Annotated in this window: 51 protein-coding genes, 1 other RNA gene and 3 pseudogenes (2 of these 55 running past the window's edge); 33 read left to right on the top strand and 22 right to left on the bottom strand. The window is 58.4% G+C overall.

All coding sequences use genetic code 11. The features are described 5' to 3' along the window. From hutC to AC4ANE_RS01855, 6 genes are all read left to right on the top strand, one after another. Positions 1 to 459 carry the 3' portion of a histidine utilization transcriptional repressor HutC gene (gene hutC / locus AC4ANE_RS01880; protein WP_161796169.1) on the top strand. It extends 252 nt beyond the left edge of the window, so only the last 459 of its 711 coding nucleotides appear in the window; its start codon lies beyond the left edge, outside the window; its stop codon occupies positions 457 to 459. Further along, on the top strand, positions 456 to 1052 hold the full coding sequence (locus tag AC4ANE_RS01875) for a HutD/Ves family protein (RefSeq protein WP_002551612.1): 597 nt from the start codon (positions 456 to 458) through the stop codon (positions 1050 to 1052). The genes hutC and AC4ANE_RS01875 overlap by 4 nt, the downstream gene beginning before the upstream one ends. A 50-nt stretch (positions 1053 to 1102) precedes the next feature. Next, on the top strand, positions 1103 to 2278 hold the full coding sequence (gene nhaA / locus AC4ANE_RS01870; RefSeq protein ID WP_002551611.1) for a Na+/H+ antiporter NhaA: 1176 nt from the start codon (positions 1103 to 1105) through the stop codon (positions 2276 to 2278). Between the two features lie 105 nt (positions 2279 to 2383). After that, a complete protein-coding gene (locus AC4ANE_RS01865) occupies positions 2384 to 2917 on the top strand; it encodes a DUF3455 domain-containing protein (RefSeq protein ID WP_002551610.1) in 534 nt (177 codons plus the stop codon). Between the two features lie 103 nt (positions 2918 to 3020). Beyond that, the gene (locus AC4ANE_RS01860) at positions 3021 to 3587 is read left to right on the top strand and encodes a sigma-70 family RNA polymerase sigma factor (protein WP_002551609.1); all 567 of its coding nucleotides are present in this window, start codon (positions 3021 to 3023) and stop codon (positions 3585 to 3587) included. After that, positions 3584 to 4291 carry an anti-sigma factor gene (locus AC4ANE_RS01855; RefSeq protein ID WP_002551608.1) on the top strand — a complete coding sequence of 236 codons (708 nt, stop codon included), beginning with the start codon at positions 3584 to 3586 and terminating at the stop codon, positions 4289 to 4291. The genes AC4ANE_RS01860 and AC4ANE_RS01855 overlap by 4 nt, the downstream gene beginning before the upstream one ends. Positions 4292 to 4304: 13 nt before the next feature. Here AC4ANE_RS01855 and epsC read toward each other — a convergent pair whose 3' ends face one another. Then, a complete protein-coding gene (gene epsC, locus AC4ANE_RS01850) occupies positions 4305 to 5258 on the bottom strand; it encodes a serine O-acetyltransferase EpsC (protein WP_002551607.1) in 954 nt (317 codons plus the stop codon). Between the two features lie 197 nt (positions 5259 to 5455). On the opposite strand from epsC, the gene AC4ANE_RS01845 reads away from it, so the two are divergent. The 13 genes and pseudogenes from AC4ANE_RS01845 to AC4ANE_RS01785 all read left to right on the top strand — a co-directional run bounded on the left by AC4ANE_RS01845 (position 5456) and on the right by AC4ANE_RS01785 (position 18604). Beyond that, positions 5456 to 6454, top strand: coding sequence for a D-cysteine desulfhydrase (locus AC4ANE_RS01845; protein ID WP_002551606.1), 999 nt, complete (start codon positions 5456 to 5458; stop codon positions 6452 to 6454). Positions 6455 to 6672: 218 nt separating this feature from the next. Further along, a complete protein-coding gene (tcyJ, locus tag AC4ANE_RS01840) occupies positions 6673 to 7470 on the top strand; it encodes a cystine ABC transporter substrate-binding protein (RefSeq protein ID WP_002551605.1) in 798 nt (265 codons plus the stop codon). Further along, on the top strand, positions 7467 to 8135 hold the full coding sequence (tcyL, locus tag AC4ANE_RS01835; protein ID WP_002551604.1) for a cystine ABC transporter permease: 669 nt from the start codon (positions 7467 to 7469) through the stop codon (positions 8133 to 8135). The genes tcyJ and tcyL overlap by 4 nt, the downstream gene beginning before the upstream one ends. A 3-nt stretch (positions 8136 to 8138) precedes the next feature. Next, complete coding sequence (tcyN, locus tag AC4ANE_RS01830; RefSeq protein WP_031597312.1) at positions 8139 to 8882, top strand: L-cystine ABC transporter ATP-binding protein TcyN; 744 nt, start codon at positions 8139 to 8141, stop codon at positions 8880 to 8882. Between the two features lie 574 nt (positions 8883 to 9456). Further along, positions 9457 to 10185: a hypothetical protein gene (locus AC4ANE_RS01825; protein WP_005730958.1), complete on the top strand. Its 729-nt coding sequence runs from the start codon at positions 9457 to 9459 to the stop codon at positions 10183 to 10185. Between the two features lie 533 nt (positions 10186 to 10718). Next, positions 10719 to 11891, top strand: coding sequence for an SfnB family sulfur acquisition oxidoreductase (locus AC4ANE_RS01820; protein WP_005730957.1), 1173 nt, complete (start codon positions 10719 to 10721; stop codon positions 11889 to 11891). A 25-nt stretch (positions 11892 to 11916) separates the two neighbouring features. Next, on the top strand, positions 11917 to 13122 hold the full coding sequence (locus tag AC4ANE_RS01815) for an SfnB family sulfur acquisition oxidoreductase (protein ID WP_002551600.1): 1206 nt from the start codon (positions 11917 to 11919) through the stop codon (positions 13120 to 13122). After that, the gene (locus AC4ANE_RS01810; RefSeq protein ID WP_460408675.1) at positions 13122 to 14480 is read left to right on the top strand and encodes an LLM class flavin-dependent oxidoreductase; all 1359 of its coding nucleotides are present in this window, start codon (positions 13122 to 13124) and stop codon (positions 14478 to 14480) included. Before AC4ANE_RS01815 ends, AC4ANE_RS01810 begins: the two co-directional genes overlap by 1 nt. 255 nt (positions 14481 to 14735) lie before the next feature. After that, positions 14736 to 15541 (top strand): annotated as a pseudogene (locus AC4ANE_RS01805) (MetQ/NlpA family ABC transporter substrate-binding protein). After that, the gene (locus AC4ANE_RS01800; RefSeq protein WP_002551597.1) at positions 15538 to 16668 is read left to right on the top strand and encodes a methionine ABC transporter ATP-binding protein; all 1131 of its coding nucleotides are present in this window, start codon (positions 15538 to 15540) and stop codon (positions 16666 to 16668) included. The pseudogene AC4ANE_RS01805 and the gene AC4ANE_RS01800 overlap by 4 nt, the downstream one beginning before the upstream one ends. Continuing rightward, entirely contained in the window at positions 16658 to 17302 is a 645-nt protein-coding gene (locus tag AC4ANE_RS01795; protein ID WP_002551596.1) for a methionine ABC transporter permease, read from the top strand. The genes AC4ANE_RS01800 and AC4ANE_RS01795 overlap by 11 nt, the downstream gene beginning before the upstream one ends. A gap of 56 nt (positions 17303 to 17358) precedes the next feature. Beyond that, a complete protein-coding gene (locus AC4ANE_RS01790; RefSeq protein WP_002551595.1) occupies positions 17359 to 17985 on the top strand; it encodes a class I SAM-dependent methyltransferase in 627 nt (208 codons plus the stop codon). Positions 17986 to 18115: 130 nt separating this feature from the next. After that, complete coding sequence (locus AC4ANE_RS01785; RefSeq protein WP_031597315.1) at positions 18116 to 18604, top strand: hypothetical protein; 489 nt, start codon at positions 18116 to 18118, stop codon at positions 18602 to 18604. A gap of 52 nt (positions 18605 to 18656) precedes the next feature. Here AC4ANE_RS01785 and AC4ANE_RS01780 read toward each other — a convergent pair whose 3' ends face one another. From AC4ANE_RS01780 to AC4ANE_RS01755, 6 genes are all read right to left on the bottom strand, one after another. After that, on the bottom strand, positions 18657 to 21758 hold the full coding sequence (locus AC4ANE_RS01780) for an efflux RND transporter permease subunit (RefSeq protein WP_031597316.1): 3102 nt from the start codon (positions 21756 to 21758) through the stop codon (positions 18657 to 18659). Next, positions 21755 to 22843 carry an efflux RND transporter periplasmic adaptor subunit gene (locus AC4ANE_RS01775; RefSeq protein WP_002551594.1) on the bottom strand — a complete coding sequence of 363 codons (1089 nt, stop codon included), beginning with the start codon at positions 22841 to 22843 and terminating at the stop codon, positions 21755 to 21757. Before AC4ANE_RS01775 ends, AC4ANE_RS01780 begins: the two co-directional genes overlap by 4 nt. Continuing rightward, positions 22840 to 23958 carry an efflux RND transporter periplasmic adaptor subunit gene (locus AC4ANE_RS01770; RefSeq protein ID WP_010205252.1) on the bottom strand — a complete coding sequence of 373 codons (1119 nt, stop codon included), beginning with the start codon at positions 23956 to 23958 and terminating at the stop codon, positions 22840 to 22842. The genes AC4ANE_RS01775 and AC4ANE_RS01770 overlap by 4 nt, the downstream gene beginning before the upstream one ends. A 210-nt stretch (positions 23959 to 24168) precedes the next feature. Further along, positions 24169 to 25203 (bottom strand): RHS repeat-associated core domain-containing protein, encoded by a 1035-nt coding sequence (locus AC4ANE_RS01765; RefSeq protein ID WP_044423934.1) that lies wholly within the window; start codon positions 25201 to 25203, stop codon positions 24169 to 24171. Between the two features lie 70 nt (positions 25204 to 25273). After that, complete coding sequence (locus tag AC4ANE_RS01760; RefSeq protein ID WP_002551591.1) at positions 25274 to 26224, bottom strand: RHS repeat-associated core domain-containing protein; 951 nt, start codon at positions 26222 to 26224, stop codon at positions 25274 to 25276. Between the two features lie 111 nt (positions 26225 to 26335). Then, complete coding sequence (locus AC4ANE_RS01755) at positions 26336 to 26539, bottom strand: DUF6124 family protein (protein WP_002551590.1); 204 nt, start codon at positions 26537 to 26539, stop codon at positions 26336 to 26338. A 436-nt stretch (positions 26540 to 26975) separates the two neighbouring features. Between AC4ANE_RS01755 and AC4ANE_RS01750 the strand changes: the two genes are divergently transcribed. Next, positions 26976 to 28351 (top strand): IS3 family transposase gene (locus AC4ANE_RS01750; RefSeq protein WP_095178871.1). Its coding sequence is split into 2 segments (ribosomal slippage): positions 26976 to 27447 and positions 27447 to 28351, totalling 1377 coding nucleotides; the frame shifts between segments, so codons are not numbered across the junction. Positions 28352 to 28488: 137 nt separating this feature from the next. Here AC4ANE_RS01750 and AC4ANE_RS01745 read toward each other — a convergent pair. The 4 genes from AC4ANE_RS01745 to AC4ANE_RS01730 all read right to left on the bottom strand — a co-directional run bounded on the left by AC4ANE_RS01745 (position 28489) and on the right by AC4ANE_RS01730 (position 32299). Further along, positions 28489 to 29508: an ABC transporter substrate-binding protein gene (locus AC4ANE_RS01745; RefSeq protein WP_002551589.1), complete on the bottom strand. Its 1020-nt coding sequence runs from the start codon at positions 29506 to 29508 to the stop codon at positions 28489 to 28491. A 38-nt stretch (positions 29509 to 29546) separates the two neighbouring features. Next, on the bottom strand, positions 29547 to 30413 hold the full coding sequence (locus AC4ANE_RS01740) for an ABC transporter permease (RefSeq protein WP_002551588.1): 867 nt from the start codon (positions 30411 to 30413) through the stop codon (positions 29547 to 29549). A 91-nt stretch (positions 30414 to 30504) separates the two neighbouring features. Next, positions 30505 to 31386, bottom strand: a complete 882-nt coding sequence (locus AC4ANE_RS01735) for an ABC transporter ATP-binding protein (protein WP_002551587.1) — start codon at positions 31384 to 31386, stop codon at positions 30505 to 30507. A 16-nt stretch (positions 31387 to 31402) separates the two neighbouring features. Beyond that, on the bottom strand, positions 31403 to 32299 hold the full coding sequence (locus AC4ANE_RS01730; RefSeq protein WP_005730943.1) for a TauD/TfdA dioxygenase family protein: 897 nt from the start codon (positions 32297 to 32299) through the stop codon (positions 31403 to 31405). Positions 32300 to 32518: 219 nt separating this feature from the next. Here AC4ANE_RS01730 and AC4ANE_RS01725 point away from each other — a divergent pair, with 219 nt between their 5' ends. From AC4ANE_RS01725 to AC4ANE_RS01710, 4 genes are all read left to right on the top strand, one after another. Next, the gene (locus AC4ANE_RS01725; RefSeq protein WP_002551585.1) at positions 32519 to 35617 is read left to right on the top strand and encodes an autotransporter domain-containing protein; all 3099 of its coding nucleotides are present in this window, start codon (positions 32519 to 32521) and stop codon (positions 35615 to 35617) included. A 160-nt stretch (positions 35618 to 35777) separates the two neighbouring features. Further along, complete coding sequence (locus AC4ANE_RS01720; protein WP_002551584.1) at positions 35778 to 37142, top strand: DUF6861 domain-containing protein; 1365 nt, start codon at positions 35778 to 35780, stop codon at positions 37140 to 37142. A 10-nt stretch (positions 37143 to 37152) separates the two neighbouring features. After that, entirely contained in the window at positions 37153 to 37770 is a 618-nt protein-coding gene (locus tag AC4ANE_RS01715; RefSeq protein WP_057425626.1) for a GAD-like domain-containing protein, read from the top strand. Positions 37771 to 37824: 54 nt separating this feature from the next. Beyond that, positions 37825 to 38442 carry a GAD-like domain-containing protein gene (locus AC4ANE_RS01710; protein WP_031597653.1) on the top strand — a complete coding sequence of 206 codons (618 nt, stop codon included), beginning with the start codon at positions 37825 to 37827 and terminating at the stop codon, positions 38440 to 38442. 120 nt (positions 38443 to 38562) lie between these two features. Here the strand turns inward: AC4ANE_RS01710 and AC4ANE_RS01705 are convergent. Next, positions 38563 to 39788, bottom strand: a pseudogene (locus AC4ANE_RS01705) (MFS transporter). A gap of 116 nt (positions 39789 to 39904) precedes the next feature. On the opposite strand from AC4ANE_RS01705, the pseudogene AC4ANE_RS01700 reads away from it, so the two are divergent. Then, positions 39905 to 41163: pseudogene (locus AC4ANE_RS01700) on the top strand (lipase family protein). Between the two features lie 303 nt (positions 41164 to 41466). Here AC4ANE_RS01700 and AC4ANE_RS01695 read toward each other — a convergent pair. From AC4ANE_RS01695 to AC4ANE_RS01680, 4 genes are all read right to left on the bottom strand, one after another. Beyond that, positions 41467 to 42249: a MetQ/NlpA family ABC transporter substrate-binding protein gene (locus tag AC4ANE_RS01695; protein WP_002551581.1), complete on the bottom strand. Its 783-nt coding sequence runs from the start codon at positions 42247 to 42249 to the stop codon at positions 41467 to 41469. Between the two features lie 170 nt (positions 42250 to 42419). Further along, positions 42420 to 43370: a sigma 54-interacting transcriptional regulator gene (locus tag AC4ANE_RS01690; protein WP_002551580.1), complete on the bottom strand. Its 951-nt coding sequence runs from the start codon at positions 43368 to 43370 to the stop codon at positions 42420 to 42422. 79 nt (positions 43371 to 43449) lie between these two features. Continuing rightward, positions 43450 to 44031: an alpha/beta hydrolase gene (locus tag AC4ANE_RS01685; protein ID WP_005734806.1), complete on the bottom strand. Its 582-nt coding sequence runs from the start codon at positions 44029 to 44031 to the stop codon at positions 43450 to 43452. Positions 44032 to 44245: 214 nt separating this feature from the next. Next, positions 44246 to 45556 carry an MFS transporter gene (locus AC4ANE_RS01680; protein WP_002551578.1) on the bottom strand — a complete coding sequence of 437 codons (1311 nt, stop codon included), beginning with the start codon at positions 45554 to 45556 and terminating at the stop codon, positions 44246 to 44248. Between the two features lie 608 nt (positions 45557 to 46164). On the opposite strand from AC4ANE_RS01680, the gene AC4ANE_RS01675 reads away from it, so the two are divergent. Beyond that, positions 46165 to 47157, top strand: coding sequence for an AraC family transcriptional regulator (locus AC4ANE_RS01675; protein WP_057442997.1), 993 nt, complete (start codon positions 46165 to 46167; stop codon positions 47155 to 47157). A 189-nt stretch (positions 47158 to 47346) separates the two neighbouring features. After that, positions 47347 to 48698, top strand: a protein-coding gene (locus tag AC4ANE_RS01670) for an IS3 family transposase (RefSeq protein ID WP_095077641.1) whose coding sequence is annotated in 2 segments (ribosomal slippage) — positions 47347 to 47806 and positions 47806 to 48698 — 1353 coding nt in all. Because the reading frame shifts where the segments join, the coding sequence is not laid out codon by codon here. Positions 48699 to 48778: 80 nt separating this feature from the next. On the opposite strand, the gene AC4ANE_RS01665 is transcribed toward AC4ANE_RS01670, so the two are convergent. The 4 genes from AC4ANE_RS01665 to AC4ANE_RS01650 all read right to left on the bottom strand — a co-directional run bounded on the left by AC4ANE_RS01665 (position 48779) and on the right by AC4ANE_RS01650 (position 53217). Further along, complete coding sequence (locus AC4ANE_RS01665) at positions 48779 to 50017, bottom strand: 2-octaprenyl-3-methyl-6-methoxy-1,4-benzoquinol hydroxylase (protein WP_002551577.1); 1239 nt, start codon at positions 50015 to 50017, stop codon at positions 48779 to 48781. A gap of 51 nt (positions 50018 to 50068) precedes the next feature. Next, positions 50069 to 51256 carry a 2-octaprenyl-6-methoxyphenyl hydroxylase gene (ubiH, locus tag AC4ANE_RS01660; protein ID WP_002551576.1) on the bottom strand — a complete coding sequence of 396 codons (1188 nt, stop codon included), beginning with the start codon at positions 51254 to 51256 and terminating at the stop codon, positions 50069 to 50071. After that, positions 51253 to 52587: a Xaa-Pro aminopeptidase gene (gene pepP / locus AC4ANE_RS01655; RefSeq protein WP_002551575.1), complete on the bottom strand. Its 1335-nt coding sequence runs from the start codon at positions 52585 to 52587 to the stop codon at positions 51253 to 51255. Before pepP ends, ubiH begins: the two co-directional genes overlap by 4 nt. A 75-nt stretch (positions 52588 to 52662) precedes the next feature. Further along, the gene (locus AC4ANE_RS01650) at positions 52663 to 53217 is read right to left on the bottom strand and encodes a YecA/YgfB family protein (RefSeq protein ID WP_031598342.1); all 555 of its coding nucleotides are present in this window, start codon (positions 53215 to 53217) and stop codon (positions 52663 to 52665) included. A 150-nt stretch (positions 53218 to 53367) separates the two neighbouring features. Here AC4ANE_RS01650 and AC4ANE_RS01645 point away from each other — a divergent pair, with 150 nt between their 5' ends. The 4 genes from AC4ANE_RS01645 (at position 53368) to AC4ANE_RS01630 (ending at position 54818) form a co-directional block, all read left to right on the top strand. Then, on the top strand, positions 53368 to 53577 hold the full coding sequence (locus AC4ANE_RS01645; RefSeq protein WP_002551573.1) for a TIGR02449 family protein: 210 nt from the start codon (positions 53368 to 53370) through the stop codon (positions 53575 to 53577). Next, positions 53574 to 53903 (top strand): cell division protein ZapA, encoded by a 330-nt coding sequence (locus AC4ANE_RS01640; protein WP_002551572.1) that lies wholly within the window; start codon positions 53574 to 53576, stop codon positions 53901 to 53903. Before AC4ANE_RS01645 ends, AC4ANE_RS01640 begins: the two co-directional genes overlap by 4 nt. A gap of 30 nt (positions 53904 to 53933) precedes the next feature. Then, positions 53934 to 54112, top strand: a non-coding RNA gene (gene ssrS / locus AC4ANE_RS01635) — 6S RNA. 94 nt (positions 54113 to 54206) lie between these two features. After that, positions 54207 to 54818, top strand: coding sequence for a 5-formyltetrahydrofolate cyclo-ligase (locus AC4ANE_RS01630; protein WP_002551571.1), 612 nt, complete (start codon positions 54207 to 54209; stop codon positions 54816 to 54818). A 45-nt stretch (positions 54819 to 54863) separates the two neighbouring features. On the opposite strand, the gene AC4ANE_RS01625 is transcribed toward AC4ANE_RS01630, so the two are convergent. Further along, positions 54864 to 55016: a hypothetical protein gene (locus AC4ANE_RS01625; protein WP_002551570.1), complete on the bottom strand. Its 153-nt coding sequence runs from the start codon at positions 55014 to 55016 to the stop codon at positions 54864 to 54866. A gap of 193 nt (positions 55017 to 55209) precedes the next feature. Here AC4ANE_RS01625 and AC4ANE_RS01620 point away from each other — a divergent pair, with 193 nt between their 5' ends. Next, a complete protein-coding gene (locus tag AC4ANE_RS01620; protein ID WP_002551569.1) occupies positions 55210 to 55659 on the top strand; it encodes an EVE domain-containing protein in 450 nt (149 codons plus the stop codon). A gap of 6 nt (positions 55660 to 55665) precedes the next feature. On the opposite strand, the gene AC4ANE_RS01615 is transcribed toward AC4ANE_RS01620, so the two are convergent. Next, positions 55666 to 56073, bottom strand: a complete 408-nt coding sequence (locus tag AC4ANE_RS01615) for a flagellar basal body-associated protein FliL (protein ID WP_002551568.1) — start codon at positions 56071 to 56073, stop codon at positions 55666 to 55668. 130 nt (positions 56074 to 56203) lie between these two features. Here AC4ANE_RS01615 and AC4ANE_RS01610 point away from each other — a divergent pair, with 130 nt between their 5' ends. After that, positions 56204 to 56797, top strand: partial view of an NADPH:quinone oxidoreductase family protein gene (locus AC4ANE_RS01610; protein ID WP_002551567.1) — the 5' portion only. 393 nt of this gene lie beyond the right edge of the window; 594 of the gene's 987 nt are visible here — the first part of the coding sequence; the start codon lies at positions 56204 to 56206; its stop codon lies off the right edge, out of view.

The following is a 56797-nucleotide window of genomic DNA, read 5'->3' as shown; positions in this document are numbered from 1 at the left end:
AACATTGCTGACGAGATCGCCGCGCGCGGCCATCGCCATACCTGCAAGGTCATGGTGCTAAAGGAAGAAGCCGCAGGCTCGGAGCGCGCTCTGGCGCTGGACATGCGCGAAGGCCAGCGGGTGTTCCATTCACTGATCGTGCACTACGAGAACGACATTCCGGTACAGATCGAAGACCGCTTCGTCAACGCCCAGGTCGCCCCGGACTACCTCAGGCAGGACTTCACCCTGCAGACACCTTACGCCTATCTGTCGCAGGTTGCGCCGCTCACCGAAGGCGAGCATGTGGTCGAGGCGATCCTCGCCGAAGCCGATGAATGCACGTTGTTGCAGATCGATGCCGGAGAGCCCTGCCTGCTGATTCGTCGCCGTACCTGGTCAGGCCGCCAGCCCGTCACCGCTGCGCGCCTGATACACCCCGGCTCCCGCCATCGCCTGGAAGGACGCTTTACCAAATGAGCCAGACTCGCCTCCTGCGTGCCGTCGACTACCCGCGCATGCCGTGGAAAAACGGCGGTGGCAGCACTGAAGAAATCGCTCGCGATGCAGGCCAGGACCTCGACGGTTTCGGCTGGCGGCTGTCGATTGCCGACATTGAAACCTCGGGCGGCTTCTCGGTGTTCGCCGGTTATCAACGCATCATTACCGTCTTGCAGGGCGCGGGCATGACGCTGGACGTGGACGGTGTGTCCAGCCGCCCATTGCTGCCATCGGACCCGTTTGCGTTCAGCGGCGACAGTGAAGTCAGTTGCACACTGCTGGACGGGCCGATTCGCGACTTCAATCTGATCTATGCTCCTCATCGTTACACGGCACGCCTGCACTGGATAGACGTGCGTCATCCGCAACGGCTGTTCAGTTCAGCCAGCACCTTCGTGCTGTTCAGCATGGCCGAACAAGTAGCGATAAGCGTGAACGGCCAGCCGTGGGAAATTCTCGGTAAACTTGATTGCGCTCAAGTGGATAATTCTGGCGGTTTGCTGGAAATCGAACTGCAATCACCTCGCGCCAGTCGTTGCTGCCTGATCGAACTCACCGCCACGGGCCTGTAGACGCATTCCTGGCACCTCATAAAAAAATAGCCTTGCACTCAAGGATGACCATGACTCAAGTTTCCAACCGGGAAACGCCCAGAGGCGTTGCCGTCCTCACCCGTTTCCTCGCCTCCGAATCAGCAGGCGGCATCGTCCTGATGGCGGCGGCGCTGGCCGCCCTTATCGTCGCCAACTCTCCTCTCTCAGCGAGCTACTTCTCGATTCTGCACAGCGTCTGGCTGGGCCTGTCGGTGGAGCTGTGGATCAACGACGGGCTGATGGCCATCTTTTTTCTGATGGTCGGCCTGGAGATCAAACGCGAAGTGCTGGCCGGCGGCCTGGCAACCTGGGGACAACGCGCCCTGCCCGGCTTTGCAGCGGCGGGCGGCATGCTGGTGCCTGCGCTGATCTACATCGCGATTAACTGGGGCAACCCGCAAACCCTCAGCGGCTGGGCGATTCCAGCGGCCACCGACATCGCCTTCGCCCTCGGCGTGCTGTCGCTGCTGGGCAGTCGGGTGCCGACCTCGCTGAAGGTCTTTCTGGCCGCGCTGGCGATTCTCGATGACTTGGGTGCTGTAACCATCATCGCGTTTTTCTACAGCTCGGGGCTTAACCTGCCGATGCTGGCCGCCGCATTCGTGACCCTCGCCGTACTGATCGCGCTGAATCGCCTGAACGTCCGCCGTCTGCTGCCCTATTTGCTGCTCGGCGCACTGCTATGGTTCTTCGTCCTGCAATCGGGCGTACACGCCACGCTGGCCGGCGTGGCGCTGGCGCTGTGCATACCGATGGGCAAGCCCGAGGAGGAAGCACGCTCGCCGCTGCTGTTTCTTGAAGAAAAAATGCATTACTGGGTGGCGTTCGCTGTGGTGCCGATCTTCGGCTTTGCCAATGCGGGTGTATCGCTTTCCGGCATCACCCTGGCAAACCTGATCGACCCGGTGCCGCTGGGTGTCGCGTTGGGCCTGTTCGTCGGCAAGCAGATCGGAGTGTTCCTTGCCGCAGTGCTGGCGATTCGTGCCGGGCTGGCGACATTGCCGGAAGGCAGCAATTGGGTGCAGTTGTACGGCGTCGCTATTCTGTGCGGCATCGGCTTTACCATGAGCCTGTTCATCGGCAACCTGGCGTTTCCTGGTTCGCAGCACCTGATCGATGAAGTAAAAGTCGGTGTGCTGATCGGCTCGGGCCTCGCGGCAATTGCCGGTATTTTGCTGCTGCGCAGCCGTTTCAGCCGGCACTGAAAAAATATTTTCAAATCACTGCATCCAGATGGGTTTCTCGCGGGTAGTACATTCAGCAGCCACTTCGAGTTGCTGAGCGCGGTTAAACCCTCTGGAGATTTCTGCATGAACGCAAAACGCTTGCTCTGCCTTGCTGGTAGCACCCTGGCTTTCACTTGCCTGTCATCCATTGCCATGGCTCAGACTGACCTGCCCGAAAGCGTCAGGGTACCGGCCGGCAACAAAGTCAGCATGACCACCACCGGGGTCGGCGAGATCACTTACGAGTGCCGCGCCAAGGCCAATATGCCCAATGAGATGGAGTGGGCATTCGTCGGTCCCAAGGCCGCGCTCAATGACAAGAGCGGCAAACAGGTCGGCACCTACTACGGCCCACCGGCCACCTGGGAAGCCAAAGACGGCTCGAAACTGACCGGTACTCAGGTTGCTGTGGCCCCGTCGAGCGCAGGCAACCTGCCGTACCAACTGGTCAAGGCCAACCCGGCTGAAGGCAAGGGCGCAATGACGGGCGTCACTTACATTCAGCGCGTGGCCTTGAAAGGCGGCGTAGCCCCGGCCAAAGCCTGTGCAGAGAGCAACAAGGGCGCGAAGGAAGTGGTCAAGTATCAGGCCGACTACCTGTTCTGGACCGCCAGCTGATCAATGCGCTTAATCAGGTGACCGTGCAACAGTAGGCTATGCTGCTGCACGGGAGCCTCGTGATGTCAGCGAGGCAGTAGTCTTCCTTCGATGGCGGATCATCTTGTCCTCGCACGAATCTCTCTTTGATTACGAAGCAACGTTGCAGGCCTGCGCTCGCGGTGACAAGCAGGCCTTGCAGCGTCTTTATCAACAGGAAAGCGCGCGGCTGCTCGGCGTCGCTCAGCGGCTGGTGCGTGACCGGGCGCTGGCTGAAGACATCGTGCATGACGCATTCCTGAAAATCTGGAGCCACGCGGCCAGCTTCGACGCGGCGCGCGGTTCGGCGCGTGGCTGGATATTCAGCGTGACCCGGCATCTTGCGCTGAACACGCTGCGCAACACGGCGCGCGAGGTACGTGTCGAGGATGACGGCAGCGACGATCATCACGAACAGGCAACCCTGGAAGGCTGGCAGGAAACCGGGGATGCTTTCGATTGGCGGGTCAATCCAGGACGGATGACTTCATGCATGGAGCAACTCGAGCCGGTACGCCGAAACTGTATCTTTCACGCTTACGTAGACGGCTATTCGCATCAGGAAATCGCGCAGAAGATCGGCGCGCCATTGGGTACGGTCAAAGCCTGGATCAAGCGCAGCCTGACGGCTTTGCGGGAGTGCATGGGATGAACCGGCCTTTAGACGACAACATTCATGACCTGGCGGGCGAGTATGTGCTCGGCACCCTGTCGCCACAGGAAAGGCTCGACGTACAACGTCGCCTGCCCCACGAGCCTGATCTGCAGGCGGCCATCGATGCCTGGGAACAGCGCCTGCTGCCCCTGACAGAGTTGGCCGAACCGGTTACGCCATCGCCCGGCCTGTGGGATCGCATCGAACGTAACTTGCTGGAGCTGGCAGCACCCGCCAAAGCGCTGCACAGACAGCGAGTGCGCTGGTGGGACAACCTGTCGGTCTGGCGCGGGCTGGCGGGTGCCGGATTAGCGGCGTCGCTGGTGCTGGGCATGACGTTGCTGACCCGCGCGCCGGCGCAACCGTCCTACCTCGTGGTATTGGTCGGGCCGCAGGACAAGGCTCCCGGCTGGGTTGTGCAAGCCAGCAACTCGCAGGAAATCCAGCTTATTCCGCTTGGCGTGTTCGAGGTTCCGAACGACAAGGCGCTGGAGTTCTGGACCAAGGGTGACGACTGGCAAGGCCCGGTCTCACTCGGGCTGGTCAAGCCGGGTCAGAGCCTGCATGTTCCGCTGGACAAACTGCCGCCATTGCAACCCAATCAGCTGTTCGAACTGACCCTGGAGAAATCCACCGGTTCGCCAATAGGCAAGCCTACCGGGCCGATCCAGTTCATCGGCCGGGCAGTGAAGGTGATCTGATAACGGAGCGATCTCACTTCTTGCTGCAATCATCCTGTTGCAGCAAATTGGCCTGGGTCAGGTTGCAGCCCGCCGGTACGCTGCGGGTCAGCCAGACATTGCCGCCGATGGTCGAGCCCTTACCGATAGTGATGCGCCCCAGAATGGTCGCACCCGCGTAGATCACCACGTCGTCTTCAACGATTGGATGCCGTGCATGGCCTTTCTGCAACTGGCCGTCCTCGTCCGACGGGAAGCGCTTGGCGCCCAGGGTCACGGCCTGATAGATCCGCACCCGCTCGCCGATGATCGCGGTTTCGCCAATTACCACGCCTGTTCCATGGTCGATAAAGAAGCTCGGGCCGATCTGCGCGCCCGGATGAATGTCGATACCGGTCGCCGAATGGGCAATCTCCGAGCTGATGCGCGCCAGCAATGGCAAACCGGCGCGATACAAATGGTGCGCCAGACGATGGTGGATCACCGCCAGAATGCCGGGGTAGCACAGCAGCACTTCATCGACGCTGCGTGCGGCCGGGTCGCCGTGGTAGGCGGCCAGCACGTCAGTGTCCAGTAACAGACGAATACCCGGCAGGGCCATGGCGAAACCCTGAATCAGCTCGAGCGCTCGCGCATCGATGCTCTTCAGGTCACCGCCCTGCTGATGGGCGACGTAGCGCAGCTCCAGGCGGGCCTGGGCCAGCAGCGCATTGAGTGCCACATCCAGCGTATGCCCCACGTAAAAATCTTCGCTTTCTTCACGCAGGTCCACCGGGCCAAGCCGCATCGGGAACAACGCCCCGCTCAGCGCTTCAAGAATTTCGCCCATGGCTGCACGCGAAGGCAGTTCGCGCCCGCCGTGCTCGCCGCTTACCCGACGGTTGCGCGCCCGCCAGTCTTCTCTCGCGCCGCGCAACTGGCTGACGATCCGCTGCAACTGCCAGTGGCTGGAACTGCCGTCGGCGGATGCTTCTGGAATATCGCTCACGCTTGACTCTCCTTGATGTGAAGGGTGGCGACCGACAGTGCTGGCCGCTGCTGTTGCCACTCTACGGCAAACATTCAGACGAAAAAAACAACAATTTCTGTAGGAATACGCCAACAGAGCAGTGAGCACAGATAAGTTGCCGTGCGGGAAACGTCTGCCTATAGTCCGGTGACTCTCTACACGGCTTACCGACCACCATGATCAAAAATCAGCTTGCCCGTTTCAATCGCCTGGACTTGATCAGCGCGCCGACGGCTCTGGAAAAGCTTGAGCGCCTGTCGATCTGGGCAGATCGCGATATCTACATCAAGCGTGATGACACCACTACCCTGGCGCTGGGCGGCAACAAGGTTCGCAAACTCGAATACCTCGCAGCAGACGCGCTGGCCCAGGGTGCCGACACGCTGATCACTGCGGGCGCTATCCAGTCCAACCATGTTCGCCAGACCGCGGCCCTGGCGGCGCGCCTGGGCCTTGGCTGCGTGGCGCTGCTGGAAAACCCCATCGGCACTGAAGACCCGAGTTACCTGAAAAACGGCAATCGCCTGCTGCTGGAGCTGTTCGATGCCAAGGTCGAGCTGGTTGAAAACCTCGACAACGCCGACGAACAACTGCACGCGCTGGCTGCGCGTCTGCGCTCCAGCGGCAAGAAGCCTTATCTGGTACCCATCGGTGGATCAAGCCCGGTCGGTGCGCTGGGTTATGTTCGCGCCGGGCTGGAACTGGCTGAGCAGATCAAGCAGACCGGCATCGACTTTGCGGCGGTTGTTCTGGCCTCCGGCAGCGCGGGCACCCACAGCGGCCTGGCGTTGGCACTGGCTCACGAGTTGCCGCAATTGCCGGTTATCGGCGTGACCGTTTCGCGCAGTGAAGAAGCACAACTGCCCAAAGTGCAGGGCTTGGCCGAGCGTACGGCAGAATTACTGGATATCGCCCTGCCGGAGCACTTCAAGGTTGAACTGTGGGACGAATATTTCGCTCCGCGTTATGGAGAACCGAACGCCGGTACGCTGGCAGCGATCAAGCTGGTGGCCAGCCATGAAGGGCTGTTGCTGGACCCGGTTTATACCGGCAAGGCCATGTCCGGCTTGCTGGATGGCATTGGCCGTCAGCGCTTCAACGACGGCCCGCTGATCTTTCTGCACACTGGCGGTGCTCCTGCGCTGTTTGCCTACCCGGATGCGTTTGATCAGTAACTTTTCAGCCTGTGCAGCGTTTATGCCTTTTGGAAGGGGAAATAACTTTTTTTGTTATTTTTCCTCATAAGCAGATGGCTATATAGTCGCGCCCGGCAGACAACAACACTGACGGAACACCTGACGTAACTGCCTGAAAAAAGCTGAATAATCAGCACGAAGTTGCTTGAGTCGGGTCAGAAAAAGGCCAGACACTTCCATACCAACAAGGGGCTCGCATGAACATTTCCGCTATTCGTCGCACGTTTCTTTTCTCGGCACTGAGCTTGATGCTCGGTACCGGTATCGCCGGGCAAGCCATGGCTGGCGAGCAACTGCAGAAAATCAAGGATAGCGGCACGCTTAATGTGGGCCTTGAAGGCACTTACCCGCCGTTCAGCTTCGTCGATGAAAACGGCAAGCTCACCGGCTTCGAAGTCGAGTTTTCCGAAGCGCTGGCCAAGGAACTGGGCGTGAAAGCCAAGATCCAGCCATCGAAATGGGACGGCATTCTGGCCGCTCTGGATTCCAAGCGTCTGGATGTGGTGATCAATCAGGTGACCATCTCCGAGGAGCGCAAGAAGAAGTACGATTTCTCTGAGCCCTACACCGTATCCGGCATTCAGGCGCTGGTTCTGAAGAAGAACGCAGACACCATCAAGACAGCCAAGGACCTGACCGGCAAGAAGGTTGGCGTGGGGCTGGGCACCAACTACGAACAATGGTTGAAGGAAAACGTCCCGGGCGCAATCGTCAAAACCTATGACGATGACCCGAGCAAAATCCAGGACCTGAGTGTAGGCCGTATCGACGCGATTCTCGTTGACCGTCTGGCAGCTCTGGAAATGGCCACCAAGACCAAAAACAAACTGGTGCCCGCAGGTGACGCGTTTTCCCGTCAGGAGTCCGGCATTGCCCTGCGCAAAGGCGAACCCGAGTTACAGGCAGCTATCGACAAGGCGATCGACAAACTGCGCGCCGACGGCACCCTGGAAAAACTGTCGAAGAAATACTTCAACGCTGACGTCACCAAATGATCGAAGAGAGCCTTCAGCTCGCGCTGGACTCCGCGCCCTTTCTGCTCAAGGGCGCGTATTACACCGTCTTCCTCAGCCTGGGCGGGATGTTTTTCGGGTTGCTGCTGGGCTTCGGCCTGGCATTGATGCGCCTGTCGCGCCTCAAACTGGTGAACTGGATTGCACGCATCTACGTGTCGTTCTTTCGCGGTACGCCCTTGCTGGTTCAGCTGTTCGTGATTTATTACGGCCTGCCGGAACTGGGTATCCAGCTTGAACCCCTGAGCGCGGCACTGATCGGCTTTTCGTTGAACATGGCCGCTTATGCTTGTGAAATTCTGCGTGCGGCCATCAGCTCCGTGGAACGCGGTCAGTGGGAGGCTGCCGCAAGCATCGGCATGACCCGCTGGCAGACCATGCGCCGGGCCATACTGCCGCAAGCAGCACGCACGGCCTTGCCGCCGCTGGGCAACAGCTTCATTTCGCTGGTCAAGGACACCGCGCTGGCCGCCACCATTCAGGTGCCGGAGCTGTTTCGCCAGGCGCAGTTGATCACCGCACGCACCTTTGAAATTTTCACCATGTACCTGGCCGCCGCACTGATCTACTGGATCCTTGCCACGGCGCTCTCGCACCTGCAAAACAAGCTGGAAGCCAGGGTCAACCGGCATGATCTGGAGACCTGACGCATGATAGTCGTTGAAAAACTCACCAAGAAATTCAAGGGCAATCAGGTGCTCAAGGGCATCGATCTGCGTATCGAAGCCGGGGAAGTCGTCGCCATCATCGGTCCCAGTGGCTCGGGCAAGACCACCCTGCTGCGCTGCCTGAACCTGCTGGAGACGCCGGATAGCGGCAGGATCAAGATGGGTGACATCGAGATCGATGGAACACGTTCCATGAACCAGCAACAGGGGTTGGTTCGCCAGTTGCGCCAGCAGGTAGGGTTCGTGTTTCAGAACTTCAATCTGTTTCCGCATCGCACAGCGCTGGAAAACGTCATTGAAGGCCCGGTAGTGGTCAAGAAGGTCGCGCGGGAAGCCGCCGAGGCGCTGGGCAGGAAACTGCTCGCCAAGGTCGGTCTGACCGGCAAGGAAGACGCCTACCCGCGTCGTCTCTCGGGCGGGCAGCAGCAGCGCGTGGCGATTGCACGGGCGCTGGCGATGGAGCCGCAAGTGATTCTGTTCGACGAGCCAACCTCGGCACTGGACCCGGAACTGGTTGGCGAGGTGCTGACCACTATTCGCGCCCTGGCCGAAGAAAAGCGCACGATGGTGATCGTCACCCACGAGATGAGCTTTGCACGGGAGGTCGCCAACCGGGTGATCTTCATCGACAAGGGGGTGATCGTGGAGCAAGGCGAAGCCAAAGCACTGTTCGCCGACCCTAAGGAAGAGCGCACACGGCAGTTTCTTGAGCGCACTCGTCACTGATCATGCCGGTAGGTCCCCAAAAAAGCAGCGTCCATCAACGGCGCTGCTTTTTTCTTACATTTCAGAAGGCGTTAATCGTTCAAGATCCTTGCTCAATTCCAGCGTAATTTTCCGAAAAATCATCGAAATAATAAAATCGGCCTACGTCAGCTCTCATACCTGATTCGTAGTCGGCTGGCCTGAGACACACGTCCCTTGCCGAACACCCTCTTCTGAGCCCTCCTCCGTCGGTTACTGCCTGTTGCTATTGGTACTTTGTGGTAGGACGGTTGTTTATCGCGAAGTAAACAGTTCCAAATAAACCGTGTAGGAAGTCTCCGGTTTTCAAGTAAAACACTAGCAAACGCCACCCACATATTGACAAGTGCCTGCAAAGCCCATTAGCTCATACACATCACTCAGCTAGTGAGACACTAAAGTTTCAAGCCCTCTTTTCATACCATTTGTAATGCTTGCCATAAGTTGGATATTTAAGGTACTTATCCCACCGCCTCAAGCGCACCTCTTATTACTTCAACATGACAATTTATGACGAATCGTTACTTGAACTATTGATTATCAGGAGCACCCGTACATGAGCCAAATAATTTGCAAACCGACCCCTCTGGACCTGTCCGCCCCGTCCATACCGCTGGCCAGCCGACATGGCATAGGCGTGAGAGGTGCCTCTCAACTGCTTGTTCATGTGGCCCCCTATGACAGCATGGACGAGGGAGACCTGATCGAACTGTTCTGGGACGGCTGTTACGTCGCGTCAAAAATATTGAAGGCATCCGACGTCGGCAAACCCGTTGTCCTACGCGTGCCGGAAAGCTTTCTACAGAACGGCAAAGCAAGAACTTACTACCGGGTCATGAAAATAGGCGGTTTGCCCATAACCTCGCCCTGCCGCAAGCTGTGGGTGAAGCTGAACGCACCAGGTGGGCAATTGGTCAGCACCAACACGGAAGAAAACCAGGGGCTGGCACCGCTGTATGTTGTGCCATCGGTAATACGTCGAGGACTGTCGCGCAGGCACCTGGAAGGCGGTTTACCGATGACCATCGAGCCGTACCTGAACATGGCTGTTCACGACGAGATCACTGTGCGCTGGGGCGATTTGCGTATGGACCTGCCGCCGCTTGTTGCCGAAGACGTCGGTGAGCCTGTCGATCTGGTCGTGCCGCCCGCGCTGATACTGGAAGGCGGAGAGGAACAACAACTGGAAGTGACTTACTGTGTTATAGACCGAGTGGGTAACAACTCGCTCTGGGCTCCGCCACGGGTAATACGGGTTCAGCCACTGGGCCATTCAACTGATTGAATACGACGAATCGAATAATCGAGGCTCCTGAAAAAATCACCTGCAAAATAGCCGGCACGGTGATAGCAGTCATCCATAAAATAAACATTGGCAACTTATGTCCGCTACTTTTTAAACCTATGCCGCGCATGCAATAAACGGCGAAATCGCGCAGGCGTCAGCGGTGTTCATTTCGCATTTGATTCTGCACCTCGGTCTGGCACCTCGGGTGACGTCGGTTGAGGCGCTGAACGGACGCAGACGACTGACAATTACTGTCTATGCTTATTCCAAAAAGCACGTTTTAAAAAATTTTATACACGCTTAGGGTATATATACCGGACCACCGGACATCGTGATGTTTTCCAGCCGCACTTGATGCGGTCTACTGCTACGAGGTTCCGATGGTCCCTTTCACAACTACCCCTGTGGATAAACCCAGGGCTGTACCTACTGACGGTGAGCGACGCGAGTCTGATCCGGCGGCGGTAGCAGCCCACCACGTCGAGGCTTCACAAGAGCCTGACGTAGCTCCCCGACTGCTTGCGGCCAAGGTGTTGCAAAACGACGCCGAGGCCATTGCAGCCGCTCATGAACTGGCAGCGGCAGCCAGGATCAACGCTGCAAACCGCGACCGGCAACGCGCTTTGCCGTGGGCTGAAATCGAACAATTCACCCGTAGCGGATTGGGCAGCATATCCATCCCGCGCGCGTACGGCGGGCCGCAAGTATCGTTCGTCACGGTGGCCGAGGTGTTCAGGATTATTTCTGCTGCCGACCCCGCATTGGGACAAATTCCGCAAAATCAGTTTGGCATCCTGCACCTGCTGCAGGGCAGCGCCACCGAACAGCAGAAAAAAACACTGTTTCAGAGCGTGCTGGACGGCTGGCGCATCGGCAACGCCGGGCCGGAGCGTGGCACCAAAAACACGCTGGAACTCAAGGCACGGATCACCGCCAATGGCGAGCGCCTGACCATCACCGGACAAAAATTCTATTCCACCGGCGCGTTGTTTGCGCATTGGGTCGCGGTCAAGGCGCTGGATGATCAGGGCCGGCAGATCATGGCCTTCGTCAAACGCGGCACACCGGGGCTGCGCATCGTCGATGACTGGTCGGGCTTTGGCCAGCGCACCACCGCAAGCGGCACCGTGCTGCTCGACAACGTTGCGGTCGACGCCGGGCAGGTGGTCGACAACTGGCGTCTGGCCCTGACGCCCAATATTCAGGGTGCGGTATCGCAGTTGATCCAGGCCGCGATAGACGCGGGCATTGCTCGCAGTGCAATTGATGATGCGATTGCGTTCGTTCGCGAGAAATCCCGTCCGTGGATCGACGCCAACGTCGAGCGCGCCAGCGACGACCTCTACGTGATTGCCGACATCGGCAAGCTAAAACTTGAGCTACACGCCGCCGAAGCCTTACTGCGCAAGGCGGGTCAGGAACTCGACGAAATCAACGCTGCGCCCATAGACGAGCACTCGGCAGCGCGCGCTTCCATTGCCGTGGCGCGTGCCAAGGTAATGACCACCGAAATCTCCTTGTTGGCCAGCGAAAAGCTGTTCGAACTGGCGGGCAGCCGCGCGACCCTGGCCGAGTTCAATCTCGACCGCCACTGGCGTAACGCACGCGTCCATACCCTCCACGACCCGGTGCGCTGGAAATACCACGCAGTCGGCACCTGGCATTTGAACGGCACCCTGCCTGCTCGCCATTCCTGGATCTGAACCAGACCACTGGAGAACACCTTTGATGAGTTCCAACCTTCAGGCGCGCGACAACGCAGCGCTGATTACCAGTGACGCTCAGGCCCTGCAAACAGCCCGCGAACTGGCCCTGCACTTCAAGACCGACAGCGCACAACGCGACCGCGAGCGTCGTTTGCCTCATGCCGAACTCGACCTGTTCAGTCAGTCCGGTCTGTGGGGCATCAGTGTCCCGAAGGCCTTTGGCGGCGCGGGTGTTTCAAACGTTACGCTGGCCAAGGTGATACAGCTGATTTCCGAAGCCGATGGCTCGCTGGGCCAGATTCCGCAAAACCATTTCTATGCCCTCGAAGTGTTGCGCGTGAACGGCAACCCGCAGCAACAGGCGCAACTGTATGCCGAGGCGCTGGCTGGCGTGCGGTTCGGCAACGCGCTGGCCGAACTGGGAACCAAAACGGCACATGACCGCACCACTCGCCTGACCCGTGACGGCGACGGTTATCGCATCAATGGCCGCAAGTTCTACGCGACCGGCGCGCTGTACGCGCAACGTATTCCCACCTCGGTGATCGACGACGAGGGTGTGCAGCAACTGGTTTTCGTCGCGCATGACAGCGAGGGCCTGACCGTCATCGACGACTGGAGCGGTTTCGGGCAGCGCACCACGGGCAGCGGCTCGGTGCTGTTCGACAACGTGTACGTCCGCGCCAACGACGTCGTACCGTTCCAGAGCGCTTTCCAGCGCCCCACTACAGTCGGGCCGCTGGCGCAGATTCTTCATGCCGCGATCGACACCGGCATCGCCCGCGCAGCCTTTGAGGACGCCCTGACCTTCGTGCAGACGCGCACCCGGCCGTGGATCGACTCGGGTATCGAAAAGGCCGTGGACGACCCGCTGACGCTGCACAGCTTCGGCAAACTCGGTATTCGCCTGCACGCTGCCGAAGCACTGCTCGAGCGCGCCGGGGAGTTTCTCGACGTTGCCCAGGCAGACAGCAATGCCAAAACCGTGGCCGCCGCCTCGATAGCCGTTGCCGAAGCCCGCGCCATCAGCACAGAGATTTCCCTGGCGGCCGGCAGCACGTTGTTCGAACTGGCTGGCAGTCAATCGACACTGGCTGAACACGGCCTGGATCGCCACTGGCGCAATGCGCGCGTTCATACGCTGCACGATCCGGTGCGCTGGAAGTTTCACGCCATCGGCAATTACTACCTCAACGACACCAACCCTCCGTTGCGGGGGACGATCTGATGGCGCGTAAAAAGATCCTCCTCAACGCGTTCAACATGAACTGCATCGGCCATATCAATCATGGTCTGTGGACGCATCCGCGTGATACCTCAACGCAATTCAACAGCCTGGAATACTGGACCGAGCTGGCGAAACTGCTGGAACGTGGTCTGTTTGACGGTTTGTTCATCGCCGACATCGTGGGCGTGTACGACGTCTATCAAAACTCGGTGGACGTCACCCTCAAGGAAGCCATCCAGTTACCGGTCAACGACCCGCTGCTGCTGGTTTCGGCAATGGCTGGCGTGACCAGACACCTGGGCTTTGGCCTGACGGCCAACCTGACCTACGACGCGCCCTATCTGTTCGCCAGGCGCATGTCGACACTCGATCATCTGAGCCGTGGCCGGGTGGGCAGGAACATCGTGACCGGCTACCTCGACAGCGCGGCGCGCGCCATGGGTCTCACCGAGCAGAACGAGCACGACCGCCGTTACGATCAGGCCGATGAATACCTGGAGGTGCTCTACAAACTCTGGGAAGGCAGTTGGGAAGACGATGCCGTCATCAATGACCGCGAGCAGCGCGTCTATGCCCAGCCGGGCAAGGTGCACAAGGTACGGCACCAGGGCGAGTTCTATCAGGTCGAGGGCTACCACCTGTGCGAGCCGTCACCGCAACGCACGCCAGTGCTGTTTCAGGCCGGCAGTTCGGAGCGCGGCCTGCAATTTGCCGGGCAAAACGCAGAATGCGTGTTCATAAGCGGCCAGAACAAGACCGCGACCCGCGAGCAGGTAGACAAGGTGCGCGCCAGCGCAGTGAAGGCCGGGCGCAACCCGGAGGACATCAAGGTGTTCATGGGCCTTAACGTCATTGTCGCCGCGACCGAGGCGCTGGCTCGGGAGAAACACGCCGAGTACCGCCACCATGCCAGCGCCGAAGCAGGCGTGGCGCACTTTGCGGCGTCGACCGGTATCGATTTTGCCGAATACGAACTGGACGAACCCATTCAATACGTGAAGAGCAACGCCATTCAGTCCGCGACCAGAAACCTGAAAAACAACGACTGGACCCGCCAGAAACTACTCGATCAGCACGCGCTGGGCGGCCGTTATATCACCCTGGTCGGCTCGCCTGAACAGGTCGCTGATGAGCTGGAATCGTGGATTGCAGAAACCGGCCTGGATGGTTTCAACCTGACCCGCATCGTCACGCCAGAGAGTTATGAGGACTTCATCGATCTGGTGATCCCGGAGTTGCAACGCCGCGGGTCCTACAAGACCGCTTACGAAGACGGCACCTTGCGCAGAAAGCTGTTTCCGGAAGGCACGGATCGATTGCCGGAACGGCACGCGGGAGCGGCACACCGGCGTATTTGATTATCAAACGGACGCAGAGCGTCCAGAACGGCATTACCACGCAGAATGCTCGGCGTTATACATAAGTCTGCTCTTGATTCTGGCCGAAGGCCGTGGGAGCGGACTTGTCCGCGAAAGGGCCGGTATATTCTCTGAAAATGCATCTACTGAGATACCGTCTTCGCGGACAAGTCCGCTCCCACAAAGCTCCATATTCAAGGAATCTCAGGACTTTGTGCAGAACGCAGGAGCAATAATTTCTTAAAGGACCGCACCATGAGCAAAACCCTCGCTGCACTGGCCCTCGGGCTGTTGACCCTGACCGCTTACGCTGACGACAAGCCCTTGAAAGTCGGCACCACGGCAGCCTTCGCCATACCGCTTGAAGCCGCTGTCGAAGAAGCTGGCAAGCAGGGCCTGAAAGTCGAGCTGGTCGAATTCACCGACTGGATCGCCCCCAACGTCACCCTCGCCGCAGGCGATATCGACGTGAACTACTTCCAGCACATCCCTTTCCTGACCAACGCCAATGAAGCCGCCGGTTTCGGCCTGGTGCCCTACGCGCCGGGAATCATCAACAACGTGGGTCTGTACTCGAAAAAGTACAAAAGCTTCGATGAGCTGCCGACTGGCGCAACCGTGGCCATCGCCAATGACCCGATCAACAGTGGACGCGGCCTGCAACTGCTGGCCAAGGCCGGGCTGATCACCCTCAGGCAAGGCGTCGGCTACAAGGCGACCGAGGAAGACATCACCGCCAACCCGAAAAAGCTCAAGATCATTCAGGTTGAAGCCGTGCAGCTGGTGCGCGCCTACGATGACGCGGATCTGGTGCAGGGCTACCCTGCCTATATCCGTCTGGCCAAAACCTTTCCCGCCGACTCGGCCATCCTGCCGACTCGGCCATCCTGTTCGATGGCCTGGACCACCCGGAATACGTCATTCAGTTCGTGATCAAACCTGATCATAAAGATGATCCGCGTCTGGCGAAATTCGTCGATATCTACCAGCACTCGCCCGTCGTCCGCGCTTCGCTCGACAAGGTCAACGGCAAGCTTTACCAGGCGGGATGGAAAGAATGACCGCAACCGCGCAACGCCAACTGCCACTCGATACCCCGATCGCAAGCACACTGGCGCAACAGGCCGAGCTGCACCCGGAGCTGAATCGCGCCCATGTGCGGTTCATCAACCTGGGCAAGACCTATCACGGCAAGCAAGGCCCCGTTGAAGCGCTGGGCAATATCGACCTGGCTGTCCAGCGCGGCGAGATCTTCGGCATTATCGGCCGCAGCGGCGCAGGCAAGTCCTCGCTGATCCGCACCATCAATCGCCTGGAACAACCCAGCAGCGGCCGGGTGCTGATCGATCAGGTGGACATCGGCGAGTTCGACGAAGACAAACTGGTGGAGCTGCGCCGACGCATTGGCATGATCTTCCAGCACTTCAACCTGATGTCGGCCAAGACCGTCTGGCAGAACGTCGAGCTGCCGCTCAAGGTCGCAGGCGTGCCCAAGGAGCAACGCGCGCGCAAGGTCGCGCAGTTGCTGGAACTGGTGGGTTTGCAGGACAAACACAACGCATACCCCGCGCAACTGTCCGGCGGGCAGAAACAGCGCGTCGGCATTGCCCGCGCACTGGTGCATGATCCCGCAATCCTGTTGTGCGACGAGGCCACTTCAGCACTGGACCCGGAAACCACTCAGTCGATCTTGGGCCTGTTGCGCGAAATCAATCAGCGCCTGGGCCTGACCATCGTGCTGATCACCCATGAAATGGCGGTTATTCGTGATATCTGCCACCGCGTTGTGGTGCTGGATCAAGGCCGAGTCGTCGAGCAGGGGCCGGTCTGGCAAGTGTTCGGCGACCCGCAGCACGACGTCAGCAAAACCCTGCTGGCACCGCTGCAAACCGGGCTGCCGAAGGAGTGGGCCGAGCGTCTGAGCGATCAGCCGCAACGGCCTGATGCAGCCCTGTTACTGGATGTGCATTTTACCGGTGCCAGTGACCAGGGGCCTGATCTGGCCGCGCTGTTTGCCGCGCTGGGCGGCAAGGTGCAATTGCTGCAGGGCGGGGTCGAGCGCATTCAGGAGCGGGCCATCGGCCACTTGATTCTGTCGGTCGCCGGCTCAGTGCATACACGCGACGAGTTGCTGGCACGCGCCCGTCAACTGGCGCCACGCGCGGAGGTATTGGGTTATGTGGGTTGATCGTTTGCTGCAAGGCACCCTCGACACGTTTCTGATGGTCGGTGTGTCGTCATTGATCGCACTGCTGCTGGGCATCCCGCTGGCGGTGATTCTGGTCACCAGTTCCAAAGGCGGCATCTATGAGGCACCGGGGATCAACCGCGTGCTGGGTGCCTTCGTGAACCTGTTTCGCTCTATTCCCTTCCTGATTCTGATGGTCGCGCTGATCCCGTTCACGCGGATGATCGTCGGCACCACGTATGGTGTCTGGGCAGCCGTTGTGCCACTGACCATTGCTGCCACGCCGTTCTTTGCACGGATCGCCGAAGTGAGCCTGCGCGAGGTCGATCACGGCCTGGTCGAAGCGGCGCAAGCGATGGGCTGTCGGCGCTGGCACATCATCTGGCACGTATTGCTGCCAGAAGCGCGCCCCGGCATCGTCGGCGGCTTTACCATCACGCTGGTGACGATGATCAACTCATCAGCCATGGCCGGTGCCATCGGCGCAGGCGGGCTGGGCGACATTGCCTATCGCTACGGCTATCAGCGCTTCGATACGCAGGTGATGCTGACCGTGATCGTCTTGCTGGTGGCGGTCGTAGCGCTGGTGCAACTGGGCGGTGACCGGCTGGCGCGCAGCTTCGACAGGCGCTGAGCAGCCGCAACGCAGCGAGGGTATATTGGCGGTCTTCCTTTACCGGACCGCCCCTGATGAAACTCGACCCTCAGATGCTTGCGCAGATTACCTCGACCACCGTCAGCCATTACAACAGCGTGGCCGACGAATTTCGCGAAGGCACACGCGACCACGACGTCAGCCAGAATATCGATGCCCTGTTGCGGCATATCGAAGGCCCGGCACCGTTGCAGATTCTCGACTTCGGCTGCGGGCCGGGGCGTGATTTGAAGACGTTCACAGCGATGGGCCATGTGGCGGTCGGGCTAGACGGCTCAGAACGTTTCGCCGAAATGGCACGCGCCGAGACCGGTTGCGAAGTGCTACAGCAGAACTTCCTCGAACTCGACCTGCCGCAAGGCCGCTTCGATGGCCTCTTCGCCAACGCAGTGCTGTTCCACATCCCCAGACAGGAACTGCCACGCGTGCTGCGCGAACTGTATGCCACGCTCAAACCGGGCGGCGTGCTGTTCAGCTCCAACCCGCGTGGTGAGAATCAGGAAGGCTGGAACGGCGAGCATTACGGCGCGTACCACGACCTCGAAACATGGCGCGAACTGCTGACCGAAGCCGGGTTTAGCGAGCTGGAACACTACTACCGCCCCGCCGGGCTGCCGAGAGAGCAGCAGCCTTGGCTGGCAAGTGTCTGGCGGCGTCAGTGATGTGCGGCGCTGTGCAGTTCGTGTGCTGGTACTTCTGACAGTATCGTTCAGCAACCTGTGCGTCTTAGGATAGATTCAGCCACTTAAACAGGCGGCTTGCATCCATCCGAATCGATCAAAGGAACTGATCATGGCGAACGAATATCTGGAAAATGGCGATTTCAGCGACAATCTTACTCACTGGACAGCCCCAGTGGGCTTTGAGCCAGACTTCAAGCCCAAAGGCGAAGGTCAAAGCATCAAGCTGAATACGGGAGTGACCGTAAGCCAGTCTATTATTGAACTGCCCGCCCAGCGTCTGCATCTCGAGTTCGACGTTCTTAACGCAGAGGATGTAGACGACGTGTTCTTCGTCGTGGTCGTGGGTGGCTACAACATTAAGGATGAGATTAATCTGACGCAGGTCGTAAACTTCGCAACTCAGGAATGGGTGCATTATTCTGGCGACTTCGATTTCCAGGTGCAGCTCAGGAAATGCTTCTTGAATATATCTGCCCCGGCGGAGACCTCCAGCTTTTCGCCTTCAGGCCTGACAAAGGCCTCGCCGTTCGGCCCGGTACGGTTCGCCAACCTCAGCCTGTCCACGATCGACGTCAAAGACGCAGGCGAGACCGACTGATTGCCGGGTCGTCAGCCCTGCCCCGCGTTACAGGCGGCAGGGCACGCCGACCTCAATGCGCTGGCTGCGCGTGCTCATCGTCACCCTTGTCAGTCGCTTCGCGACGCTGTTCGTCGGTTGGTTCCTTGATGCGGTACCAGGCCACGTACAACGCAGGCAGGAATAGCAGGGTCAGCAACGTGGCGATGATGATGCCACCGATCATGGCGTAGGCCATCGGGCCCCAGAACACTTCCCGCGCAATGGGGATCATGCCCAGGCTCGCCGCGGCCGCGGTCAGCAAAATCGGACGACGGCGATGCTCGGTGGCTTCGACCACAGCGTCCCAAGGCAGATACCCACTGCGCTCATAGGCATCGATCTGGGTCACCAGAATCACCGAGTTGCGGATGATGATGCCGATCAGCGCCAGCACCCCGAGAATCGCCACGAACCCCAGTGGCGTCCCCGTCGGGATCAGCGCCAGCACCACACCGATTAGCCCCAGAGGCGCGACACTGGCCACCAGAAACATCTTCTGAATGCTGTGCAACTGAATCATCAGGAACGTCGCCATGAGGAACAGCATCAGCGGCGCAACGCTGGCAATCGGCCCCTGCGCCTTGCTGCTTTCTTCGACCGTGCCGCCCGTTGCAACCTTGTAGCCGACCGGCAGACCAGCGGCGAACTTGTCGATTTCAGGTTGCAGCTGTTTGACCAGATCGGTTGGCTGAATCGCATCCCGTACCGCGCCCTTGACGGTGATGGTCGGCATGCGATCGCGGCGCCAGACCAACGGCTGCTCCAGCTCGTAACCAACGGTGGCGAACGCCAGCAGCGGAATGGATGTTCCAGTCTGGGTCACGATTTGCAGGTTCTGCAGGGTTTCCGGCGTGCCGCGTTCTGCGTCTTCAGCACGTCCGATCACATTGATCAGATAGATATCATCACGCACCTGGGTCACGGTTGAACCGCTGACCACGCTGTTCATCAGCTTGGCGACGTCTTCCGACGACAGGCCCAACTGCCGGGCCTTGTCCTGATTGATATCGATGCGCAGCACCTTGCCCGGCTCATTCCAGTCGTAGATCACTTCGCCCACATGTGAGTTGTGATCGAGCAGTTTGGCCAGCTCGATGGCGTGCTGGCGCACCTTGTCGATGTTCTCGCCGCTGACGCGATACTGCAACGGACGACCCACCGGAGGGCCCATCTCCAGCGCCTGCACATACGAACCGATGCCGACGAAGTCATCACGCAAGCGTTTTTGCAGACGGGCAGTCAACGCGCTCCGCTCCTCCAGGCCTTTGCTGACAATCACCAGCTGGGCGTAGAACGGGTTTTCCAGTTGCTGATCGAGTGGCAGGTAAAAACGCAACGCGCCCTGGCCGATGTAGGTGCTCCAGCGCTCGATGTCCGGATCGTCCTTGAGGCTCGCTTCAAAACGATCCACCACCTTGCGCGTTTCGTTGATCGAGGCGTTCTGCGGCAGGTTCAGGTCGACCAGAATTTCCGGGCGGTCCGAAGACGGGAAGAACTGGTTCTGCACGAACTGCATGGAGAACAGCGACGCGGCGAACAACCCTACCGTGATGGCAATCGCCAGCCAGCGATGGCGCATGGCCCAGAGCATGCTGCCGTTGAATGCCCGGCCGATGCGGCCCGGCTCTTCGGATTTCGGTTTGATGTTGGCGCTCAGAATGTGCACGCCGATCACCGGTGCGAACAGAACGGCGACCAGCCACGACACCAGCATCGCCACGGCTATCACGGCAAACAGCGTGAATGTGTATTCCCCCGCAGAGCTGTTGTTCAGGCCGATCGGCACAAAGCCGGCCACGGTCACCAGCGTACCGGTGAGCATCGGGAACGCTGTCGAGGTATAGGCGTAAGTCGCGGCCTGCTCCTTGGATTCACCCATTTCCAAACGTGTGACCATCATTTCCACGGTAATCATAGCGTCGTCCACCAGCAGGCCGAGGGCGATGATCAGCGCGCCGAGGGAAATCCGTTGCATGGTGATGCCGCTGTATTCCATGAACACGAACACCATCGCCAACACCAGCGGAATCGAACACGCGACCACCAACCCTGCGCGAAACCCGAGGCTGACGAAGCTGACCAACAGCACGATAATCACTGCCTCGAACAACGCGCTGGTGAAGCCGCCCACAGCCTTGTTGACCACCTCGGCCTGATCCGACACCTTGTGCACGCCAATGCCGACTGGCAGCTCCGCTGTTGTAGCGTCCATACGTTCGTGCAGCGCCTTGCCGAACGACTGGATATTGCCGCCCTTCTGCATCGCAATGGCCAGGCCGATCGCCGGTTTGCCATCGAAGCGGAACAGCGGCTTTGGCGGATCGGTGTAGCCACGGGTTATGTCAGCAATGTCGCTCAGACGATAAAAACGGTCATTGATGCGCAGATTGACTGCAGCCAGATCCTTCTCGGAAGCGAACTGGCCGGAGGTACGCACCGAGATCCGCTCCGGCCCGGCTTCTATCACCCCGGCAGGCGTCACCGCGTTCTGCGATTGCAGGCTTTGCACCACCTGGCTCTGGTCGATGCCCAATGCTGCGAGCTTGCGTGTCGAGAAGTTCAGGTACACCACCTCGTCCTGCTGACCGATCATCTCGACCTTGCCCAGCCCGGGCACGTCGCGGATGTCGGCGCGGACCTTCTCGACGTAGTCACGCAACTGACGCATCGAGAAACCGTCTGCGGTAAACGCATAGATCGAGCCGTACACATCGCCAAACTCGTCGTTGAACGACGGGCCTTGCAGCCCCTGCGGGAACTGGCCACGGATGTCATCGACTTTCTTGCGCACCTGATACCAGATTTCCGGTATCGCCTTGGCACTGGTGGTGTCACGCAGGTACACGAAGACCGTGGACTCGCCCGGTCGTGTGTAGCTCTTCACGTAGTCCAGCGAGTCCAGTTCTTCGAGCTTCTTCTCGATGCGGTCGGTGACCTGCTTGAGGGTCTCATCCACCGTCGCGCCCGGCCAGCGGGTCTGGATAATCATGGTCTTGATGGTGAAGGACGGGTCTTCCTCGCGCCCAAGCTTCATGTAGGAAAACACGCCCATCAGCAGCGCGACAAACATCAGGTACCAGACGAACGACTGATGCTTGATGGCCCACTCGGATAAATTGAAATTCCCTTTCATCGCGGGCTTTCCTCATCGACTTTGACTTTCTGGCCCGGCTTGAGGCTGTTGACGCCCGCGCTTACCACTTTTTCACCTGCCTTGACGCCGTCGGCCAGCACGAAACTGTTGCTGTCACGGCTGATAATGTTCACAGCCCTCGGGTTGACCGTCTGGTTTTGCGGGTCGACGATCCATATCTGGCTTTTGCCATCGGCCTGCTGCAAGGCATTGATCGGCAAACGCATGCGCGGCGTGATGGTCGAGCTGAGCGTCACGCTGATGGCCGTGCCCAGCCGGAAGGCCGCTGGCGTTTGCGCCAGCGTCAGACGTGCACGGCGGGTACGTGTGGTACGGTCGGCCTGAGGTTCGATTTCACGAATGGTGGCGGTGGTGTTCACTTCCGGGTTCAGCTGACTGGCGACCGTGAATACCACGTCGGACGGCAGCTGGTCGGCCAGTGTGTCAGGGAGGTCGATCACCGCTTCCTTGATGTCCGGCCGCGCCAGGGTCACGACTTCCTGCCCGGCCGTAACAACCTGACCGGCTTCAACTTTCCATTCGGTGACCACAGCATCGTGATCACTGCGCAGCTCGCTGTAGCTCAATTGATCGCGGGCCTGTTGTGCAGCGGCTTTAGCCTGCTCCTGCGACGAGCGGGCGGTCTTCAGATCAGTCAGGGCGATGTCCAGTTGCGCCTGGGCACCCACACCGCGATCAAACAGTTCCTGCTGGCGGCGAGCATTGGCCTGAGCGTTGATCAACTGCGCCTGCACATTGGCCAGGTCGCCCTGCCGGGCACGCACTGTATTCTGCTGATCGGTCGGATCAAGGGTGGCGAGCAAATCGCCTTTCTTCACTTCAGCGCCTACGTCGACGTTGCGCCGGGCAATACGTCCCGCCACACGAAAACCCAACACGCTCTGATAACGCGCCTGAATATTGCCGGCAAAACGCCCGAAATCCTGATTTGACTCAGGCCTGGCTTCGACGAATACGACAGGACGCACCGGCTCCGGAGGGGCCTCGTCCTTGCCGCAGCCACTCAACAGAAAGCCACTGGACAGAAGGCCGCCCAACAACAGGCATGACGACAGACGCTTCATGGCTGCACCTGCGCGCTCTGCTGTTTGGGCTGTTCGGCAATCTCGACCTGCATGTCCGGGTGTAACAACTGTCCGCCTGCCACCACGACTTTCTCCCCACTTTTAAGCCCGTCGCCGATGATGACTTTGGCGGTCAGGTAACGGGTGACTGTGACCCTGCGCAAATTGACTTTGCCCTGCTCGTCCACCACCCACACGGCAGGCTTGCCCAACTGCTCGCCAAGGTCCTTGGTCAGCGCCGCCCAAGGCAGCTCGACACTGGCATTGGCCGGTGCGCTCAGCGCCACGCTGACTACCGAGCCCAGGTCCATGCCTTCAGGCAGCGGATCGAGCGCGATCTTGACCTGTAAAGTGCCGGTTTGCGCCGAGACTGCCGGGGTCACTTCGCGTACTTTGCCGCTGACCTTGATGTCCGGGTTGTCGAGCAGCGTGACCTGCACAGGCTGATTGGTCGGCGGCTGAACGAACAGGGACTCGTAGACATTGAACACCGCATCCCGATCACCGTCGCGTGCCAGATCGAAAATCGGCATCGTGGCCTGCACCACCTGCCCGACTTCAGCCTGACGCGCGGTGATCACACCCGGCGCATCCGCGACCAGTGCGGTATACCCCAATTGTTCACGGGCATTGGCCAGTTGCGCTTGCGCAGCCTTCAACGAGCTTTCGCTGCCGCGCAAGGCGGCCTGGGCCGAGTCATATTCACTACGGCTGGTATAGCCTTTGGGCAACAGCTTTTGTTGCCGGACAAAAGCGGCGCGGGCCTGATTCACGCGGGCCTGCTCGGCGGCCACAGAGGCTGCGGCCGAATCGACATTGATCTGCAAATCCTTCGGATCAAGCCGGGCCAGCACCTGCCGGGCAGTGACCCGGTCGCCGACATCGACATTACGCTGAATGATCTTGCCATTGACCCGGAATGAAAGCCGGGTCTGCACCCGCGCCTGAACATCACCGGTCAGGGCGACACTGGCGGCGAAGTCGGCACTTTTTACCGTTTGCACATAAACCCTGGGCAGTTCGGGCGCCGCCGGTTTTTCCTCGCCACACCCCGTTAACATCGCCAAGGCAGCAGCGAGACCGAATGTAACCAGTCTAGAAGGAAGAACGGGCATGCAGACTCCTTGTGCGGCTGCCGGATGTGGGCGCGATAGGGCGAGAGAATAGCGTGACTATGCGACTGTGCGCGAGAGGGAGGGTTCATTAACTGGGCAGAGGTTGCGCGGGAGAGGCCCGCAGCAGCTTTCTTTTGAATGTGGTCAGTTCAAACTCCTGCAGAGACACTGTCTTGAATGTCTCTGCCGAACTTGAACATAGTGTATATATCAAACCACCGATTCATGCCCCCCACGGATTGAATGCGAGGGCTGTTCAGATATAGTTGGCATCCTATCTACTTCATACAAATACTTTTGAAAAACAGGCCTTCTTATATTTCGGTATTTAGGATAGCCCGTTCTGCGAATAGTAGCCGACCGTGCCGGCGCGACGCTTGATGGTAATAGCCGTGGTCGTGGTAATGCAAAGGATGCGGCCGGTAAATCAGCACTGGATTGCGGAGGGCGTTGATTTGGAAATATTAGCGAATTTCTGCCTGCCGGACGCTGGTTCTGTCTAGCAAGCCCGAAACTCTCCAGCCTGGAGGTTGAACGCCCCACTCCAGCAGCCTTCTTTACAATTGAACTCAGAGCAAAACCAACGCCCGCAACAGCTAACACACTGCCCACGCCCATAAGCACCCCACTGAGCGTTGGATTCGATTCTTTTACGTGCGTAGACACATAAATTGACCCACCTCCAGTGAGCAATAGCCCAGCCGCCAAAAACCCACTTAAAAAAGACGAAAAATGCCCGGCCGGGTCTATGTATTTGATCGGATTGTTTAGCCCATACGCATACGCATTCAACCCACCGTCACCAAACGGGCTAAAACTGTCCGGGCTGTTAAAGCGCATCAGCACCGGGTTGTAGGCGCGATAGCCATTGCCGAGCAGGTAATGGCCGGTTACCAGGTCAGGCTGCTCGCCGTTGAAACCGGGTAGTTCTGCAATAGCCTGCTCGGCTTGACGATGCCCGAACGGCGTATACGCGATATCAACCTGCCTCCCGTCTTCGCTCGCGTGCAGAACGCTGTTGTGCAGGTCACTGGCGACCATCGTCGTCACGACCTCTTCGCCCTCGCGACTCTGCTGCGCCAGTAACTGGCCGCCTGCGCGGATACAGGTTCGTTGCCTGTCGCCCTGCAACTCTGTCATCAGTTGCTCGCCGTTATAGAACCGACTGGAGAGGACCTGAGCCAGCGGGTTCAATGTGGAGACACGGTCCAGCGGGTCGTAGGTGTACGTGCAGAGGAGAGCCATGATCGATCCTTGATGATGGAGTAAGCGTTCAGGTGAATCAGGCTGGAGAAATCATGTACAGATAAACGTATCAGTACATCATGCGACTCAATTCGTCTGCCGGATCACCCCAAGGGCGTGTTTCTCGAATGGCGCTAGCGGTATCAGCGAACTCACTTTTTAAACTTGAACGCCTATCATTGAGCAGTTTTATATCTGCCCCTGCATCCTCCCAACGCTTGATGCGCGGGTTGAATGTCCGAACGGCCAGCACTGGAATCACCATGCCTATTGCAGTCGCGAGCAAAACATCCTTGGCAGGGCCGTCAGGGTCGACCGCGTTGATTACACGGCTTACGGTAAACACGGTGCTCGCTGCGATCTGGCCGAGTGCCGAGGAAGCTGTCAGTTTCGTCGATAGCGGAGCATTGCCCTTGGCGACAGCCTTTATCGCAGGAACAGCCGCTTTTACACCCAGGTAAGCACCGAACAAACCGAGCCCTACCCACACAAATGAAAGTATCTGACTCTCATCTATCTTATGCCCGGTCGGATCAGACCGATTAACCGGATCACCCGCGCAGTACGCATAGGCATTCATACCGCCCTTGCCAAACGGGCTCAGGCTGTCCGGGCTGTTGAAGCGCATCAGAACGGGGTTGTAGGCGCGATAACCATTGCCCAACAGATAATGACCGGTCAATGGGTCGGGTCGCTCATCGTTGAAGCCTGGCAGCTGGCTCAACGCTTGCCGATGCCCGTAGGGGGTGTAGGCGATAGGGTCAGACAAGCCGGCCGATACGGTGTGGAGCACGCTGTGCTGTTGGTCCGAGCCGATCAACAGCGTAGCGAGCGCTGACTGCGTGGCCAGCAACTGACGGTCGCGATGCAGGAACCGAACCTGTTCTGCCCCCTGAATCTCGCTGACCAGGGTGTCGGACTGATAGAACGAGCGGGCAATGGTCCCTGCCACAGGCGTGCGAGCCGCAAGCCGGTCAAGCGCGTCGTAGCGGTAACGGCACAGGGTAGTTTGCTGGCGCATGGTGAGTAACCGGAGTGGTCTTGATCGGCGAGGCAGGCCTCTTCAGGCACACAATGCATTGCGGGGACCGCAGCGGCTACTCGTAGAACTGCTAGGTTGCGTCAGGGGCTGTCAGTGGCTCTGAACACATTCCAGCTCGGCCTTGGCCATGTTGATCAGATGCACCACCGAGAACGCCAGATCACGTTTCAGGCCCTCGAGGTTGTCACCGGTTTCAGAAGCGGTGGCAGAGGCACAGCGCAGTATTTCGCTGACCTGTATCAGGGAATCTTCGAGAGAGTTGGGGAGCGGTGGAGACGGGGTCGAGTTGATCATCGCTTATTCCTTTAGCTGACAAGACCACCAGATGCCTGCTGCTAAACAAACAAGGGTGGCGACTTTGACGCGGGTTAGCAGACCGGTGTGGAACAAGCGCAAGCAACCGGCGCACCCGAAGGTGCCCCACGCAAAGCCGCCATAAACGGCACTTGCGCCACTTGTAATCCACAAACAGGCTGCTAAACCCGGTCGCTGACTCGCAGCGACCGACGCAGCCTAGTGTGCGGATTTGGCAGGCGCAAGGGCCCGGGATTTTCTAGGAAAGGTCATACGCAGGAAAGAGAAAAGACTGAAGGAAAGGTCCTGCAGGACAGGTTTTTCGTGAGCGGAAGTAACCTGATTTGTTCAGAAGAGGACGCAGAGCGTCCAGAATGGCATTCCCACGCTGGAGTGGTATGACCCCCGAAGGTTGGACGCAACCTTTGGAGGCGTCATGGGTAAATATACAGTGCAGGCAAAACTCGCAGCCGTGAAAGAATATTGTGCCGGCAAGGCAGGGTTGAGGGATGTTGCGCATCGCCACGATGTGGACTTTTCCTGTCTTCGTCAGTGGGTCGCGGCTTATCAGATCCACGGCCCAGCGGCTCTTAAAGAGAAAAAGCGGCAGCGTTACAGTGACGAGTTCAAGCTAGCTGTTTTGAAGCGCATGCATGATGAGCGATTATCACTGCGCCAGACAGCGGCCTTGTTCGATATCCGTCAGTTCGGCATCATCAATCTATGGCAGCGCCTTTTTGACGAAGGTGCGCTTAACGCCTCCTCAAAGCCCCCTGAGAAAGCTGGACGCCCAAGAAAGATGACGACGACCCTTCCCCCTGTGAATTCCGCTCCAGTCGACGATGAATCGCGTTCGCGTGACGAGTTGCTTGCCGAGGTGAAGCAACTGCGGATGGAGGTCGATTATCTAAAAAAGCTCGATGCCTTGGTTCAGAAGAAGCAACGAATAGCGCAGCAGAAAAAGCGCAAATCGTAATAGAACTGAGGCCTTTGCATTCTCTGGACGGCCTGCTGAAGTTTGCCGGTCTGGCACGCAGCACTTTTTACTATCAACAAAAGGTACTGCTGGCAGACGACAAATACGCAGGGCTGAAGGACCTGATTCAGGCAACGTTCTACGAGCATAAGGGCCGGTATGGCTATCGTCGCATCACGGCAGTCTTGCGCAGGGCGGGCCATCTTGTGAACCACAAGACGGTGCAGAAACTAATGGGGCAGCTAGGCCTGAAGAGCCTGATACGCGTGAAGAAATACCGTTTCTACAAAGGCGAAACAGGTAAGGCCGCGCCTAACCTGCTAAAGCGTGATTTCAAAGCGCAATACCTTAACCAGAAATGGGCCACCGACGTGACCGAATTCAAAGTAGGAGGCCAGAAACTCTATCTGTCGCCGATCATGGATTTGTACAACGGCGAAATCATTTCCTATGCGATTGCCAGGCGCCCGCTGTACTCCATGGTCGACGAAATGCTTGACGGAGCATTCACGCGGCTTGGACCGGATGAAAAGCCGATTTTGCATTCTGACCAGGGCTGGCAATATCGGATGCCTATTTACCAGCGACTGCTCCATGAGAATTCGATCACAGCCAGCATGTCGCGCAAGGGTAACTGCTATGACAACGCGGCTATAGAGAGCTTTTTTAGCACGCTGAAATCCGAATTTTTCTACCTGAACAAATTTAACGATCTGGATGAGCTTCAAGCGGGTATCGAAGAGTACATTGAGTATTACAATCACTCACGCATAAAACTGAAGCTTAACGGCCTGAGTCCTGTGGAATTCAGGATGCAGGCCGCCAAGGCAGCGTAAGTGGATAATTGTCCAACCTTCGGGGGGCATACCAGAGCGTGAGGAACGATAGGCGCCCGGGAGATCTTCTATCGTTCCTCACGCTCCGCGTGGGAATGCCCTTCATGACGCTCCGCGTCATCTTCAAAACGCGTCGATCAACTGCCCTCTGTGCCGGGCGCCTCTTCGAAGAAGTAGTCCTTCCAGCTCGCCGCCTTGTTTTTAAGTACGCCCAGTTCATGCAGTTTTTCGGCGTAGATGAAGGTGCGCTGCGGGGTGACGGTGAAGTCGATTTCCGGGTCAGCGACGATTTTCTCTACCAGCGGCAACGGCAGTTTCGATTGCTCGACACGGATGTAGGTCTGCGCGGCAGCGGGCTTGTCGGCCTTGATGATCTTCTCGGCTTCGGCCAGCGCGTCGTAGAACGCCTTGTAGGTTTTGGGGTTTTCGTCGTGGAATTTCTCGGTGGTATAGAGCACGTTGAACGTCGCCTGACCGCCCAGCACGTCATAGGAACTGAGCACTTTGTGGACGTTGGGGTTTTCCAGCGCCTGATACTGGAACGGCGGGCTGGAGAAGTGCGAGTTGATTTCCGAACCGCCCGCCAGCAGCGCTGCGGTGGCATCCGGGTGCGCCAGGCTCACCGAGATGTTGTCGAATTTCTTGTAGTTGTCGTTACCGAATACCTTGGCGGTCTCGATCTGCAAAGTACGCGACTGAAAGCCCACACCGGCAGCCGGTACAGCGATGCGGTCCTTGTCGGTGAAGTCCTTGATGGTTTTCACGTTGGGATTGTTGGTCAGCAGGTAGTTGGGCATGGAACCCAACGAAGCAATGGCTTTGACGTTCTGTTTGCCCTTGGTGCGATCCCAGACGGTCAGCATCGGTGGCACACCTGCCGACACCACGTCCAGCGCACCGGCCAGCAGCGCTTCGTTCATCGCCGTGGCACCGGAGATGCTGTTCCAGTCGACCTTGATGTCCAGCCCCTGTTCCTTGCCATGTTTCTCGATCAGTTTCTGATCGCGCACCACGTCGAGGATCAGGTAGCCGATACCGAATTGCTGAGCAATGCTGATCTTGCCTTCCGCCTGCACGCCGCTGCTGAGCAGGGCACCGAACAGGCCAAGTGTCGCCGCCAATACAGTCAGCGCCGGACGATGAAATGTTGTTGTCATGTGGTTCTCACCCTGATTTTTTTAAAAAAGACGGTGCTTCAACGCTGCATGCCCCAGCGCTTGACGGTCAGGCGCTCGATATTGGCGAACAGCAGGTTCTCGACCAGCAGGCCGATGAGAATGACTGCCGCCAGACCTGCAAAAACCTTGTCGGTATACAGCTCGTTACGATTCTGGAAGATGTACCAGCCCAACCCGCCCTTGCCGGACGACGCACCAAACACCAGCTCGGCGGCGATCAGCGTGCGCCAGGCGAAAGCCCAGCCGATTTTCAAGCCGGCAAGGATCGACGGCAGCGCAGCGGGAATCAGGATGTGCCAGACAAAGCGCAAGCCTTTGAGGCCATAGTTGCGCCCGGCCATACGCTGGGTTTCCGAAACGCCGAGAAAACCTGCGTAGGTATTGAGCGCCAGCGCCCACAGTACCGAATGCACCAGCACGAAGATCAGGCTGTTCTGGCCCAGCCCGAACCACAGCAGCGCCAGCGGCAACAGGGCAATGGCCGGCAGCGGATTGAACATCGCAGTCAGCGTGCCGAGCAGGTCGCGGCCCAGTTGGGTGGACACTGCCAGGGTGGTCAGGGCGAACGCCAGCACGATGCCGATCAGGTAGCCCTGAATCAGTACGGTCAGGGAAATCCACACCTTGCCTGGAAGCTCGCCGGAGATCAGCCCGTCATAAAAGGCGGCCGCCGTTTGCAGAAAGCTCGGCAACAGCAGGTCGTTGTTCTGCAAACGTGCAGCCAGTTCCCAGATCACCGCCAGAGCGATCATGATGACGCATTTGCGCACCCAGCTCAGTTGCCAGATACGCTGCGCCAGCGGCAGATCGCGGGCCAGGTCTTCCTGAGTGAAAGGCTCCAGCGTGATTTCATATTCTTCGCGAGCGGGAGGTGCGAGGCTCATGGTTCGGGTTTCCCGGTAATCGTGTAGATAGGACGCGGAGCGTCCTGAAAGGCATTACCACGCGGAGCGTGGGAACGATCAAGGCAGTCGCCTAGTAAGCAATCCGGATGTCCTGAAAATTCAGATCCTGCTCCACTGGCCCGGCCTCGCCCTCATCGAACAACAAACGATGAATACGCTGCGCGGTCTGCTGAAAGCCAACGCCGCCCAGGCTTTTCAGGTCGTATTGATGGCTGTTGATTTCCGCCCGTACGCGGCCGGGATGCGGTGACAGCAGCAGGATGCGGTTGCCCACCACCAGCGCCTCTTCAATGGAATGGGTAACGAACAGCAGCGTGAAACGCACCTCGTCCCACAGCTCCAGCAGTTCTTCCTGCATCTTGCGCCGGGTCAGTGCATCGAGCGCGGCGAACGGCTCGTCCATCAAGAGGATTTTCGGCTGCATGGCCAGGGCTCGGGCAATTGCCACGCGTGCTTTCATGCCACCGGACAAGGTATGCGGATAGGCATCGGCAAACGCGCTGAGGCCGACTTTTTCCAAGTAATAACGAGCGCGCTCCAGCGCCTCGGGACGCTTCAGGGTGCGTGACGCCAGCAGCGGAAACATGACGTTCTCGATCACGGTTTTCCACGGCGGTAACTGGTCGAATTCCTGAAACACCACGATGCGGTCCGGGCCAGGTTCGGTGACCTGATGACCTGCCAGACGAATCTCGCCCTCGCTGGGCCGGATGAACCCGGCTACGGCTTTGAGCAATGTGGACTTGCCGCAACCGGATGGGCCGAGCAGCACAAAACGATCGGCCGGGTCGACCTCGAAACTGACCTGATGCGTCGCCCGCACCACGCGCTCTGGCGTGCGGTATTCAAGGCTTACACCGCGAACTTGCAACAAGGCTTCAGTGATGTGCTGAACAGTCGGTTGCGGTTGGGCGCTCGTGCTGGCCGTGTGGCCTTGCGCGACAGCATTCATGAACGGCTCTCCTGAATCAAAATGGCGCGGTGCCTTGAATGGTCGTGCGATGCAGTTTGCGTCGCAGATGGGCCGGGCAGCCGGCAGCCAGGTGAATCAGGGAACGGTTGTCCCAGAACACCATGTCGTTGGCTTGCCATTGGTGCCGGTAAATATGCTCGGGCTTCACGCTGTGGGCGTAGATCTCGTTGAGAATCTGGCGGCTCTCGTCTTCCGGCAGGTCAAGAATCCGGGTGGTGAAACCCTCGCTGACAAACAACGCCTTGCGGCCTGTTTCAGGATGCGTGCGAACAATCGGGTGGCTGACTTCGACCACTTGGGCCAGTTGCTCGGCGGTCAGGGTCGGACGCCAGTTGGCGGCGTTATGGCCCTCGGCGTAGCGCGCAGTGTAACTGTGAACCGCCGAGCGCCCTTCGACGGCATCACGCAGGTGTTGCGGCAAGGTGTCCCACGCCTGATGCATGTCGGCGAACAGCGTGTCGCCACCTTCGCTCGGCAACTCTTGTGCGTAAAGCATCGAACCCAGGCTTGGCAGCTCTTTGTAAGACAGGTCCGAATGCCAGTATTTACCGGCATCGCCCAGCCCCACAGGCTTCTCGTTCTCGACAATGTTGGAGACGATCAGGATTTCCGGATGGTTAGCCAGCAGAAACTGCTTGAGCACATGGATCTGCAACACACCAAAACGACGGCTGAAATCGACCTGCTGCTGCGGCGTGATCTGCTGATCGCGGAACACCACGACGTGGTGATCCAGATGCGCCTGATGCACTCGCGCGAAATCCGCGTCATTCAACGGCCTGGACAGATCCAGCCCGACGATTTCCGCGCCCACCTTTCCGGTGAATGGACGCACGTCGAACGATTGCGAAGCAGATTGAGCGGACGATGAAGCGAGGGAGGCTGCTGGCATGAGAACTCCGACTCCAGAACAGTGTGACTGAAAGGCGGAACTGTATAGATATAAGAAAGAGAATTTAAATACCGTTGAGGAATATCGATAGTTCTGAATGCTTCCTGAGGATTTTTTGAGCGCACTCGCTAACATAAATGTGTCACGGCAGATACATCCAAGTGTAAGAACGCCTTGCTAGGGTCGGCGCCTTATCAAGATTGAGTACAGGCGCTCGCCATGCGATGTAATAAACCGGTTGCCCACGTAATGATGTCGTCGTTGATACTTTCACTGCTTGCGGTATCGGTACAGGCAGCGAGCCGTGCAAATGACGACCGGATCAACGGGGTCGATCTGCTTTCCGGGTTCAACACGTTGTGGACGACCGGTGCAACCTGGGATACCGGCACACCGACTGCGCTGGGGCAGAGCCTGCTCCGACGCAACCTGCAAATTGTCGTCGACCGTGCCAACTCGCGCACGCTTGCCCAGGAAACCGCCGCTTACTTCGATGACCGTCGCGATCAGAGCTACAGCGCCATCAGCGGTCTGGGCTCATTGAGTGATGCCTATAAAGCAGGCGCGGGGGCCTTCACTACCATCACGCAATTTGACGACAGCAACAAAACCGTCAAGTACGACGACAAGGGCAATGGCGCAGGCAGTTCGTCTTCAGCGCTGGGCAAAGTGGTCGATCTGGTCGGCGCCGTGCGCAAAGACGCCTCCACGACCCCGGCCAAGTCCCACTATCTGTATCCACGGCCATGGCGGCAGAGCCTGGACGGACAAAACCTGGCATTCGTCGTCGCGCCGTCTTTGCGCCCGGCCGAAAGCACCACGCCGGCCAGTGACTCGGGGTTCCCCAGCGGCCATACCAACGCCGCCTACCTGTCTGCCTACGCCTTGGCCTACGCAATCCCAGAGCGGTTCAGCGAGTTGATGCTGCGTGCTTCGGAGATTGGCGACAACCGCATCGAAGCAGGCATGCACTCGCCCCTCGACGTGATCGGCGGGCGTATCACGGCGACCTATTTCGCCATCGACAACCTGTCCAATTCAGCCAACACGCAATTGCGCGCCGATGCTCGCGCACAGGCGCTGGCCTACTTCACCGCTCAGTGCGGCGGCGACGTCAACAATTGCATGACGGCCATCGACCCGGCCACCGATCGCACTTCCCAGCATGCGCAGGACAAGGCGCTGTATACCGCGCGCATGACCTACGGCTTCGACCCGGTCGGCCCGACCAATCTCGCGCCGGTCGTGCCGACCAACGCTGAAGTGCTGCTGGAAACACGTTTCCCGTACCTGGACGCAAGCCAGCGCCGCGAGATTCTGGCGACCACTGAGCTGTCGTCGGGCTACGCAGTGATCGATCAGTCAGGTGGCTACGGTCGCTTGAACCTGTATGCCGCAGGCGATGGTTACGGCGCGTTCAATTCCAACGTCACCGTCAACATGAACGCCAGCCTCGGCGGCTATAACGCCATCGACGCCTGGCGCAACGACATCAGCGGCAGCGGTGCGCTGATCAAGAACGGCACGGGCAACCTGATCCTGACCGGCAACAACACCTACTCGGGCGGCACGCTGATCAACGGCGGCACCCTGACCGGTCATGCCCAGGCCTTCGGCAGCGGCACGATCACCGACAACGCAACGCTGGTGGTCGATCAGTCCACCAACGACACCCTCGCCAACACCCTGACCGGCAACGGCGCGTTGATCAAACGCGGCGTCGGTTCACTGAACCTGACCGGCAACAGCAGCCTGTCCGGCGCGACGACCGTGCAGGCCGGTCGCCTGGCAGTGAATGGCAACCTCGGCAACTCCATCGTCAGCGTGCAGCAAGGCGCGACGCTGGGTGGCAACGGCACCGTCGGCGGCATCAACGTCGCTCAGGGCGGCGTAGTCGCACCGGGTAATTCGGTCGGGCAGCTGAACGTCAATGGTGACGTCAACCTGGCTCAGGGTTCGGTTTATCAAGTGGAATCGGACGCCAATGGCAATGCCGACCGCATCGTCGCCAGCGGCCGTGCGACCCTCAATAACAGCACGCTGTCATTGGTTGAAGGCGGCAACTGGGTAGCGGCAAGCCGTTACTCGATTATCTCTGCAGCCGGTGGCGTCAGCGGTGCATTTGCCGCCGTGCAAACCAACTTCGCGTTCCTTACCCCGACGCTGAACTACACCGCGACAGACGTCGGTCTGACGCTGGATCGCAATGCACAAACCTTCGCCAGCCTGGCGACCACGCGCAATGCCAGCGCCGTCGCTCAGGGGCTCGACAGCGCGGGCGCAGGCAATGCGCTGTGGCGTCAGGTGGTGCAGGACGACGCAGCAACCGCACAGGCGACCTTCAAGGCGTTGTCCAACGAGCTGCACGCATCGACTCAATCTGCGCTGATCGAAGACAGCCGTCTGGTGCGCAACGCCATGAACGATCGCATGCAGCAGGCGCAGTCCGCGCAGTCATTCGGCAGCACTACGCAAACCCTGGCCGGCGATGCCTCGCGTGGCGTGGTGTGGACTCAAGCCATCGGCGCGACCGGCCAGACCGACAGCAGCCGCGACGCTTCAGGCCTCGAAACCCGCACCAGCGGCCTGCTGTTCGGCGCCGACGTACCCCTCGACGACACCTGGCGCATAGGCGCACTGGCAGGCTTCAGCAACAGCAGCTTCGACCTGCGCCACGCGTCCGGCTCCACCGACAGCGACAACTACCACCTGGGCGTTTATGGCGGCGCGAAATGGGGCCAACTGGGCCTGCGTCTCGGCGCAGTGCGCACCTGGCATGAGCTGACCGCCAAGCGTACGCTGGACCTGCCGGGCTCGTCCGAGCACTTCAAGGAAGACTACAAAGCAGCGACCAATCAGGTCTTCGGCGAACTGGGCTACTCCATCGAAATGGGCAATGCGCTGCTCGAACCCTTCGCCAACCTCGCCCATGTGCGCCTAGACACCGACGCCTTCGACGAGAACAGCAACGCCATCAGCCTGGAAAACAAATCCCAGAACAACCACATCACCTTCAGCACCCTGGGCCTGCGCGCTGCCACTCGCTTGAACGCCGACAGCGTGACGATCAAACCCAACGCCACACTGGGCTGGCGTCGCGCCTACGGCGACGTCACCCCGGAAAGCCGCTCAGCCTTCAGCGGCGGCAGCACCTTCGAACTCTCCGGTGCACCGATTGCCCGCAGCGCCGCAGTGCTCGGCGCAGGTGTCGACCTGGGGTTGAGCGATACCTTGAGCGTAGGCCTGAGCTACGACGGTCAAGTGAGCAACGATGCTTCGGATCAGTCGCTGAATGCTCGGGTGACGTTGGCGTTTTAAAGGCAGGTAATGGTGCTGCTCTCTGTAGGTTCAGAGGGCAGCATGCGGGACTTCGCGCTCCAACGTGTAGGACCAATCAGAAAACCTCTGGCCACTTTGACTTCATTATCGGCCTTCTCTATGGTGCATCTACCAGACGGGGCAGTCAGGGAGACACCGAATGCCGCTATGGAGCATTGTGCCGTCGTGGCTCGATATAGAACGACGCTTTAGCCAAAGCATGGGCTACCAGCCTGGAGCCAGCTTCCAGCGCAGCCTCAACAATGAGCCGGTTTCAACACTACAGCTCAACCTCAGACGCGTCGGCAATATCAGAAGCGCGTTCAACCGCGGCGAATTGGAAGCGGCCCGTCGGCTTGGGCGGCGTTTCGCAGATATCGACATCTCCAGCATCATCAACGACCTGATAGACGTGGTTAGCCAAATGGCTATGATCGTCGCGGGCAGTACGCTCGCCGGTGGCGCAATAGGTGCGGGAGTCGGCAGCTTTTTCTTTGGTGCAGGCGCCGTGCCTATGGGCATGGCGGGTGCCGCAATCGGCCTGGAACTTAGCACCTGGATCCTTGGCATTCTCGGCTTGGCATCCATTGCCGAATTCTTCGTCGACGGCCTTCCTCGTATTGTCGACAACTACACGCGTGGCATCGCCATCGCCTGGCAAGGCACCCGTGGCGAGCCTGGCCTCAACCCCTTCGGCGGCGACGATCCGCAGGTTGTAAGCCGTGCAGCGCACCACATCGCCCAAGGCCATGAAGAAGTTGTGATACTGCTACTGGGCGCCATCGTCGCCTACCTGACGCGCGGCCGAGGTAACGCAAGCGTGCTTGCCAATGAAATGCAAGCCAGTAAAAAAGGTGCGAAGCTGGGCCAATGGATGCTCCAGCACGAAGACGCCCTGACAAGACACCCCGACCTGCAAAACGCCAGCCCTCGTAAAAGTGCACTGGACAAACAGGAACCGCCGCCTCCGCCGCCCAATCGACGTGCGGACGAGCCCGAACCGAAAAGAGCGTCGGGCATGGCGGAGCATGAGGTGCCATGTTTTAGATTAAGTGAAAAGCACCGCAACCTTGCTAAAGAGTTTGATGACCAGCTAGAAGCTCAGCAAAATGGGTTGAATGACTTGACGGTGAATGATTATCTGAAAGGGCGGAAAGCTTTTACGGATGGGGACGTTGTGCGAGACCCTCAGTTGGCTGCAAAGGCGCGCGAGGAATTTCGCAATGAACTAGAGGAAAAAATGCAAGACGAACTAATCTCGGGCGGAGCTATGCCCGAGTGGGCAGAAGCAACAGCCAAAAAAATGGCCTCAGAAAAAATGGCAACTCTGGCCGCACTGCATAATCCTGATTTATTTGCTGGAGGGAAAGACATAATTGGTGGTTTTGGTGATCGGAGGATCAACTCTAGCTTGGGTGCACAATGGCCAAGCCGTATTACAGGCTTGGATAGTGCCGCACAGGAGGTGCCAGAGGCGTTGCGTAGGTCTACCAATATGAATGCCAAACTTAAAAAATGTGAATAGAGGGAAAATTATGGACGAGCACTATGCTTTTTTTCTCAAAAAGTTCGGCCCGGCGATGGAACGCCGTGAAGTACCCGCATCAAGCATTGCCAAGTATAAACACAGACTCCCTGATCAGCTACTTGATTACTGGGCTGATCACGGCTGGAGCGGGTATGCGGAGGGACTTTTCTGGACGGTAAACCCTCAAGATTATGAAGAAATACTTGACCAATGGCTTTCAGACACCAAATTCTGCAGCCAAGACAATTACCACGTTATAGCTCGAAGTGCGTTTGGAAAACTTTACGTATGGGGTGAGAAAAACGGATTTAGCTTAACTATAACCAGCTCTATGGCACGTTATGTAGAACGGGAATCTAAGTTTAAAGGCGACGCACTCGATTTGGGAATAAGAGCATTTTTCTCTACAAAAAGCCCGAAGACCAATGGTTTTGAAGAACTATTCCTCCCCGCTCTTGAAACTCTCGGCCTACTTAAAGCGGATGAAATGTACGGCTTCGTTCCTGCTCTTGCCCTGGGAGGACCGATGGAACTGAAAAACTTGAAAAAAGTGAAAACTATCGAGCACTTAACATTCCTGTCTCAGCTCTCGCCACTTCAGGACTGGGGGTTTCCAGATGTCTAAATCCGGAAACCAGAGATTAGCCTTCTTCATGACGCTGTCAGTTCGGACTGCATGATGGACGAAGACTTTGCTTTCTTCCTAGAAAAATTTGGCTCTGCGATTGAGCGAGATGAAGTTCTGAAGTCAAGCACCATGAGATATAAAAACAAACTGCCTGACCAACTACTGACGTATTGGATAGATCATGGCTGGTGCGGATATGCAGATGGGATTTTCTGGACCGTGAACCCTCAAGATTATGAAGAAATACTTGAACACTGGCTTACTGACACAGATATCCATGGATTGGATAATTACCATGTTATCGCACGCAGCGCTTTCGGAAAGCTTTACGTATGGGGTGAAAGGAAAGGTAGCTGCTTGACTATTAACAGCTATGTAGCCAGATACACTCCTCGTACCTCTAAATTTACAGGCGAAAAACTCGATTTCGGAATAAAAGTTTTTTTCTCGTCACAAAAACCTAATGAAATCGACTTAGATGATCTATTCAAACCGGCTCTCGAAAAACTCGGGCCACTCAAAAGTGACGAAATGTACGGCTTCGTCCCAGCCCTGGCACTCGGCGGTCCGATGGAACTTAAAAATCTACAAAAATTAAAAACCATCGAGCATCTAACTTTTCTGTCTCAGCTCTCCCCACTTCAGGATTGGGGGTTTCCCGATCTTTGAATACAGCAATGAAATCAATTCTTCACCGCGCTCTTAGCATTGCATCGTGGACAAGCACAATGCCTTTCCTCAAAAGCCCTGACCCTATCCAGATTCAGCGAAACGGACTCAGCTCCATTTTCATTTCCCGGCCTCTCGATCAGCCTCAACAATCGAGGTCGGGAATGGGCTGCGTGCCTTTGCAAACCACCACAGGGCACCCGCTCCGATAACGCTCGTCAGCACGGTCAGCATCAGGATGACCTGGCGAATGCCCAAAGGCGCTGCGAGCAGGGCCACCAGCAAACCTGCCAGAGGCTGCGACAGGTTGTTGAGCAACGTGATCACGCCCACCGTCTTGCCGAAGTCCTGGGGCGGTATCACACGCTGCCGGAGGGTGCGCATGTAGACGTTGAACATCTTGTCGAAGCCGACGATCAACAGAAAACCCAGCGCATAGCCCATCAGGTTCGGGCTCAGGGCGCTGATAAATGCCCCGATCGCGATCATTGAATACCCGACACCGCCCAGCACCCGCAAAGGCAGCACCACACGGGCCAGGAAGAACAGGATCACGATAGTAGTCAATGCCCCCGCCGCCTGCAGCCCTGCGTAGTTATCCTTGCCTGCGCTGTACTCGCCGATGACCATGGCTGCCGAGGTAGCCAGCGTGACGCCGACGATCAGGTTGACGCCCACCGCCAGCGTGATGATCTTTTTCAATTCAGCTAGGCCACGGATATGCCCGAACGCAATCCGTAAGGGCTGCAGCCAGATGTCTTGATGCTGCTCGAACACTTCCAGCTTAAAACGGCCAAGACGTTGCCACGCCAACATGCAGAGGTCTGCCAGCAGGAATAGTCCGGCGATCCAGAGCACTACCCAGTGCCAGGCCCACACTTCAAGTATCAGTGCCGCCACCAGCGGCCCGAGGACCAGCCCTGACTGGTCGGCGATCTGGGAATAGGACAACGTTTTGGTGTAGCTGTAGTGCTGAAAGATATGCGGCATGAGCACTTCGCGCGCCATGATGCCTTGCGTGGTCAGCACCCCGCACAATGCCGAGAGCACCACGAGCCACCCAATGCCACCAAAGAGTGCGTAGAGCACCATCGCCAGCACGCAGAGCAATGCCCGGTAGACCTGGCTGATGTGCAGAATTCTGATAGGCGAATACTTGTCGCACAGCGCGCCGCACAACGGAAACGCGAGAAACCTAGGAACGATTCGACGAAAAACGCCAGCCCGGCCCATGAAGCGCTGTTGGTGGTCTGGAACACCACCAGCGGCACTATGAACAACAGGATCTGATCCGCCAGCCTGGACAGGAAAAGCGAGATGAAAAAAGCGAGGTAATCCTTGCGCATGAAGAACTCCGTTCAGTACTGGCAGCGCGTGCGACAGTTATCATCGCTCAGGTCATAATCGGCTTGATACATCGATGCTGATGCGCCCTCTCCTGTCAGCTTGTAGAGAAATACCGATGAACTCATCGCCAAGGTATTTGGCCGTTCTGGCCACCCTGTTGATGGTCCTGCTCGCAGCTTGCAGCGCAGTGCCAGGCTCTTCCATGAAAACCGTCGCCGTTGCCCAGTCAGACCCGGGCGAAGGTGGTGTTCCCGCATTTTACACATGGCCGGATAAAGTGCCGTCGACACCGGGCCAACTGCTGCGCTCGGAACCGCTGACGGCCAAACAGAGCCTTGAGAATGCCGGACAGAATGTCCGCATCCTGTACACCTCGACAGACGGGCTCAACAACCAGCCAGTCGCAGTGTCAGGAGCCTTGTTCATGCCCAAGGGTGAGCCGCCAAAGGGCGGATGGCCGCTGATGGCGTGGGCGCATGGCACGGTTGGCAGCGCGGACATCTGTGCGCCTTCCTTTGCCGGGCGCAGTGATCGCGACACGCGCTATCTGAATGAATGGCTCGGGCGGGGCTACGCGATTGTGGCTACTGATTACCAGGGTTTGGGCACGCCGGGGCTGCACTCGTTCGGGCTGAGCAGTCCGCTGGCGTATGGTGTGCTCGACAGCATTCGTGCGGTTCAGAAGGCGGACTTCAATCTGTCTTCGCGGGTAGTTGTGTTCGGGCAGTCGCAAGGTGGCCGTGCCGCTTTCGCAACGGCCGTCTACCAGAAGACTTATGCGCCCGAATTGAACATTGTCGGTGTGGTTGCGACAGGGACGCCGTATCCGATGGCTCAATCGCGTGAGAAACATGCCGAACCGGACACCTTCCGCGATCAGGTCACGCCGTCGCTGGCCTATAACCTGTTGCGACTGAGCACTGCCGCACTGATCGACCCGTCGCTGCATCCTGCCGACTACCTGAGCGACCGCGCAAAGCCTGCGTTCGAAACCAGTCAGCGTGAATGCCTGCAAGCCATCGAGCGCAAGGTGGTCGCGGATGGACTGACATTCAACAACAGTTTCAAACGCTCACCCGATAAGGCGCTCGATCAGGTAAATCGCCATTCGGACTACCCGACGTTAAAGTCGGACATTCCGGTTTTTATCGGCACGGGGGCAAGGATGTCATTTCACCTGTTCGCAGCCAGATCGCGCTGGTGAAAGATGCGTGCAAGGTCGGCGACCGCATCGAGTGGCATTACTACCCGCAGCTGGATCACTCCGGCGCAGTGAATGGCTCTCTGCCGGACTCGACACGCTTTGTCGAGAAAGCGTTTTCAGGGGCCTTTATGGCGGGGAATTGTGGGGCGATGCGGAGCGACGCACGATAGACGAGATTATCGTTCGGTACGCTCCAGCGTCGGAGTGCCTTGGGTGACGCTCTGCGTCACAGATCCGTGCCGCGTCACATGCTCGAAAGAGGACGCAGAGCGTCCAGAACGGCATGCGACGCGGAGCGTCGCACGATAGTGATGTTATCGTTCCTCACGCTCCAGCGCAGGAATGCCTTGCGTGACGCTCTGCGTCACAGGTCTGCGCCGCGCCGCCTGTTCAAGACCGGACGCGGAGCTTCCAGAACGGCATGCGACGCGGAGCGTCGCACGATAGTTGGATTACGCACGACACTCAGTGGGTCAGAACGCAGGCAGTACCGCGCCGTCGTACTTCTTGTTGATGAAGTCTTTGACTTCCTGGCTGGTCAACGCTTTCGACAGCTTTTCGATGGCGTCGGTGTGGGCGTTGTCTTTGCGGGTGACGAGGAAGTTCACGTACGGCGAATCGGCACCTTCGATGATCAGCGCGTCTTTCTTAGGATTGAGCTTGGCTTCCAGCGCGTAATTGGTGTTGATCAGCGCAAGGTCAACCTGGCTCAACGCACGTGGTAGTACAGCCGATTCGAGTTCGCGGAATTTGAATTTCTTCGGGTTGCTCGCGATGTCTTTTGGCGTGGACAGGGCGTTGGTCGGATCCTTCAGGGTGATCAGGCCACCTTTTTGCAACAGCAGCAGTGCGCGGCCTGCGTTGCTGCCTTCATTTGGAATGGCGATGGTTGCGCCTTCAGGCAAATCAGCCAGCTTCTTGTACTTGCTGGAATAGCCGCCGAACGGTTCAACGTGTACGCCCACGCCAGTCACCAGATTGGTGCCTTTGCCCTTGTTGAAGCCATCCAGATAAGGCTTGGTTTGAAAATAGTTGGCATCCAGACGCTTTTCGCTCAATTGAACGTTTGGCTGCACGTAGTCAGTGAAGACCTTGATTTCCAGGTCCACGCCTTCTTTGGCCAGGGTCGGCTGGATCAGCTTCAGGATTTCCGCATGCGGCACGGGCGTTGCACCGACCACCAGTTTTTCGCCTGCGTGAGCCAGGCCAATCGAGAACGCAGCCGCCAGAGCGGTCATCAGAAACGTCTTTTTCATGCAATGTCCTTAGCGAAATCCGGGAGCGTCATCAGAAAATGACGCTTTATTACTCAATGGTTTGCCGTCGCGCGATCCAAACCCTGCGACATCATGCTGACATTACCGAGATTTTATATTCCGATAAAAGACTTTTTAATCGAGTACTTATATCTTTTTGTCTCACGCCTTCACGCAGGGTTCTGCTCAAGCTGCGATGTCACCGTTTCGAGCAATCGCCGCAGCGCGCAAAGCTGCTCGCGATCCCCGCTGCTCACCAACAACCTGGCCTGACGCTCGATCAGCGTCAGCGGCGCGGCAATATCCGGCAGATTGATATCTTCAGCCCGAATTTCGTCGCCACTGCTGACCAGCAAGGCAAAGTGAATGACGTTCTCCAGCTCACGGGTGTTGCCGGGCCAGCTGTGGGCTTCAAGCGTGCGCTGCGCGTCTTCGCTGATCAGTTGCACAGGCAGGCTGAGGCGCTGGCTGTAGATACCGACAAAATATTCGGCCAGCGGCAGGATATTGCCCGGTTGCTCGCGCAACGCCGGCAGGTCAAGACGCCCCTCGCTCAGGTAGTGATAAAGCCGCTCGTGAAATTTTCCGGCAGCCACCGCCTGTGCCAGATCGATGCTGGTGGCGGCTACCAGACGCACATCGACCGGGCTCGGCTGGTGCGCGCCCACTCGCGTGACTTCGTGGTTTTCCAGGGCGGCGAGCAGCTTGACCTGAATGGGCAGTGGCAGGTCGCCGATTTCATCCAGATACAAAGTGCCGCCGTTGGCCGAGCCAAACCAGCCGGCCCGACTGCTGACCGAACCGCTGTGCGCTCCGGCGGCATAACCGAACAACTCCGCATCGGCGTAAGTCGGGCTGATGGCACCGCAGTTGACTGAAACGAACAAGCCCGAGCGATCACTGCCGCGATGAATATGCCGCGCCAGTAATTCCTTGCCGGTCCCGGACTCGCCACGGATCAAGACCGGCAGCGAACGAGGCGCCAGCTGTTCCATTTCTTCGCGTAAACGGCGCGAGCGCGGGTCGATGAATACCAGCGCCTTGGCACGAATGCTCAGCGGGCTTTTTTCTGCATCGGGGAAAGTCAGCAGCGGCTGACCGAAATTTTCGTGAAAGCTCATGACACACTCCCACCTGAGCCCTTGCGACGGCTCAAGCGTTTAAAAGACAGGACCCGTTGGGTCGATAAACAAGCTCCGCTCATGCGCGACGACGCGCATGCTGCTCCAGACGGTTTTGCAGCCGGTACAGGTAGGCGAACCCCTGCTCCCAGCGCTGATGTCCGGACTTGACGTTGATATGCCCGGCCTGACTCAGAAATCCGACTTCCGCCCCCCAGTGACGGGCCATTTCCATAGCGCGCTGAGAGCTGACCGCAGGGTCGTTGTCAGAACTGACAATTTGTGTCGGAAACGGCAGCAGATCATTAGGGATCGGCGCAAAATTACGCAATGCAGGCGGGCAATTCGGACGTTCGACGTCAGCAGGTGCTACCAGCAACGCACCTTGCACCTGACGCAGAGTCTCCAGCGGTGCGAGTTGTGCCCAATGCGCGACTGTCACGCAACCCAGGCTGTGAGCGATCAGGATCACCGGCGTGCTGTGCGCTGCAATCGTGCGTTGCAACTCGCCCACCCAGTCCTCACGGCGTGGTTTGAGCCAGTCGGCCTGTTCCACGCGCGTGCTGTTGGGCAGGCTGTTTTGCCAGTGGGTCTGCCAATGATCATCAGGAGACCCTTGCCAGCCTGGCACGATCAGATACCGGATCGACTCGTTATGCATGGATTCGCCTCCTGCATGTATGCGTTCATGAGACGAGTATAGGGATGGAAGTTATATTCGCTAAGGAATAAGAAGCTATTTATTAATTCCTAAAACGAATATCAGCTGTCAGGCAAAAAAAGAAGCCGTCCCCTGCCTTCGAGGAACGGCCTCTAATAAAAAATCACTTTCAGCGCAGAGAATATCCGCGCTTCGTTACAGGATTACGACGGCCTCAAGTTGCGGGAACAGTTCGAGAACCCGATTCATCAACGCTCAGCGCCACGGCCTCGTCGTTCTGCGGCACTTCGCGGGCGACGGTCCACACCACAATGGCGGCGACGATATCGAAAATCGCCAGCACCACGAACAGCGGGCTGTAGCCGATTTTGGTGACCAGCACGCCGAACACCATGGTGAACGCCGCCGCCCCGAAAAAGCCGAACATTCCGCCCATCCCGGTCGCTGTGGCCACCTCGTTCTTGCCGAACGAATCGGAGGTGATCGAGTACAGTGCGCCCGACAGGGTCTGGTGCGCGAAACCGCCGATGCACAGCAATGCGATAGCGGTGTAAGGGCTTTCGACCAGCCCGATACAGGCCGGGCCGATCATGCATGAGCAGCCGAACAGCATGACCATCTTGCGAGATGTGAACAGCGACACCTTGCAGTATTTGTGAAACAGCGGGCTCAGATAACCGCCCAGTACACAGCCGATGTCAGCCGCCAGAAACGGCAGCCAGGCGAACATCGCGACTTCCTTGATGTTCATGTGGCGCTCGGTCATCAGGTACAGCGGGATCCACGCGTTGAAGGTTTGCCAAGCGGGCTCGGACAGGATGCGCGCCGAAGCGATAGCGTAGAAATTGCGGTTCTTGAACAGGCGTTTCCAACTGCCTTTCTGGGCAGGTGCATCCTTGAGGCGCGATTCCTGGCCGCTGAGAATATAGTCACGCTCAGCATCGCCCAGACGCTTCTGGTCACGCGGGTGCTTGTACAACAGCAGCCATAGCCCGCTCCACACGATACCCAGGCCACCGACAATCAGAAACGCCAGCTCCCAGCCACTTTGCAGGATGGCCCAGACCACCAGCGGGGGCGCAAGCAATGCGCCGAACGACGAGCCAATGTTGAACCAGCCGATGGCAACCGAACGCTCCTTGGCCGGAAACCATTCGGTCGTGGCCTTGACGCCTGCCGGCAGGCCCGCTGCTTCGGTCAGCCCGAGCATGCCACGGAAGATGGCCAGGCTCTGCCAGCCGGTTGCGAACGCTGCGGCAGCGCAGGCAGCCGACCAGGCAATGGCAAAAATCGCAAAACCCATTTTGGTGCCGATGGCGTCGATAATGTAGCCCGCCACCGGCTGCATGATGGCGTAGCACAGCTGCCAGGCGACGACGATGTGCGCGTACTGTTCGGTGGAAATGCTCAGTTCGCTCATGAGCGTCGGCGCTGCGACGGACAGCGTGTTGCGTGCAAGGTAGTTGACGACCAGGCCAGCTGTTACCAGCCCCACCATCCACCACCGAATGCCTTTTATTTTCATCTCTTCACCCTGTTTATTTTTAGATTGGCGATGAGCGTCCCGCGGCCATGACCGTGAGGCGGCTGGTTTTATGTAACTTCAGATTACGGTCGGTTCAGGCAGGGTTATCGAGGTAATTCGCCGATAATCGTGCGAAAAAGTCGAAAAAACGGAGGATATAAACTTTTTTATTGCCTGAGAAATCAGACTGGTCATGGACTTGTTACTCTTTGAATTATTTTTGTGGTTGTAATTTTCTGCAAGTCTTAGGTTGTCGTACAACATGGCGCATTTATAGTCATTTGCCATGCCAGTGTCAAATGACATCAACGCTCGGCTTCCTCAGGAAAAGGGCCCGCGGAGGTTTACTGAAAAGGCTCGGTTTTTTTGTTATACGACAACTGCTTGGTCGAAGCGTATTCATAGGCCGCTTTGACCTATTCAGCGCTGCCCGACGCCCCTGACACGTGACGATTGCCGCCCGATGGCAAGAAACGTGTCTAAAGACTTGTACAACTGTCACAAAAGCTTTCATTCTTGGTCACGGCGTCAGGCAACGGAAATGCCCCGCGAAACCATGTCGGCACAGCCCGACGCTGAATCACCTCATGTCAGGGAGAGGCGTCCACATGCCTGAGCCAAGCAGTCTCGCCAGCTGGACCCCTGCATTGCGCAGGCAGCTCGATGCCTTGGGCGTGGATAGCAACACGTTGTGCCAGAGCGCTGGCATAGACCCGAGTATGCTGGGTGATCCCGGCGCACAGTTTCCCTCAGACATCACCGCCGACCTCTGGGAGCGAGCGGTACAGGCCTGCCTCGATCCAACCCTGGGTTTGCGTGTCTCGCGCTTTGTCAGCCCCACGTCGTTCCACGCGCTGGGCTATACGCTGGTGGCCAGCGGCTCACTGCGCGAGGTTTTCGAACGCATCGTACGTTACCGCTCAATGGCTGAGGACTCTCTGGAGCTGGACTTCAGAACGGTGGGCGAGCGCTATGAATTCCGCTTCGGCACGCCGAAATCGTGTCAGCTACCCGCTCATGAGTTGCTGGATGCATTCGCCGCCATTTATGTGCGCACCTGCCGCAACCGGCTAGGCAGGGGCTACGCGCCGCTGGCGGTGCATCTGCAACGTCCCGCACCTGATAATCCGCAGCCCTGGCAGGATCTGTTCCGCTCGCCGGTGATGTTCGCGGCGCAGGAGAACTTGCTGGAATTTGGCGGTGATCAGTTCGACAGCCACCTGGATGACGGCCCGGTACAGGTAAACGGGCAGGAATCCAGGGGCGATCCGTTACCTTCGCTGATCTGGGAGCAGCGCGTGCGCTCGGCCATCGAAACCCTTCTGCCGGATGGCGAACCCACCGTCAGAACCATCGCCGAAGCCCTGCACCTGAGCACGCGCAGTTTGCAACGTCATCTGGCCGACGAGGGCTGCTGTTACGACCTGCTGCTCAATCAATGCCGCCAGAACCTGGCATTGCTGCACATGAACGATCCGCAAAGCTCGCTGAGCGAAATCGCCTACCTGCTGGGCTTTACCGACACCACCAGCCTGAGCCGCGCCTTTAAACGCTGGACCGGACTGACACCAGGGCAGTATCGCAACGGATTGGTGCGCTGAGCATGAGGAACGATCATCAACTATCGTGCGACGCTCCGCGTCGGCTTGCGTTTCTGGACGCTCTGCGTCCTATCCTGAATAGGCGGCGCGGCGCAGATTTGTGACGCAGAGCGTCACGCAAGGCATTCCCACGCTGGTGAACTGCCCCCAAGAAGTTGGACACCAATCCGACCTCACGGGGGTGTTCAAATGGGTAAGTATTCAGAGCAGTTCAAGCTCACTGTCGTCAAAGCGTATCTTGAAGACAACATGGGCTTTCGTATGGTAGCCCGCCAGTTCTCGATCGATTTCAGCCTGCTTCGACGCTGGGTCGCTAACTACAAGAGTCATGGTCACACCGGCCATCGCAAGCCTGGTCTTCGATACAGCGAAGCTTTCAAGCGCTCAGTGCTTGAGCACAGGCGTGAACACAAGCTATCGCTCCGTCAGGCCGCTGCGCATTTTGGTATCGGGGATCCCGGCCAAATAGTCATTTGGGAAAAGCGGCATTACAGTAGCGGTACAGCCCCGTATGTTCCTGCCAGAAGAAAGCCTGTCGCCATGCCAAAGAAGCCTTATCCCGCCAAACCAGTAACCGCCGACGATACGCAGAAGACGCGCGACCAGTTGATGAGCGAGCTTGAATATCTGCGCATGGAGAACGCTTACCTAAAAAAGTTGGAAGAGCTGAAGGAGCAGAAACGACGGCAACCGAAAAAGCCCTGAGCATCAAGCAACTGAGGGGCCGGTTCCCGCTTTGCGCTCTGCTGAGGCTGGCGGGCTTGGCACGCAGCACGTTTTACTATCAGGTTCAGGTGCAATCCAGACCCGATCCCTATGCTGCTTTGAAACAGTTAGTCGAAAGCATTTACCACGAGGAGAAAGGCCTTTATGGCGCTCGGCGTATCACGGCGGTCATTCGCACTGCAGGTATTTTGGTCAACAAGAAGGTTGTAGAACGACTGATGGCAGAACTGGGCCTGCGATCAGTGGTGCGCCCCAAAAAATACCGCTCCTATAAGGGCGTAATCGGAACCATTGCGCCGAATTTGCTGGAGCGCAATTTCAGCGCGCAACGCCCGAACCAGAAGTGGGTGACCGATGTGACTGAGTTCAAGGTAGGCAATCGAAAGCTGTATCTCTCACCCGTGATGGACTTGTACAACGGTGAAATCGTGGCGTATGAAGTGTCGACAAGGCCGAGCTTTGAGCTGGTCACCAGCATGCTGGACAAGGCGCTTCAGCAGTTGCAGGACGAGCCGAAGCTTGTGATGCACTCGGACCAGGGCTGGCAGTATCAACACGCGCAGTATCGCCATAAGCTATCGGTACGAGGCGTCAAACAAAGCATGTCCCGTAAGGGCAACTGCCTGGACAATGCGGCAATGGAAAGCTTTTTCGGTACACTGAAATCCGAGTTTTTCTACCTGAAACAGTTTGAAAGCATCGATGAGTTGAAAGCAGGTCTGGATGAGTACATCCACTACTACAACCATGACCGCATCAAGCTGAAGCTCAACGGCCAAAGCCCCGTAAAATACAGGGCTCAGGCGGCAAGCTAAAACCGTCCAACTTTTGGGGGGCAGTTCACTGGAGCGTGAGGAACGATCTTCAACTATCGTGCGACGCTCCGCGTCCGACCCTATAGAGTAGTGGCGGGCTCAATCCGCGCCAGCTCAGGCAAATCTCCCGACAACCCTAACGCTTCGCGCACGAACAGAGCCTTGGCTTCGGGCATCCGGTTGACCATTTTCAAACCGGTATTACGCAACCAGCGCAGTGGCAATTGGTTAGCCTGAAACAGCCGCTCGAAGCCTTCCATTGCGGCCATCAGCGCCAGGTTGTGCGGCATGCGACGACGCTCGTAGCGGCCCAGCACGCGCAGGTCAGACCAGCGTTCGCCACGCCCGGCAGCGTGGGTCAGGACTTGCGCCAGCACGGCTGCGTCGAGAAAGCCCAGGTTCACGCCCTGCCCGGCCAGCGGGTGAATGGTATGTGCCGCATCGCCAATCAACGCCAACCCCCTGGCAACGTAACGCTTGGCGTGACGCTGACGCAGTGGCACACAAACGCGCTCATCGGCAGACACTACCTGACCCAGACGCCCCTCGAATGCCTGCTCCAGTTCACGACAGAACAGGTCATCTTCCAGCACCATCAGGCGCTCGGCTTCAGCCGGTGTGACTGACCAGACAATAGAGCACCAGTGCTCGCCCTCGCGCTCCAGTGGCAGAAAAGCCAAGGGACCGTCGTCGGTAAAACGCTGCCAGGCAGTTTTCCTGTGGGAATCAGCGGTGCGCACACTGGTGACGATAGCGTGATGCAGGTAATCCCACTCACGGGTCGGCGTTTCGGTCAGGCGGCGCACCGCCGAATTGGCACCATCGGCGGCAACCACCAGCGGTGCGCGCAACTGGCGACCGTCGGCCATGGTCAGCAGCCAGTCATCTCCGGAGTGGCGCATCTGCTCCAGCCGCGCATTGGCCAGCAAGCCGATGTCGCTTTCATGCAGGCGATCGAGCAACGCATCCTGCACCACGCGGTTCTCGACGATATGGCCCAGCACATCAGCGTGCACGCTGGAGGCAGAGAAGTGAATCTGCCCGGTGCCGCTGCCATCCCAGACCTGCATGTGCGCGTACGGGCTGATGCGACGGGCCGCGATGCCTTCCCATACGCCCAGCCGCTGAAGAATTCGCTGACTGGCTGTCGACAAGGCACTGACCCGTGGCTCGAAAGCCGAGTGTTGGTCAAAGGGTTTGACGCTCAGCGGCCCACCGTCGACCACCAGCACATCAAGACCGCTGCCCTGCAACGCCAGAGCAAGGGCACTGCCGACCATTCCGGCTCCGACAATCAGCACATCTGCGCGCGTTTCCATGGTCAAACCGTTCTCGCTTGCGGCCGAAGCCGTGTGTTTAAAGTGTGTGATTCACACATCGGATCGAGTCCCCAGGCCCATCGCCTGACGGGCAAACCAGCGCTTGGCGGCTGGCAACAGGTCCAGGCCCAGCAACCCGACGTTACGCCCGGTGGCAACCGCCGACCGGGAGCTGCCGAACAGGCGTGTCACCTTGTCGGAGAAGCCCACGGTCAATTGCTGATCATGACGCTGACGCTCACGGTAGAGCTGCAGAGTAGACAACTCACCGGGCGGCGCGGCGCTGTCCAGCAGCGTCCCGGCCAGTGCATCGGCGTCACGCAAGGACAGATTGAACCCCTGCCCGGCAACCGGATGCAGGCTGTGCGCCGCATTACCCAGAATCACCAGATGCGAACGCACCTGCTCTTCGGCCTCGATCAGCGCCAGGGGGTAGACATGCCGTGCACCGACCTGACGCAGCGTGCCCAGGCGATAGCCAAACACGCCCTGCAGCTCTTCCAGAAAACTGCGGTCGTCCAGCTCGGCCAGGCGCTGGGTATCGTTGCCCGGACGCGTCCAGACCAGCGCACAGCGGTTTTCCGGCAATGGCAGCAGCGCCATCGGCCCGTCCTCGGTAAAACGTTCGAACGCCTGCCCGCAATGCGCTTCGCTCGGCGTGATATTGGCAATCAGCGCATGCTGGTCGTAGGGCCGTTGCCGCACTCCAATACCCAGCTGCTCGCGCAGGCTGGAGCGACCGCCATCGGCCAGCACGGCCAGATCACAATCCAGTTCGGTTTCGTCACTGAGGCTCAGGCGATAACCATCGGCCAGCGGCTGCATGTGCCTGACCTCGGCCGGCACACGCCAACTGACGACATCACGATCCAGCGCCGCCCACAGTGCCTGACCGAGCCAGGCGTTCTCGACTACGTAGCCGAGCGCCGGAACACCCTCTTCGATCGCAGACAAACGGGTAGCGCCGAAGCGGCCACGGTCCGAGACCTGAATTTGCAGAATCGGCTCGGCGCGGCGGGATATCTGCTGCCAGAGGCCAAGCCGCTCATAGATGCGTCGCGAGCCGAACGACAGTGCCGAAGAACGCGCATCGTAGCTGGGCTGCCAGGCCTCACCCGGCGCGAAAGGTTCGATGAGCACGATTTTCCAGCCGCGCGCCCTGGCACCGGCCTGCAGTGAAAGCGCGAGACTTGCGCCCACCAATCCGCCGCCGACGATGGCAATATTAAAGCGGCTCATGCGACCTGTGCCTTTGCAGCCGCCATCAGCGCCTCGATCTCGGCGACGGTCTTGGGCACGCCACCGGACAGGATTTCACAGCCCTGCCTGGTTACAACCACGTCGTCTTCGATTCGCACACCAATACCTCGCCATTTCTTCGCGACGTCCAGATTGTCGGGGGATATGTAGATCCCGGGTTCAACAGTCAGCGTCATGCCGACCTCCAGTACACGCCACTCGCCGCCGACCTTGTATTCGCCGACGTCGTGCACATCCATGCCCAGCCAATGCCCGGCACGGTGCATGTAAAACATCTTGTAGGCCTCGCTCTCGATCAACTGATCGACGTCGCCTCGCAGCAAACCCAGCTCGACCAGCCCTGCGGTAATAACCTGGACCGTCGCTTCGTGCGCCTGGTTCCAGTGCTTGTCGGGGCCGATGGCCTCGAAAGCCGCATACTGAGACTTGAGCACCAGCTCGTAGATAGCTTTTTGCTCGGGAGAAAACTTGCCGCTCACCGGAAACGTCCGGGTGATGTCACTGGCATAGCAGTCGATTTCGCAGCCCGCATCGATCAGCACCAAATCGCCATCCTTGAGAACGGCATCGTTCTGCTGGTAATGCAGGATGCAACCGTTGCGCCCCGAGGCCACGATCGAGCCGTAGGCAGGCATCTTCGAACCGCCCTTGCGAAATTCGTAATCCAGCTCGGCTTCCAGGCTGAACTCGTGCAGTCCTGCGCGACAGGCCTGCATTGCTCGCACATGGGCACGCGCAGAGATGTCCGCCGCGCTGCGCATGACTTTGATTTCGGCCGCCGATTTGTACAGGCGCATGTCGTGCAACAGATGATCCAGCGCGACAAATTCCTTGGGCGGCTGGGCACCGAGGTGCGCCTTGGAGCGGATCACGTTGATCCAGTCCATCAGGTGCCGGTCGAATTCAGGGTTGCTGCCCATCGACGAATAGACCCGGTCACGGCCTTCGATGAGGCCCGGCAGAATTTCGTCGATGTCGTTGATCGGGAATGCATCGTCCGCACCGAAATCGCGGATCGCGCCTTCCTGTCCGGCGCGCAGACCTTCCCACAATTCGCGCTCGGGATTGCGTTCACGGCAGAACAAAACGTACTCGCCATATTCGCGTCCGGGAATCAGCACCACCACCGCTTCCGGCTCGGGAAAGCCGCTGAGGTACTGAAAGTCACTGTCCTGCCGGTAGACATGCTCGACATCACGATTGCGTATGGCAACCGCCGCAGCAGGCAGGATGGCAATGCTGTCCGGCTCCATCTGAGCCATCAGAGCCTTGCGGCGGCGGGCGTATTCGGACTTCGGGATCTGAATCATGGGCAGCAGGAGTCCTGATGGAGTCTACCGGGCCGCACTGTCGTCAGCGCGGGCCGGTATCGCAGTGATGGGCAATCAGTGCAGAGAAGGCTTGGGTTGCGGCGCAGCAGGCTCATTGAATTCGGTGAACAGCAACAATGGCGCTACGCGCATGTATTCCATGACTTCCATATAGTCGGTCTCGCCGTCTTCGGACTCGTCCAGTGCATCCTGCACCTGGGCAATGGCCGCCAGATCCTCAAGAACATCCTTGGCTTCAGTGCCGAGCGTCTTGTCGCCAATGGCCAGACCGAAGCCTGCCAGAAACCCCTGACACCATTGGCCCAGCGCGGCAGCACGCTCGGTCAGCGGCTCATCGTCGCCCGGCAGCAACAGCACGACGGTCATGTCGTCACCGGTGAGTTCGCCCTTGACCATCTCTTGCAAGCCGATGAGCGCCTGGCTGATATTGTCTTGCGGCTCGGTTTCCAGCAGCACCGAAGCATCGGCAAACCAGCCTTCGTTGTCGAAACCGGCACCCGCGCAACTACGCCCCAGCAGCAGGCCATGCAGCTCGGCAGGGGATACATGGTGACCGCCACTGTTAAGCAGAGTGGCGAACGCTTTGTACGGAGAATTCTGAATGGGCATGGGTAGCTAGTCGCCAAACGGCGCAATGTCTAGAATGAAGGCCTTGTATCCTAGACTATCCGCGCGACAAGATCACCCGGACGGCGGTTCGAGCTTGAGCACAAGCATCGCCTCCCCTGCCATTCATCAGAAAGTATTCAGTGGAAAACAATGGAAGACACCGACCTGCAAGCGCTGATGAAACGTGTGGAGCTGCTCCTGAAGTATGCCGAGCAACTTAAAGGCCAAAATGCACTCCTATTAGCTCAGGAAAAGACCTGGCGCGAGGAACGCGCCCAACTCATTGAAAAAAACGAAATCGCCCGGCAGAAGGTCGAGTCAATGATTTCGCGCCTCAAAGCCCTGGAGCAAGACTCATGAGCAATGGCAACAGCGTTACCGTTCAGATCCTCGACAAGGAATACTCGATCATCTGCCCTCAGGAAGAGCGCACCTACCTGGTCAGCGCCGCCCGTTATCTGGACGGCAAGATGCGTGAAATCCGCAGCAGCGGCAAAGTCATCGGTGCCGATCGCATCGCCGTGATGGCCGCGCTCAACATCACTCACGACCTGCTGCATAAAGAACATTTGCCTGACGTACAGACCAGCGGTTCGACTCGCGAACAGGTCCGCGATCTGCTCGACAAGGTCGATCTGGTGCTGGCCACAGACACGCCCGGCACACCGGATTCAACTCGGGGCTGATTATTGCGGGGCATTTCTGTATACTCGCGCTGCTCCCTGGAGTGCTTGCCAGTCGGTCATGTCCCTGAGCCGATACGCACAACCACGGGGGTTGCACGTTGGGGTTGGTGTGCATGTCCGCTCGACGGAAAGCCTTAAAACCTCCTGCAATCTCCACCTTGAACTTTCGGGTTCAAGGGCTAAACCGACAGCGGTTCGTCGGGGAGTCCATATTCAGTTCGTTGCCAGCCCTGCTGTCTGGCAACGACGATCCTGCCTTGGTTTCAACACCCTTCCCGGATCAGCCTGCATGACCTTCTGCTCATGATCAGCGCCCAATCGCTTACACGTCCGCAACTGCGCCGCCAGCTACGCAAGGCACGCAGGGCGTTGAGTCGCAGCCAGCAACGCGCAGCCGCCCGCGATGTTTACCGCCAATTGGCGCAGCATCCGCTGTTCCGACGTGCCCGGCATGTTTCGCTATACCTGCCGATGGATGGCGAGATCGACCCTAGGCTGTTACTGCGTGAAGCACAACGACGCGGCAAGGCCACTTACCTGCCGGTGCTCAATGCATGGCCGCGCACGCGCATGGTTTTTCAGCGCGTGCGTCCCGGCGAGAAATTCATCCCCAATCGCTTCCGCATTCCCGAGCCTCTCATCAACCGTGCGAAACAACGCCAGGTGTGGGCACTCGATCTGGTGCTTATGCCATTGGTAGGGTTCGATAACGAAGGCGGTCGCCTGGGCATGGGCGGTGGGTTTTATGACCGCAGCCTGGCGTATCTGGCGCGCAGAAAGGCCTGGCGCAAACCGGTTCTACTCGGGCTGGCTCACGAATGTCAGAAAGTGGATCGACTGGCGCAGGCCAGTTGGGATGTACCGCTGCAAGGCACGGTATCTGATAAAGGCTGGTATCTGACACAGATACTCTGATCGTTCAGCCAACAGGGCAATCAACGATCAGAGCAGAAGCAGGGCTTAATGCCTGCCGGGGTTTTTTTGCTGTTGTTGAGTGATTTCGACTGGAGCGTCATCCTTGCTGGTCCATAAGCTTTGCGCATAACCGGTTGTCACGACACCCAAGCCAAACAGAATAACCAGAATCCAGAGTAAATCAGGCTTGCGTTTCATTGACTGCCCTCCTTAGGCAAATCAATACGATGTCAGCATCGGTTTTTGTATAGGCCGTGCAACAGCGTGGAGCTTTAAAGGGCGGCATTTTGCGGTAACGTGAACCAGTACGCAAATAGTGGCGCAAGCCGACTGTCGGTTTGTGATCAAACTGTCGGTAATACCGTGAACTTTTGTCTCTGGAGAGAGAGCAATGGCCTATTGGCTGATGAAGTCCGAGCCTGACGAATTCTCGATCAGCGACCTGCAAAAACGGGGTAACGCTCGCTGGGACGGGGTGCGCAACTATCAGGCGCGTAATTTTCTAAGGAGCATGGCAGAGGGCGACGAATTCTTTTTCTACCACTCCAGTTGCCCGGAGCCGGGAATCGCCGGCATCGGCAAAATCGCCAAAGCCGCCTATCCGGACCCCACTGCGCTGGACCCCGACAGCCACTATCACGACGCCAAGGCCAGCGCGGATAAAAACCCGTGGAGTGCCATAGACGTCGAGTTTGTGGATATCTTCAAGAGCGTGCTGGGGCTCGGTTATCTGAAGCAACAAAGCCAGCTGGAGCAACTGCCTCTGGTGCAAAAAGGCAGTCGGCTTTCAGTGATGCCCGTTACCGCCGAACAATGGGCGGCGATCCTGGCACTGCGCTGACAAGCGTTATTGAACGATGAAGTTATTGAACAGCAAGTCTTCAACAATCGGCTTGCCTTCTTCATCGTTCATGACGCGCTGCACTTGCTTGAGCGCTTCCTGACGAATGTTTTCCTTCGCCTCGGCACTGCTCATGGAATCAACCGTCTGCTGAGTGAACAACGACACCAGTTGATTACGGATCAAGGCGTCATTGCGCTTCACCGCCGCCTCGGCATCGGCACCCGTTACACGCAACGCGATGTCAGCCTTGTAGACGCGCAGCTTGGGGCCGCCATCCAGCGCGTAGTTGCCCACGAACGGCGGCGTCAGCGAGACATAGGCCGCTTTGGGCGGGCCGCCTTCTTCCTTGGCTTCCTCTTGCGCCATGACAGGCAATGACAAGGCCAGCAATACCAGAATCCACGCTTTCACAGTCCACTCCTTAATACGGTTTGCCACGTAGCTTACAGCTTATGTGTGCTTATCAGGCCGGGCCATGCTTGTTGACCCGAGAACCCACTTAACTCACTTTATCGGCCATTACCGAAAAAGGAATAGCCTAATGAAAGCCCTGTTATGCAAAGCCTTCGGTCCGGCCAGCACGCTGGTGCTTGAAGACGTGCCAGGCCCCGAGATCAAAAAGAACGAAATCCTCCTCGACGTGCACGCCGCAGGGGTCAACTTTCCCGACACGTTGATCATCGAGGGCAAATACCAGTTCAAGCCAACCTTCCCTTTCTCGCCGGGTGGCGAGGCAGCAGGCGTGATATCAGCCGTAGGGGAAAAAGTAACCCATCTCAAGCCCGGCGACCGCGTGATGGCGCTCACCGGCTGGGGCAGTTTTGCCGAGCAGGTCGCTGTACCCGGTTACAACGTACTGCCGATACCGACGAGCATGGACTTCACCACCGCTGCGGCGTTCAGCATGACCTACGGCACCTCCATGCACGCGCTCAAACAACGCGCCAACCTGCAAGCCGGCGAAACCCTGCTGGTGCTCGGCGCATCCGGCGGCGTGGGCCTGGCCGCCGTGGAAATTGGTAAAGCCCTCGGCGCACGCGTCATCGCCGCCGCCAGCAGCGCTGAAAAACTTGAAGTCGCCAAAAACGCAGGCGCAGACGAACTGATCAACTACAGCGAAACCAGCCTCAAGGAC

This window comes from Pseudomonas sp. Pme6b (assembly GCF_058129925.1).
The sequence above is the reverse complement of the archived record's forward strand: the minus strand, read 5'-3'. Positions and strand labels throughout refer to the sequence as shown.

Coding starts and splice junctions, on each gene's coding strand:
- AC4ANE_RS01875 (WP_002551612.1), top strand. CDS start 456: ATGAGCCAGACTCGCCTCCTGCGTGCCGTCGACTACCCGCGCATGCCG.
- nhaA (WP_002551611.1), top strand. CDS start 1,103: ATGACTCAAGTTTCCAACCGGGAAACGCCCAGAGGCGTTGCCGTCCTC.
- AC4ANE_RS01865 (WP_002551610.1), top strand. CDS start 2,384: ATGAACGCAAAACGCTTGCTCTGCCTTGCTGGTAGCACCCTGGCTTTC.
- AC4ANE_RS01855 (WP_002551608.1), top strand. CDS start 3,584: ATGAACCGGCCTTTAGACGACAACATTCATGACCTGGCGGGCGAGTAT.
- AC4ANE_RS01845 (WP_002551606.1), top strand. CDS start 5,456: ATGATCAAAAATCAGCTTGCCCGTTTCAATCGCCTGGACTTGATCAGC.
- tcyJ (WP_002551605.1), top strand. CDS start 6,673: ATGAACATTTCCGCTATTCGTCGCACGTTTCTTTTCTCGGCACTGAGC.
- tcyL (WP_002551604.1), top strand. CDS start 7,467: ATGATCGAAGAGAGCCTTCAGCTCGCGCTGGACTCCGCGCCCTTTCTG.
- tcyN (WP_031597312.1), top strand. CDS start 8,139: ATGATAGTCGTTGAAAAACTCACCAAGAAATTCAAGGGCAATCAGGTG.
- AC4ANE_RS01825 (WP_005730958.1), top strand. CDS start 9,457: ATGAGCCAAATAATTTGCAAACCGACCCCTCTGGACCTGTCCGCCCCG.
- AC4ANE_RS01815 (WP_002551600.1), top strand. CDS start 11,917: ATGAGTTCCAACCTTCAGGCGCGCGACAACGCAGCGCTGATTACCAGT.
- AC4ANE_RS01810 (WP_460408675.1), top strand. CDS start 13,122: ATGGCGCGTAAAAAGATCCTCCTCAACGCGTTCAACATGAACTGCATC.
- AC4ANE_RS01800 (WP_002551597.1), top strand. CDS start 15,538: ATGACCGCAACCGCGCAACGCCAACTGCCACTCGATACCCCGATCGCA.
- AC4ANE_RS01795 (WP_002551596.1), top strand. CDS start 16,658: ATGTGGGTTGATCGTTTGCTGCAAGGCACCCTCGACACGTTTCTGATG.
- AC4ANE_RS01790 (WP_002551595.1), top strand. CDS start 17,359: ATGAAACTCGACCCTCAGATGCTTGCGCAGATTACCTCGACCACCGTC.
- AC4ANE_RS01785 (WP_031597315.1), top strand. CDS start 18,116: ATGGCGAACGAATATCTGGAAAATGGCGATTTCAGCGACAATCTTACT.
- AC4ANE_RS01780 (WP_031597316.1), bottom strand. CDS start 21,758: ATGAAAGGGAATTTCAATTTATCCGAGTGGGCCATCAAGCATCAGTCG.
- AC4ANE_RS01775 (WP_002551594.1), bottom strand. CDS start 22,843: ATGAAGCGTCTGTCGTCATGCCTGTTGTTGGGCGGCCTTCTGTCCAGT.
- AC4ANE_RS01770 (WP_010205252.1), bottom strand. CDS start 23,958: ATGCCCGTTCTTCCTTCTAGACTGGTTACATTCGGTCTCGCTGCTGCC.
- AC4ANE_RS01765 (WP_044423934.1), bottom strand. CDS start 25,203: ATGGCTCTCCTCTGCACGTACACCTACGACCCGCTGGACCGTGTCTCC.
- AC4ANE_RS01760 (WP_002551591.1), bottom strand. CDS start 26,224: ATGCGCCAGCAAACTACCCTGTGCCGTTACCGCTACGACGCGCTTGAC.
- AC4ANE_RS01755 (WP_002551590.1), bottom strand. CDS start 26,539: ATGATCAACTCGACCCCGTCTCCACCGCTCCCCAACTCTCTCGAAGAT.
- AC4ANE_RS01745 (WP_002551589.1), bottom strand. CDS start 29,508: ATGACAACAACATTTCATCGTCCGGCGCTGACTGTATTGGCGGCGACA.
- AC4ANE_RS01740 (WP_002551588.1), bottom strand. CDS start 30,413: ATGAGCCTCGCACCTCCCGCTCGCGAAGAATATGAAATCACGCTGGAG.
- AC4ANE_RS01735 (WP_002551587.1), bottom strand. CDS start 31,386: ATGAATGCTGTCGCGCAAGGCCACACGGCCAGCACGAGCGCCCAACCG.
- AC4ANE_RS01730 (WP_005730943.1), bottom strand. CDS start 32,299: ATGCCAGCAGCCTCCCTCGCTTCATCGTCCGCTCAATCTGCTTCGCAA.
- AC4ANE_RS01725 (WP_002551585.1), top strand. CDS start 32,519: ATGCGATGTAATAAACCGGTTGCCCACGTAATGATGTCGTCGTTGATA.
- AC4ANE_RS01720 (WP_002551584.1), top strand. CDS start 35,778: ATGCCGCTATGGAGCATTGTGCCGTCGTGGCTCGATATAGAACGACGC.
- AC4ANE_RS01715 (WP_057425626.1), top strand. CDS start 37,153: ATGGACGAGCACTATGCTTTTTTTCTCAAAAAGTTCGGCCCGGCGATG.
- AC4ANE_RS01710 (WP_031597653.1), top strand. CDS start 37,825: ATGGACGAAGACTTTGCTTTCTTCCTAGAAAAATTTGGCTCTGCGATT.
- AC4ANE_RS01695 (WP_002551581.1), bottom strand. CDS start 42,249: ATGAAAAAGACGTTTCTGATGACCGCTCTGGCGGCTGCGTTCTCGATT.
- AC4ANE_RS01690 (WP_002551580.1), bottom strand. CDS start 43,370: ATGAGCTTTCACGAAAATTTCGGTCAGCCGCTGCTGACTTTCCCCGAT.
- AC4ANE_RS01685 (WP_005734806.1), bottom strand. CDS start 44,031: ATGCATAACGAGTCGATCCGGTATCTGATCGTGCCAGGCTGGCAAGGG.
- AC4ANE_RS01680 (WP_002551578.1), bottom strand. CDS start 45,556: ATGAAAATAAAAGGCATTCGGTGGTGGATGGTGGGGCTGGTAACAGCT.
- AC4ANE_RS01675 (WP_057442997.1), top strand. CDS start 46,165: ATGCCTGAGCCAAGCAGTCTCGCCAGCTGGACCCCTGCATTGCGCAGG.
- AC4ANE_RS01665 (WP_002551577.1), bottom strand. CDS start 50,017: ATGGAAACGCGCGCAGATGTGCTGATTGTCGGAGCCGGAATGGTCGGC.
- ubiH (WP_002551576.1), bottom strand. CDS start 51,256: ATGAGCCGCTTTAATATTGCCATCGTCGGCGGCGGATTGGTGGGCGCA.
- pepP (WP_002551575.1), bottom strand. CDS start 52,587: ATGATTCAGATCCCGAAGTCCGAATACGCCCGCCGCCGCAAGGCTCTG.
- AC4ANE_RS01650 (WP_031598342.1), bottom strand. CDS start 53,217: ATGCCCATTCAGAATTCTCCGTACAAAGCGTTCGCCACTCTGCTTAAC.
- AC4ANE_RS01645 (WP_002551573.1), top strand. CDS start 53,368: ATGGAAGACACCGACCTGCAAGCGCTGATGAAACGTGTGGAGCTGCTC.
- AC4ANE_RS01640 (WP_002551572.1), top strand. CDS start 53,574: ATGAGCAATGGCAACAGCGTTACCGTTCAGATCCTCGACAAGGAATAC.
- AC4ANE_RS01630 (WP_002551571.1), top strand. CDS start 54,207: ATGATCAGCGCCCAATCGCTTACACGTCCGCAACTGCGCCGCCAGCTA.
- AC4ANE_RS01625 (WP_002551570.1), bottom strand. CDS start 55,016: ATGAAACGCAAGCCTGATTTACTCTGGATTCTGGTTATTCTGTTTGGC.
- AC4ANE_RS01620 (WP_002551569.1), top strand. CDS start 55,210: ATGGCCTATTGGCTGATGAAGTCCGAGCCTGACGAATTCTCGATCAGC.